Source organism: Halopseudomonas sp. 4NH20-0008 (assembly GCF_057548395.1).
In genome coordinates this window covers 57111-114781 of record NZ_BAAJMD010000002.1, presented here as the reverse complement: position 1 = coordinate 114781, position 57671 = coordinate 57111, and the positions used below count along the sequence as shown (strand labels likewise).

General features: G+C 58.3%; 55 protein-coding genes (2 of these 55 cut by a window edge). 18 read left to right on the top strand and 37 right to left on the bottom strand.

The genetic code is table 11. The features are described 5' to 3' along the window. The 6 genes from atpG to AC27HQ_RS02690 all read left to right on the top strand — a co-directional run. Positions 1-472: the 3' portion of a F0F1 ATP synthase subunit gamma gene (gene atpG / locus AC27HQ_RS02715; protein WP_487154342.1), read on the top strand. It extends 389 nt beyond the left edge of the window; only the last 472 of its 861 coding nucleotides appear in the window; its start codon lies off the left edge, out of view; the stop codon is at positions 470-472. A 29-nt stretch (positions 473-501) separates the two neighbouring features. Next, positions 502-1878, top strand: coding sequence for a F0F1 ATP synthase subunit beta (atpD, locus tag AC27HQ_RS02710; protein ID WP_487154340.1), 1377 nt, complete (start codon positions 502-504; stop codon positions 1876-1878). Between the two features lie 42 nt (positions 1879-1920). Beyond that, positions 1921-2364: a F0F1 ATP synthase subunit epsilon gene (locus tag AC27HQ_RS02705; protein ID WP_487154338.1), complete on the top strand. Its 444-nt coding sequence runs from the start codon at positions 1921-1923 to the stop codon at positions 2362-2364. 276 nt (positions 2365-2640) lie between these two features. Continuing rightward, the gene (gene glmU / locus AC27HQ_RS02700) at positions 2641-4005 is read left to right on the top strand and encodes a bifunctional UDP-N-acetylglucosamine diphosphorylase/glucosamine-1-phosphate N-acetyltransferase GlmU (protein ID WP_487154337.1); all 1365 of its coding nucleotides are present in this window, start codon (positions 2641-2643) and stop codon (positions 4003-4005) included. 140 nt (positions 4006-4145) lie between these two features. After that, positions 4146-5018, top strand: a complete 873-nt coding sequence (locus AC27HQ_RS02695) for a flagellar brake protein (protein WP_487154335.1) — start codon at positions 4146-4148, stop codon at positions 5016-5018. Beyond that, positions 5018-5479 carry a DUF192 domain-containing protein gene (locus AC27HQ_RS02690; protein WP_487154333.1) on the top strand — a complete coding sequence of 154 codons (462 nt, stop codon included), beginning with the start codon at positions 5018-5020 and terminating at the stop codon, positions 5477-5479. The genes AC27HQ_RS02695 and AC27HQ_RS02690 overlap by 1 nt, the downstream gene beginning before the upstream one ends. Here AC27HQ_RS02690 and AC27HQ_RS02685 read toward each other — a convergent pair whose 3' ends face one another. From AC27HQ_RS02685 to AC27HQ_RS02610, 16 genes are all read right to left on the bottom strand, one after another. Beyond that, entirely contained in the window at positions 5480-5854 is a 375-nt protein-coding gene (locus AC27HQ_RS02685; RefSeq protein ID WP_487154332.1) for an NADH:ubiquinone oxidoreductase, read from the bottom strand. A 24-nt stretch (positions 5855-5878) separates the two neighbouring features. After that, a complete protein-coding gene (locus AC27HQ_RS02680) occupies positions 5879-6850 on the bottom strand; it encodes a CobW family GTP-binding protein (RefSeq protein ID WP_487154330.1) in 972 nt (323 codons plus the stop codon). 50 nt (positions 6851-6900) lie between these two features. After that, positions 6901-7251: a DUF3301 domain-containing protein gene (locus AC27HQ_RS02675; protein WP_487154328.1), complete on the bottom strand. Its 351-nt coding sequence runs from the start codon at positions 7249-7251 to the stop codon at positions 6901-6903. Then, positions 7248-8879: a GGDEF domain-containing protein gene (locus tag AC27HQ_RS02670; RefSeq protein ID WP_487154327.1), complete on the bottom strand. Its 1632-nt coding sequence runs from the start codon at positions 8877-8879 to the stop codon at positions 7248-7250. The genes AC27HQ_RS02675 and AC27HQ_RS02670 overlap by 4 nt, the downstream gene beginning before the upstream one ends. A gap of 51 nt (positions 8880-8930) precedes the next feature. Further along, a complete protein-coding gene (locus AC27HQ_RS02665; RefSeq protein WP_487154325.1) occupies positions 8931-11147 on the bottom strand; it encodes a GMC family oxidoreductase in 2217 nt (738 codons plus the stop codon). After that, on the bottom strand, positions 11144-11635 hold the full coding sequence (locus tag AC27HQ_RS02660; RefSeq protein ID WP_487154324.1) for a sorbitol dehydrogenase: 492 nt from the start codon (positions 11633-11635) through the stop codon (positions 11144-11146). The genes AC27HQ_RS02665 and AC27HQ_RS02660 overlap by 4 nt, the downstream gene beginning before the upstream one ends. Before the next feature lie 4 nt (positions 11636-11639). Further along, positions 11640-12986 (bottom strand): cytochrome C, encoded by a 1347-nt coding sequence (locus AC27HQ_RS02655; protein ID WP_487154322.1) that lies wholly within the window; start codon positions 12984-12986, stop codon positions 11640-11642. Between the two features lie 179 nt (positions 12987-13165). Continuing rightward, positions 13166-13873 (bottom strand): tRNA (N6-threonylcarbamoyladenosine(37)-N6)-methyltransferase TrmO, encoded by a 708-nt coding sequence (tsaA, locus tag AC27HQ_RS02650; RefSeq protein WP_487154321.1) that lies wholly within the window; start codon positions 13871-13873, stop codon positions 13166-13168. A 4-nt stretch (positions 13874-13877) separates the two neighbouring features. Next, positions 13878-14810 (bottom strand): alpha/beta hydrolase, encoded by a 933-nt coding sequence (locus AC27HQ_RS02645; protein ID WP_487154320.1) that lies wholly within the window; start codon positions 14808-14810, stop codon positions 13878-13880. A 139-nt stretch (positions 14811-14949) separates the two neighbouring features. Continuing rightward, positions 14950-15474, bottom strand: coding sequence for a DUF3299 domain-containing protein (locus tag AC27HQ_RS02640; RefSeq protein ID WP_487154318.1), 525 nt, complete (start codon positions 15472-15474; stop codon positions 14950-14952). Positions 15475-15587: 113 nt separating this feature from the next. Next, positions 15588-16679: a 5-(carboxyamino)imidazole ribonucleotide synthase gene (locus AC27HQ_RS02635; protein WP_487154316.1), complete on the bottom strand. Its 1092-nt coding sequence runs from the start codon at positions 16677-16679 to the stop codon at positions 15588-15590. A 10-nt stretch (positions 16680-16689) separates the two neighbouring features. Then, entirely contained in the window at positions 16690-17181 is a 492-nt protein-coding gene (gene purE, locus AC27HQ_RS02630) for a 5-(carboxyamino)imidazole ribonucleotide mutase (RefSeq protein ID WP_487154315.1), read from the bottom strand. 306 nt (positions 17182-17487) lie between these two features. Continuing rightward, the gene (locus AC27HQ_RS02625; protein ID WP_487154313.1) at positions 17488-17790 is read right to left on the bottom strand and encodes a P-II family nitrogen regulator; all 303 of its coding nucleotides are present in this window, start codon (positions 17788-17790) and stop codon (positions 17488-17490) included. 10 nt (positions 17791-17800) lie between these two features. Then, entirely contained in the window at positions 17801-18733 is a 933-nt protein-coding gene (locus AC27HQ_RS02620) for a sodium-dependent bicarbonate transport family permease (RefSeq protein ID WP_487154311.1), read from the bottom strand. Between the two features lie 131 nt (positions 18734-18864). Further along, positions 18865-20673, bottom strand: a complete 1809-nt coding sequence (oadA, locus tag AC27HQ_RS02615) for a sodium-extruding oxaloacetate decarboxylase subunit alpha (protein WP_487154309.1) — start codon at positions 20671-20673, stop codon at positions 18865-18867. Between the two features lie 92 nt (positions 20674-20765). Then, complete coding sequence (locus AC27HQ_RS02610; protein WP_487154307.1) at positions 20766-22181, bottom strand: acetyl-CoA carboxylase biotin carboxylase subunit; 1416 nt, start codon at positions 22179-22181, stop codon at positions 20766-20768. 209 nt (positions 22182-22390) lie between these two features. Here AC27HQ_RS02610 and AC27HQ_RS02605 point away from each other — a divergent pair, with 209 nt between their 5' ends. Continuing rightward, a complete protein-coding gene (locus tag AC27HQ_RS02605) occupies positions 22391-23326 on the top strand; it encodes a LysR family transcriptional regulator (protein WP_487154306.1) in 936 nt (311 codons plus the stop codon). Here AC27HQ_RS02605 and AC27HQ_RS02600 read toward each other — a convergent pair. Continuing rightward, positions 23323-23505, bottom strand: a complete 183-nt coding sequence (locus AC27HQ_RS02600; protein WP_487154305.1) for a PA3496 family putative envelope integrity protein — start codon at positions 23503-23505, stop codon at positions 23323-23325. The genes AC27HQ_RS02605 and AC27HQ_RS02600 overlap by 4 nt on opposite strands. A gap of 174 nt (positions 23506-23679) precedes the next feature. Between AC27HQ_RS02600 and AC27HQ_RS02595 the strand changes: the two genes are divergently transcribed. Beyond that, entirely contained in the window at positions 23680-24375 is a 696-nt protein-coding gene (locus AC27HQ_RS02595) for a DUF1294 domain-containing protein (RefSeq protein WP_487154303.1), read from the top strand. Here the strand turns inward: AC27HQ_RS02595 and AC27HQ_RS02590 are convergent. Next, positions 24372-25961 (bottom strand): ABC-F family ATPase, encoded by a 1590-nt coding sequence (locus AC27HQ_RS02590; RefSeq protein ID WP_487154302.1) that lies wholly within the window; start codon positions 25959-25961, stop codon positions 24372-24374. The genes AC27HQ_RS02595 and AC27HQ_RS02590 overlap by 4 nt on opposite strands. A 133-nt stretch (positions 25962-26094) precedes the next feature. Next, complete coding sequence (locus AC27HQ_RS02585; protein ID WP_487154301.1) at positions 26095-27246, bottom strand: GGDEF domain-containing protein; 1152 nt, start codon at positions 27244-27246, stop codon at positions 26095-26097. A gap of 253 nt (positions 27247-27499) precedes the next feature. Here AC27HQ_RS02585 and AC27HQ_RS02580 point away from each other — a divergent pair, with 253 nt between their 5' ends. Then, on the top strand, positions 27500-28150 hold the full coding sequence (locus AC27HQ_RS02580; RefSeq protein WP_487154299.1) for a formyl transferase: 651 nt from the start codon (positions 27500-27502) through the stop codon (positions 28148-28150). Positions 28151-28157: 7 nt separating this feature from the next. Here the strand turns inward: AC27HQ_RS02580 and AC27HQ_RS02575 are convergent, their stop codons facing one another. Together AC27HQ_RS02575 and hexR are read right to left on the bottom strand one after the other, a co-directional pair. Then, a complete protein-coding gene (locus AC27HQ_RS02575; RefSeq protein WP_487154297.1) occupies positions 28158-28436 on the bottom strand; it encodes a peptidylprolyl isomerase in 279 nt (92 codons plus the stop codon). A gap of 18 nt (positions 28437-28454) precedes the next feature. Further along, on the bottom strand, positions 28455-29330 hold the full coding sequence (hexR, locus tag AC27HQ_RS02570; RefSeq protein ID WP_487154295.1) for a transcriptional regulator HexR: 876 nt from the start codon (positions 29328-29330) through the stop codon (positions 28455-28457). A gap of 92 nt (positions 29331-29422) precedes the next feature. Between hexR and zwf the strand changes: the two genes are divergently transcribed. Then, the gene (gene zwf / locus AC27HQ_RS02565; protein WP_487154294.1) at positions 29423-30892 is read left to right on the top strand and encodes a glucose-6-phosphate dehydrogenase; all 1470 of its coding nucleotides are present in this window, start codon (positions 29423-29425) and stop codon (positions 30890-30892) included. Here the strand turns inward: zwf and AC27HQ_RS02560 are convergent. Further along, a complete protein-coding gene (locus tag AC27HQ_RS02560) occupies positions 30889-33756 on the bottom strand; it encodes an EAL domain-containing protein (protein WP_487154293.1) in 2868 nt (955 codons plus the stop codon). The two genes, zwf and AC27HQ_RS02560, sit on opposite strands and share 4 nt — an antisense overlap. A 215-nt stretch (positions 33757-33971) precedes the next feature. Between AC27HQ_RS02560 and uvrD the strand changes: the two genes are divergently transcribed. Together uvrD and AC27HQ_RS02550 are read left to right on the top strand one after the other, a co-directional pair. After that, entirely contained in the window at positions 33972-36146 is a 2175-nt protein-coding gene (uvrD, locus tag AC27HQ_RS02555) for a DNA helicase II (RefSeq protein ID WP_487154292.1), read from the top strand. A gap of 173 nt (positions 36147-36319) precedes the next feature. Then, complete coding sequence (locus AC27HQ_RS02550) at positions 36320-37420, top strand: TRAP transporter substrate-binding protein (RefSeq protein WP_487154290.1); 1101 nt, start codon at positions 36320-36322, stop codon at positions 37418-37420. Between the two features lie 6 nt (positions 37421-37426). Here AC27HQ_RS02550 and AC27HQ_RS02545 read toward each other — a convergent pair whose 3' ends face one another. The 3 genes from AC27HQ_RS02545 to AC27HQ_RS02535 all read right to left on the bottom strand — a co-directional run bounded on the left by AC27HQ_RS02545 (position 37427) and on the right by AC27HQ_RS02535 (position 39831). Continuing rightward, positions 37427-38797, bottom strand: a complete 1371-nt coding sequence (locus AC27HQ_RS02545) for a TRAP transporter large permease (protein ID WP_487154596.1) — start codon at positions 38795-38797, stop codon at positions 37427-37429. Between the two features lie 2 nt (positions 38798-38799). After that, on the bottom strand, positions 38800-39360 hold the full coding sequence (locus AC27HQ_RS02540; protein ID WP_487154289.1) for a TRAP transporter small permease subunit: 561 nt from the start codon (positions 39358-39360) through the stop codon (positions 38800-38802). A gap of 78 nt (positions 39361-39438) precedes the next feature. Then, positions 39439-39831, bottom strand: a complete 393-nt coding sequence (locus AC27HQ_RS02535; protein WP_487154287.1) for an acyl-CoA thioesterase — start codon at positions 39829-39831, stop codon at positions 39439-39441. Positions 39832-40076: 245 nt separating this feature from the next. Between AC27HQ_RS02535 and AC27HQ_RS02530 the strand changes: the two genes are divergently transcribed. From AC27HQ_RS02530 to phoU, 5 genes are all read left to right on the top strand, one after another. Then, positions 40077-41051, top strand: coding sequence for a PstS family phosphate ABC transporter substrate-binding protein (locus tag AC27HQ_RS02530; RefSeq protein ID WP_487154285.1), 975 nt, complete (start codon positions 40077-40079; stop codon positions 41049-41051). A 211-nt stretch (positions 41052-41262) separates the two neighbouring features. Beyond that, positions 41263-43554 (top strand): ABC transporter permease subunit, encoded by a 2292-nt coding sequence (locus AC27HQ_RS02525; protein ID WP_487154284.1) that lies wholly within the window; start codon positions 41263-41265, stop codon positions 43552-43554. A gap of 21 nt (positions 43555-43575) precedes the next feature. Continuing rightward, positions 43576-45240 (top strand): phosphate ABC transporter permease PstA, encoded by a 1665-nt coding sequence (gene pstA / locus AC27HQ_RS02520; RefSeq protein WP_487154282.1) that lies wholly within the window; start codon positions 43576-43578, stop codon positions 45238-45240. 46 nt (positions 45241-45286) lie between these two features. Beyond that, positions 45287-46135 (top strand): phosphate ABC transporter ATP-binding protein PstB, encoded by an 849-nt coding sequence (gene pstB / locus AC27HQ_RS02515; RefSeq protein ID WP_487154280.1) that lies wholly within the window; start codon positions 45287-45289, stop codon positions 46133-46135. A gap of 17 nt (positions 46136-46152) precedes the next feature. After that, on the top strand, positions 46153-46872 hold the full coding sequence (gene phoU, locus AC27HQ_RS02510; protein ID WP_487154279.1) for a phosphate signaling complex protein PhoU: 720 nt from the start codon (positions 46153-46155) through the stop codon (positions 46870-46872). Between the two features lie 57 nt (positions 46873-46929). Here phoU and AC27HQ_RS02505 read toward each other — a convergent pair whose 3' ends face one another. Then, the gene (locus AC27HQ_RS02505; RefSeq protein ID WP_487154278.1) at positions 46930-47244 is read right to left on the bottom strand and encodes a c-type cytochrome; all 315 of its coding nucleotides are present in this window, start codon (positions 47242-47244) and stop codon (positions 46930-46932) included. A 251-nt stretch (positions 47245-47495) separates the two neighbouring features. Here AC27HQ_RS02505 and AC27HQ_RS02500 point away from each other — a divergent pair, with 251 nt between their 5' ends. After that, positions 47496-48653 carry an iron-containing alcohol dehydrogenase gene (locus AC27HQ_RS02500; protein ID WP_487154277.1) on the top strand — a complete coding sequence of 386 codons (1158 nt, stop codon included), beginning with the start codon at positions 47496-47498 and terminating at the stop codon, positions 48651-48653. 75 nt (positions 48654-48728) lie between these two features. Here the strand turns inward: AC27HQ_RS02500 and AC27HQ_RS02495 are convergent, their stop codons facing one another. The 11 genes in view from AC27HQ_RS02495 to AC27HQ_RS02445 are tightly spaced (at most 30 nt apart) and all read right to left on the bottom strand, a layout consistent with a single transcriptional unit that may run on beyond the window. Further along, on the bottom strand, positions 48729-49424 hold the full coding sequence (locus AC27HQ_RS02495; RefSeq protein WP_487154275.1) for a PASTA domain-containing protein: 696 nt from the start codon (positions 49422-49424) through the stop codon (positions 48729-48731). Positions 49425-49442: 18 nt separating this feature from the next. Then, on the bottom strand, positions 49443-50825 hold the full coding sequence (locus AC27HQ_RS02490; protein WP_487154274.1) for a PASTA domain-containing protein: 1383 nt from the start codon (positions 50823-50825) through the stop codon (positions 49443-49445). Positions 50826-50835: 10 nt separating this feature from the next. After that, complete coding sequence (locus AC27HQ_RS02485) at positions 50836-51561, bottom strand: hypothetical protein (protein ID WP_487154613.1); 726 nt, start codon at positions 51559-51561, stop codon at positions 50836-50838. Between the two features lie 2 nt (positions 51562-51563). Beyond that, positions 51564-52382, bottom strand: a complete 819-nt coding sequence (locus tag AC27HQ_RS02480) for a hypothetical protein (protein WP_487154272.1) — start codon at positions 52380-52382, stop codon at positions 51564-51566. Continuing rightward, the gene (locus tag AC27HQ_RS02475; RefSeq protein ID WP_487154271.1) at positions 52379-52906 is read right to left on the bottom strand and encodes a hypothetical protein; all 528 of its coding nucleotides are present in this window, start codon (positions 52904-52906) and stop codon (positions 52379-52381) included. Before AC27HQ_RS02475 ends, AC27HQ_RS02480 begins: the two co-directional genes overlap by 4 nt. A 30-nt stretch (positions 52907-52936) precedes the next feature. Further along, complete coding sequence (locus AC27HQ_RS02470; RefSeq protein ID WP_487154270.1) at positions 52937-53647, bottom strand: hypothetical protein; 711 nt, start codon at positions 53645-53647, stop codon at positions 52937-52939. An 18-nt stretch (positions 53648-53665) separates the two neighbouring features. Beyond that, the gene (locus AC27HQ_RS02465; RefSeq protein WP_487154269.1) at positions 53666-54145 is read right to left on the bottom strand and encodes a hypothetical protein; all 480 of its coding nucleotides are present in this window, start codon (positions 54143-54145) and stop codon (positions 53666-53668) included. Between the two features lie 3 nt (positions 54146-54148). Then, positions 54149-55873: an OmpA family protein gene (locus AC27HQ_RS02460; RefSeq protein ID WP_487154267.1), complete on the bottom strand. Its 1725-nt coding sequence runs from the start codon at positions 55871-55873 to the stop codon at positions 54149-54151. 12 nt (positions 55874-55885) lie between these two features. Further along, entirely contained in the window at positions 55886-56464 is a 579-nt protein-coding gene (locus AC27HQ_RS02455) for a hypothetical protein (RefSeq protein ID WP_487154265.1), read from the bottom strand. Further along, positions 56451-57566: a hypothetical protein gene (locus tag AC27HQ_RS02450; protein ID WP_487154264.1), complete on the bottom strand. Its 1116-nt coding sequence runs from the start codon at positions 57564-57566 to the stop codon at positions 56451-56453. The genes AC27HQ_RS02455 and AC27HQ_RS02450 overlap by 14 nt, the downstream gene beginning before the upstream one ends. Positions 57567-57582: 16 nt before the next feature. After that, positions 57583-57671 carry the 3' portion of an NlpC/P60 family protein gene (locus AC27HQ_RS02445; protein ID WP_487154263.1) on the bottom strand. The gene runs 739 nt beyond the window's last position, so only the last 89 of its 828 coding nucleotides appear in the window; its start codon lies beyond the right edge, outside the window; it ends in the stop codon at positions 57583-57585.

Genomic DNA, 57671 nt, shown 5'->3' with positions numbered 1-57671 from the left:
CGGTAACGTGGTCGCGGCGATCAGTGATCTGGGCGAGCAGCCCTCGCTGAACGACCTTATTGGTAGCGTCAAGGTCATGCTTGATGGCTACAACGAAGGCCGTATCGACCGTCTCTATCTGGTTTCCAATTCGTTTGTGAACACCATGGTGCAAACGCCCAAGGTGGAACAACTGATCCCGCTGGTTCCGGCTGATAAAAAGGAACTCAAGGGTCATTGGGACTATGTATACGAGCCGGATTCCCGGGAACTGCTGGATGGTCTGCTGATTCGTTATATCGAATCCCAGGTCTATCAGGCGGTGGTCGAGAATAATGCCAGCGAGCAAGCGGCACGGATGATCGCAATGAAGAATGCAACTGACAATGCGGGTGACATCATCAAGAGCCTGCAGCTGATCTACAACAAGGCACGTCAGGCAGCGATCACCCAGGAAATTTCGGAAATCGTCGGCGGCGCCGCCGCGGTCTAACGGTTTCATACCACTTAGAGGAACCAAACATGAGTAGCGGACGTATCGTTCAAATCATCGGTGCCGTCATCGACGTGGAGTTTTCCCGCGAAGACGTGCCGAAGGTCTATGACGCGCTGCACGTCGACGAAAAGGGTCTGACCCTGGAAGTCCAGCAGCAATTGGGTGATGGCATCGTACGTACCATCGCCATGGGTACTACCGAAGGCGTCAAGCGTGGCCTGACTGTCAGCAACACAGGTGCCGCGATTTCCGTTCCCGTGGGTATCAAGACCCTGGGCCGGATCATGGACGTACTGGGTAACCCCATCGACGAAGCCGGCCCGATCGGTGAAGAAGAGCGTTGGGGTATTCATCGTGCAGCGCCGAGCTATGCCGAACAGGCAGGCTCCAATGAGCTGCTGGAAACCGGCATCAAGGTCATCGACCTGATCTGCCCGTTTGCCAAGGGTGGTAAAGTCGGTCTGTTCGGTGGTGCCGGTGTAGGCAAGACCGTAAACATGATGGAGCTGATCCGTAACATCGCCATCGAGCACAGCGGTTATTCCGTATTTGCCGGTGTGGGTGAGCGGACGCGTGAAGGTAACGACTTCTACCACGAGATGAAGGACTCCAACGTACTGGACAAGGTAGCCCTGGTTTACGGTCAGATGAACGAGCCGCCGGGTAACCGTCTGCGCGTAGCCCTGACCGGTCTGACCATGGCCGAGAAGTTTCGTGACGAGGGTCGTGACGTTCTGTTGTTCATCGACAACATCTACCGTTACACCCTGGCCGGTACCGAAGTATCCGCACTGCTGGGCCGTATGCCTTCAGCGGTAGGTTACCAGCCGACTCTGGCAGAGGAGATGGGTGTTCTGCAGGAGCGTATTACCTCCACCAAGCAAGGCTCCATTACGTCGATCCAGGCGGTATACGTACCAGCCGATGACTTGACTGACCCCTCGCCAGCCACCACCTTCGCCCACTTGGATGCGACCGTGGTACTGTCCCGTGATATCGCTTCCCTGGGTATTTACCCTGCAGTAGATCCGCTGGACTCCACCTCGCGTCAGCTGGATCCGCTGGTTATCGGTCAGGAGCACTACGATACCGCCCGTGGCGTTCAGTATGTTCTGCAGCGCTACAAGGAGCTGAAGGACATCATCGCGATTCTGGGTATGGACGAACTGTCCGAAGAAGACAAGCAACTGGTAGCCCGCGCACGTAAGATCCAGCGCTTCCTGTCGCAGCCGTTCTTCGTGGCCGAAGTCTTCACCGGTTCGCCAGGCAAGTATGTTTCCCTGAAGGACACTATCCGTGCCTTCAAGGGCATTCTGGATGGCGAGTTTGACCATATGCCCGAACAGGCGTTCTACATGGTCGGCACCATCGATGAAGCCATCGAGAAAGCCAAGAAAATGTAATGCGCGCGCCCGCGCAAGCGGGCGCAGAACCGAGGCAATAACATGGCTATGACAGTGCACTGCGATATCGTTAGCGCCGAAGAAGAGCTGTTCACAGGCCTGGTTGAGATGGTCGTGGCCCATGGCAACATGGGTGATCTGGGTATTCTGCCCGGTCACACACCACTGCTGACCGATCTCAAGCCAGGTCCGGTTCGGGTGATCAAGCAGGATGGCAGCGAAGAGGTGTTCTACATCTCCGGCGGCTTCCTGGAAGTTCAGCCGAGCATGGTCAAGGTGCTTGCCGACACGGCTATCCGTGCCGGTGACATTGACGAAGCTGCTGCCGAAGAAGCGAAGAAGGCCGCTGAAAAGGCCTTGAGCGAGAAGGGTGCCGAGTTCGATTACGGCTCAGCCTCTGCTCGCCTCGCCGAAGCTGCAGCCCAGCTGCGGACCGTGCAGGAACTGCGCAAGAAATACGGTGGACCGGCGATCAACAATCGCTAATAAAAAAGGCAGCCTAGGCTGCCTTTTTTTTGAGCCACAAGCCACAAGCCACAAGCCACAAGCCACAAGCCACAAGCCACAAGCCACAAGCGTAGCAAAAGACAAAGATTTCAATATTTGCACTAAAAGAGCTTGACCCTTTAAATCCGAACGCCACAATGATTTAGCTTGCAGCTTGCAGCTTGCAGCTTGCAGCTTGCAGCTTGCAGCTTGCAGCTTGCAGCTTGCAGCTTTGCTATCATCCCTCCCACACCCATTGCACTCAAAGGTCAATTGATGAACCTGCACGTCGTGATTCTCGCCGCCGGTCAAGGTACCCGTATGCGTTCAGCACTGCCCAAGGTCCTGCATCCGGTTGCCGGGAAGGCGATGTTGGGACATGTGATTGATTGTGCACGGGCCTTGTCGCCGCAACGTATCCACGTGGTGATCGGCCACGGTGCCGAATTGGTCCGCGAACGGCTGGCAGCGCCGGATATCAACTGGGTGCTGCAGTCCGAGCAACTGGGGACCGGTCACGCGGTGGCACAGGCCTTGCCGCACATTCAGGATGCCGAGCAGATTCTGGTGCTGTACGGCGATGTACCTCTGTTGCGGGTGGAAACCCTCAAGGCCCTGAGTGACAAGGCAGGTAATGCCTGTCTGGGCATGCTGACGGTAGAGATGCAGGACCCGACGGGCTATGGACGTATTGTCCGGGGAGCAGACAATCAGGTACTGGCGATCGTCGAGCAGAAAGACGCGAATGCCGCGCAGCTACTGATCCGCGAGGGCAATACCGGCATCATGGCGTTGCCGGGGCAACAGGCGGCGCACTGGCTCAACAGTCTGTCTAACAGCAATGCCCAGGGCGAGTACTATCTGACTGACGTGGTTGCACTGGCGGTGGCCCAGGGTGTGGGCGTGCAGGTTTGCCAGCCGCAGGATGAGCAGGAGGTCATGGGCGCCAACAACAGGCAACAGCTGGCTACGCTGGAGCGGGCCTATCAACAGCGCCAGACCCAGCGTCTGATGGCAGAAGGGGTAAGCCTGGCCGATCCCATGCGCGTGGATATCCGCGGTGAACTGCAGGCAGGACAGGATATTTTCATCGATGTGAACGTGGTCTTTGAAGGTCGGGTGCGGCTCGAAGACGGTGTGGTGATTGAGCCCAACTGTGTAATACGCAACAGCCATATTGCCGCCGGCAGCGTGATCAAGGCTTTCAGTCATATCGATGGTGCCGAAGTCGGCCCACAGTGTGATGTCGGCCCCTATGCCCGTCTGCGGCCGGGTACGCTGCTGCAGCGCGGCGCAAAAATCGGCAACTTTGTTGAAACCAAGAAAGCGGAAATCGGCGCCGGCGCCAAGATCAACCATCTATCCTACGTGGGTGACGCAGAGGTCGGCGAGGGTGCCAATATCGGCGCTGGAACCATCACCTGCAACTACGATGGCGTGAACAAGTTTGTTACGCAGATCGGTGCCGGTGCCTTTATTGGCTCGAATACCGCACTGGTAGCGCCGGTCAGGGTCGGTGCCGGGGCGGTAACCGGAGCGGGCTCGACCATCACCCAGGATGTGCCGGATAACGCCCTGGCCATCAGCCGGGTGAAGCAGCGGGTAATTGAAGGCTGGAAGCGACCAGAAAAAAAACAATAATCTCACAGTCGCGTTTTGGCAAAGAACAAGGGTAGATTACTGCTGAATATCCTGCAGTGTGCAACTTGGATGGCACGGCTGGACAGACTAACCTGTAAGTCTGATTGATCGAACAACCTGCTGCAGTTTCGGAGAACATTGTGCCCCTGATCCCCCTGAATGAAGAGGATATTCCGCTAGGCTCTGCACTTCCGTGGGATATCACGGATGCCGAGGGCAATGTGCTACTTGAGCAGGCACAGGTCATCGACAGCAAACCGTTGCTGGTCCAGTTGATGAAAATGGGTCTGTTCCGGGCTGCACCGGAAAGCCGTGAGAACGATGAAAAACTCGATGTCGCAGGTAACGGCCAGCAAGCAGAAATACAGATATCCAGCCTGGCACAGATCAAGCTATCTCCGGGTGATCTGGTTCAGCTGCAAACCTTGAGCACCGGTAACACCGAGCGTTATCAGGTACGCATGATCGGCTATCATGCGCCGATCAGCCTGATCGTCAGCGCACCGCTATCACAGGGTCGGCTGGTGTTTATCAAGGAAGGTCAGCAGTTTCTGGTCCGTGGCTTCGTTGGCAAGGATGCGGTGGCCTACAAGACCCGTGTATTGAAGTCCAATCTGTCACCCTTCCCCTATTTGCATCTGGCTTACCCGCAAAGCGTTCAGTCCATGCGCATACGGGGCTCTTCCCGGGTCAGTGTCGAGCTGGTCACGGCCGTGACCAGCTCGACAGGCCAGCAAGCAGCAAAGATTGTCGATCTCAGTTGCGGTGGGGCCAGACTGCTATCAGCCAGACCGCTCGGGGACAAGGGCGAGGATCTCAAGCTGGCGTTTCGCATCAACCCCTCCGGGCTTGATGTGTACCTGACCATCAGCGCCAAGGTGCGTGCCGTCAGCAAGGAAGAACCCGCACCGGCGCAGGTGGCAACGGGCGTCGAGTTTGTGGATTTGAATGAACAGGACAGACTGTACCTGACCAACATGGTCTACCAGAACTTGCTCAAGGATAATCTCTGATGCGGCAACTGCTTTCTGTACTGGGTCTGAGTCTGATTCTGCTGGGCGGCCATGCTACTGCGGAACAGCACAAGCTGGTCGTTGAACTGGCAGGTGAGCGCATGCTGCTGGAGCGTGTGGCGGATCCGGAGAGTCGACGTCAGGGCTTGATGGGCCGGACCAAGCTGGCAGAAGACGAAGGCATGCTGTTTGATTTTCCGCCCGGTACTCGGCCGGCGATCTGGATGCGCAACATGGTGATTGCCCTGGATCTGGTGTATCTGGATGGGCAGGCAAGGATTACTCACATTTTCGCCAACGTGCCGCCCTGCGAGGCCATGCCCTGTGACGTTTATCAGGCAGATCGCGCGCTGCGCTTTGTCCTGGAATTGGCAGCTGGCTCGGTACAACGCCTGAATCTGGAGGTAGGACAGCAACTGGATCTGGGTGTCGCTATGGACTTCGCCCAGCCGCGACTGTGATCAGGGTGTTTCCCAACTGCCGGAGCTGAACTGCTCGCAATAGGCCTTGAGAAAGGGCGCGTCATCGGGGTCGCTGTAATAGTGAATAGCCTGTTGGTAGGCCACACCCTCAGCCTGAGCACCATGGCAGATACCGTATGCGCCAGCCGGGCACTGATCGACAAAGCTGACCTCGAAGGTGCGCTCGGGAATGTTTGGCTGGCAGAAATTGTCGGTAAACAGACTGTCCGGAATGCTGATGTTCTGCTGGCACATGCGAATAGGCAGTTGGTCGTCATCGGATTCAATCAGGCAGGCCGCAGCGAACAGCTGACCTGAGCAGAGACTGAGGGTGCAGAGGCAAAGAGCGCTGAGCAGGGAGGGTATTTTGAACATGGTCGTCTTCGAAAAAGGCTTACCTTAATCCTTTATCTGTGCGTCCCGCAAGCCGCGCTCAAGCCTGTTGCGGTCAAAGGCCTGTGAGTCAATCAGCTCTATACGGTTGTCCTTACGCCAGTCGCTGGGCTGCCAGCTCAAGGGCTCACCTTTGACGGCATTGAAGGCTAACCAACCCTGATCTGTGTGCAGGATGCCCTTGGCGCGCTGCCAAGGGTTACCGGTCAACCAGGCCTGCAAGGCCGTTTGGCCATAGCATTGTGCGGGATGGCCACGCCAGCCTATGCTGAAAAAGCCATCCATGCTGTGCTCATAACACAGCAGATCAGCAACAGTGCGCCATAAGGGTTGCGGGAGCGGTGCCAGTTGTTCTGTGGGCAAGTCGGAAGCGGATAACGACGAGGGCACAGCGGGTGCAACGGGTAGCTCGGTCAGCTTGAGCTGACCTTGATCCGTCCAATGTTGAGGAATAGCAGCAAAACGCATGACCAACTGCTTGCGAATAGTCTCATTCAAGGTCGCAGACATGTTCATGACAATCAACGCGGCGCTTTGCAGGGCTTGTTCCTGTGCGTCAGCCAAAGGCTCGCCACGTATCAGAGCAGGTACATCGAGCACCATGATCAAGCCTTGCAATTGCAGGACGCCGAGCCAAGGCGGTTGGCTCAACTGTTTCAGCAAACTCAGGGGGTGTCCTAGACCTGAGGCCTCGATAAACAGCCGATCCGGTTTGGCACGGCGCAGCAACCGACCCAGGCCGACCTGAAAGGGCAAGCCATTGACGCAACACAGACAGCCCCCGGGGATTTCAGCCAACTGAACCTGTCTGGCTTGATCCTCCAGTAGCGCAGTATCAAGACCAACCTGACCAAATTCATTGATCAATACCGCCCATTGTTCATCAACCGGCCGCTGTTCAAGTAACTGGCGTATCAACGTTGTCTTACCGGCACCCAGTGGGCCGGCGATCAGATAGGTAGGTATGTTGCTGAGCATCAGCTTATCCAATACTCCAGAGGGTTTCACGTGGAACCATCGCAGGTGGCTCAGAGCAGGGGCTGATCCGGGTTGATGCTGCCCGGAAAGGGGTGCGGTGCCAGCTCTACATGCATAAGGCGCTGTCCATGCAACTCGATATGCCCGGGGTAGCGACGCTCACCGGTGACAGTAAATTCGAAGGCATAATGGCGAACCAGATTGATCTGGCCGGCGGCATTGCGTCCAAGCCGCAGTTTGCTCAGCACAACACTCTCATCCAGCAGTTGCACATCGGCTTTGTTGCAGTGCTGCCTGACCAGGATCAGGGCACGGTCGCGCAGACCCATGCTGCGCCAGATCCAGTAGGCCAACAGGGCCGCCAACATCACGAGTGCTACATGACCAAGGGACAGATTCATACTTGGCGGTCCTCTATAGCGGCGCTCCACAGTTGAACCCGGTTGCGCCCCTCTGACTTGGCACGATATAGCGCCTGGTCGGCGCGCCGGAACAGTGTCTCCAGCGTGTCGCCAGGCTGCCAGACGGCTATACCGGCACTGACAGTCATGTTGAAGTGACTCTGTTCATGCTGCATCGGCAGACTGGCCAGCTCCTGTCGAATGCGCTCAAGCAGCAAGCGAGCCGTTTCAGCGGTCGTTTCCGGCAGCAACAGGGTAAACTCCTCGCCGCCAAAGCGGGCAAACAGGTCATAGCGCCGAATCTGTCGACGACATAGGGTCGAAAACTGCCGCAGGGACTCATCACCGCACAAGTGGCCGAACGCATCGTTGATCCGCTTGAAATGATCGAGATCCAGCACAGCCAGACACAAGGGATTCTGATGGCGAGCAGTACGCAGGATTTCGGTTTCTGCCTGCTCGTTGAAGGCACGGCGATTGAGTGCGCCGGTCAATGAATCCTGGGTTGCCAGCAGCTGTAGCTGATGCTCCAGCGCTTTGCGATGACTGACGTCACGCAACTCCAGGATCATGTCCTGCTTCTCGCCGGTCAAGGGTGACAGGCTGAGTTCGGCGGGGTAACTGCTGCCATCGGCGTGCAGGGCGTCAATGTCACATTGCCCCGCGGTGCCCGTACTCAGGTAGGCTTCAAGCTGTTGCTGTGCCGGTTCAACAAAGAGCACGCCAACGGGCTGGCCGATCAACTGCCGGCGTGGCAGGCCACTGAGGTATTCCATGCGCTGATTGACATCCTGAATCCGATTATTCTGCAGCAACGCCACGCCAGAGCTGCTGACCCCGAGCAAACGCTCAAAGCGCAGAGAACCCAACCTGGCCTGCTCGGCGTGCTGTTGACTGTTGGCCAGTATCCGCTGCATGGTCATCAGGGTGACGCCGACAAAGCCCATGACCAATGCCGGAATGGCGAAGTTATAGGGCAGCAGGTAACTGAAGGATTCATGCGGGCTGATATAGGGCTGGTCCTGCCACCAATTGAGATAGCCCAGCGTGCCCCGTAAAAGAGTCACTGCAGAGTAGATCAGCAAACTGATACCCACCAGCAGGCGTGCTGGGCGGGTGGCCGGGTCGGATTTTTCGCGAAGTAGCAACCAGATCGCCTGGACCGGCAACAGTCCGGCGATAGTCGAATACACCCCCATCAGGAAATCCGAATTACCGGCAAACAGCCAATAATGAATATTGAAGCTGACCATCAGCCCGACGCTGACAGGTACAGTCCACCAGGGCAGGGGCTTGCCCATGAAGCGAAAGATACCCAATAGAAACAGGGCTTCACCGGCCAGTTGTCCGGCATTGCCGAGGACATTGAGGGTAGGACTGCCGGTGGCCATAAAGCCGATAAACAGCAGAATGCCGCCGATCAGCGACCAACTGCCCGCCATCCAGAAGCCGGGGCCAGCGTAGGGACGCGACATTCGCCAAAGGGCGCTGGCGGCAATGGCCACGGCGACCAGCAGGCACAGGCCCAGCAACATGGGTGAAAAATACAGTGCGTGCATGAAGGGAAGGGGCGACCCGGTAAGAAATTCAACCCGAGTATAGCGGCTGAGTTCTTGCCTGCCGAGCATTGTTGAACGCTGATCCAGAGGCCCGGCTGAGTTGCCCGGGCCTCCTTGTCCTCAGAGCGAACCGAAGCCGATCTGGATCTGCAGACTGCCCTGGTTGTCGGTCAAACCGGCACCATACTCACCCGTCAGATCGTCATTGATACAGAGTTGCAGTTCACCGCTCTGGCCGCGCGGCAGCTGACCCTGATTGCCCAGCAGAAAGGCGGGACCGCTGCTGCCAATACGACCAATCAAGGCGCCTTCATTGGCACCCGGCAGCGTATACCCGGCCTTGGCTGGCAATCCGGCATGGCCATCGGCATCAACCATGCCGTTGGCCGGATTGGCAGTCCAGCTGCCGCTCTGGTACAGACTGACTCGGCGGGTCTTGCCGTCCACTTGTACGCCAGTGCCTTGCCAGGCCTGGTTGGCTTGTACCGTCACCGTCCTGCCAAGCAGATCAGTCGCCAGGCTGTCAGCGGCGCGAAAGGTCAAGGCCGCAATGGTCAGTGACGGGTTGGCCGTTCCGGTACTGGGGAAGACGCCATCGCCCACCAGGTACAGGTTGCTGTGATCCCAGCTGCGCTGGTCCTGATTGACCACCGAATTGCTCGGGTCAGACCCCATGCGATAGGTGCCCATGACATGCCCGGCACCACTGAAGCTGAAGGTTTCATTGCCGTCGGTGAAAATGCCGGGACTGCTGGCAGGGTCCGGCTGCATATTGGTTACCTCATCGGCACCCAGTAGCTCGCGGATCATGTAACTGGCCGCCTGTCGGGCGGCTTTGAAACCGGCGCGGGTATAGGGCGAGAAATCATAGTGTATTTCGGGACGCGGGATACCCAGATGGTCGGTGTAGTCCTTGGACGGCACGATATAGCACAGCGGCTTATCCGGATTTTCCTCGACCTGTTCGACCAGAAAGCCGATCCGGAATTGTCGGGTCAGCAAGCTGTTGAGGCGCTGCACCAGGGCGCTACCGGATAGAGCCAGACTGGGTCCGGGCTCTGAAGGAAGGGGATTGGCACCGGCATTATTGGTGCCGTCGATCAGATCGCAGACTGTGGTGTAGGGGTCACCCGCGGGCCAGTTCCAGCCGGCATTGCCAATTTCGACGCGCCAGGGCGCTCGCTGGTTACGGAAAGGACCGTCGCGCAGGCTTTCGATACCGGAAGTGGCAATCGGACCTCGAAAGGGGTACACCGCCTTGCCCTCGGGCATCATGCCCCAGGCCAGATAGACCGGGTGATCGGCCAGGCTGCAACCGACCTGACCACTGCTGTTGGCGACCCCCTTGGGCCAGCTGGGGTTTGCCGAGTTGAGCAGCAGTTTGGGCGTTTCAATGGCGTGCGCGGCCAGCATGTAGCGCTGACCTATGGCCACACCTTGGCCTGTGGGCGGCCCATTGGCGGTGTCGTACTGGATAAACTCGATACCGCTGACCTGCTTGTCATCACCCACCAGCACGCGACTGGCTACCGTCTGATAGAGGATGGTGACATTGCCGGTATCCAGCGCCCGGTTCATGGTCACCGTGGCGTCGTACTTGGCCTGAATCGGACAGATCGGCGTGCAGTTGGTATTGCCGGCGCAGACGCGTCGACCATTGTCCGACTGCGAGTTGCGTCCAGCCGGCGTCGGCGTTACCTGCAGGGGCAGATTATCGAACTGATGACCGTCAACCCCGGCGCTGAAGGCCTGGTCGATCATCGAGGCAGGAATGGCATGCATCGGATACTGGTAGCCCGGACGGAAATGCACCCCCAGATAGCTTTGATCGGCGACATTGGCGGAGACACCGATTTCGCCCTCGGCCAGCTCGTAATAGGGCATCAGGTCGTCGTAGCCAATCGGCCAGTCCATGCCCACGCCATAGAGCGTGTTGATCCTGAAATCGTTGGGCAGCAGGCGCAGGGCGGTGCCCATCCAGTGCCACATGGTGCCACCGCCAAGCCGCTCATAGGTGCTGGTGAAGGCCAGCGGCCCCTTTTGCACCAGATAGCTGGTTTGCGGGTTCTGCCAGCCATTGATCAGATCGGCAATGGTCGCCCGGGGCGCGTTCTGTTGGGCCGGATCAAGGGCGTCATGCTGTGGTGGGTAGGGCGACTCCGGGGTTTTCAGGGTGCTGGTGTAGAAGGTTTCCATGAATTGGGTACGGTTTGGCGGAATCGCCGGACCCGCTTCCAGTACCAGCACCTTGAGATTGGCCAGGCCCAGTTGGTAGGCGGCAATACTGCCGGCCAGTCCGGCCCCGACGATGATCACATCTGCCTGATGGGTGCTCATGATGGTTTACCTCCCTGTATGCCGACAAAGGCCGACAATGGCGGCGGTTCGCTGGCCCAGTAACCGAAGTGCAGTTGGCTGTAACCCATGGGATGGGCCTGGGCTATCCGCCAGGCCCAGCTTTCCTTGTAGGCCTGATCCGAGACTACCCGTTGGCTGCCCTGGGCTACACCATTGAGGTCGTAGGGTTGGTACCAGACGCCCAGCAGCCAGAGTTTCATCAGGGAGCGTGCGCCCTGCGCGGTTTGACTGCTGGTGTCAGCCAGCAGGCTGGCGGCAATCTGATCCGGGGTCTGACCGGCGGCCTTGGCACCGCGATACTGGGACAGCAAGGCGTTGAAGGCGGCGCTGCCCATGCCGGTTTCGCACACCTGCAAAAATACCGGGGGCAAGCCGATGGGGTCGATTTCCGGGGCTAGTTTGTCCTCCGGGATGCCGGTCAGGGCGGAGGACATGGCATTGAAATCCTGTTGGTTTGAATCCGTCATGGCGTCACTCCTTGGCACCGGTGGATTGGGCACGTTCCAGCAGAAAGGTAAAGTCGGCAAAGCTGGTGCGCGGCGACTCGGTAACCTTGGTGGTGGCATTGTTATGGCATTCCATACAGCTGGACGAGGCCTGGGGTACGCTGCCCTGGATATAGGTCTCCAGCGTCGTGTTGGCGAGAAAATTGGGTGCGGGTGTACCCAGCGGATTGGTTGGTGAGGGGCTGATACAGTCGGCGGCCGGGTCGGTCGGCCACTGGGTACTGATCAATTGATAGTTGGCCCATACCGAGTTCGGATTGACCGCTTGCAGGCTGGCCTGAAAGGACTGGTTGAGCTGGTGGGTGGCGGCCGTCAGCGGAATTTCACGGACGATCTGCGAAGGCGTAGCCCTCTGCTCGGGGTTCCAGGGCCGGGGTGGCGGTTCGTTTACCGGGCGATCGGTGGCATTGGCGTCATAGAACAGGAAAGGTCCCTTGCGCTGATCCGCTGGGGTGGTCTGTTCCGGCACGTTGCGTACATGCTCGAAGGTAGACCAGACCCACTGCGGGGCATTCTCGGTCTTGTGCACTATGTGCAGGCCGACCAGGCCCATGGGCTGGAGTGAGCAGGAGGCCGGCAGAATCGGGCCCTTGTCCGGATCATCATTGGCCGGGGTATAGACCAGTGCCTTGACGCTGTGAAAGTCACTCGGATCATCACCGTTGCCCAGCACTTTCCAGGCCGATTTGACCATGATGGCGCCAACCGGCCCCTGGTTATTGCCGCACTCGAAGGCTATCCGGTTGTTGCTGTTGGCCAGGAACTGCTGCTGCCCCTGCTGGCTGTACAGCCCGTTGTTGACGATGCTGTCGAACATGCTGCGGTTGACCACAATGTCGTTGCGGGTATAAACCCCGTTCTGGTCGACCAGTGGCCCGGTTTCAAAGGGCTGGATAAATTCATCCAGTACATCCGGGACCTTGCCCATTTGCTGGATCAACCGGCCCTCACCGAGATTCTCGCACGCCGCGGGCAGGCTCACGGGGCTGTCCCAGGCGGCAGGGGTCTGTCCCTGAGGCAAGAAGATCTGGTAACTCTCCTTCCAGCTTTCCCAGACCGTGGCCGCATCCTGCTGGCCTATGGTCTGACTGGTGTCAGGCTGACCATCGGGTAGCACCGGCCAGTTCAGGGCAACAAAGGTTTGCCAGGACAACAGGTCAAAGTCGGCCTGCAGGCTCTCCAGGGTGACGGGGCTGGTGACGGTGACATCGTGGGGTATCTGGGGTGACAGAGCGGGTAATGCGTCTGCTGTGGCTATCACGGGCAATAGCGCACCCAGGCTACCCATCAGGCGTAGGTATCTGCTGTGCATTATTATTCTCCTCGGCACAGGGAGCCGGGGAGACTGTATCCACTATGGACTAATGGCGTGAATCGATCCTGACTCACTTCCGACGGCACAGATCCCTGGCACCCAATGATGAGGGTAGTCGAGGTCTGTGGACTGTCAATGCTGGCACTGTCTGTTGCGGGCGCTCTAGATCCAGTCGATCAGACCGGCAGAACGCTCAGGACGCAAATCCGAGCCGGGTCGGGGTAGTGCCAGCGCACGTTGATATCCCACAAGCGCACGCCGTATTCCCGTTCAGGCTCGGGTTGCTGATAAGCCGGCTTGGGGTCCTGGGCCAGGCATTGTTCAATCAGCGCAACCACCGGTTGCTGAAGACGCAGGGCCTGAGCCTGGGCCTGTTGCAGGGCCGTGTCTGTCCAGCTTACCGGCAGCAGCGCTGGTGCGCTCTCGGCCAGGGCGTTATGAGCGTTTGGCAGGCTATCGGCGTAGGGGACATAAGGTTTGATATCGAGAATCGGGGTGCCATCGAGCAGATCGATACCGGAAATCAGCAGGCGTCCGGTTTCAACGGCATCCAGCTTGACCACCGACTGGCCGATCGGATTGGGTCTGTGCGTCGAGCGACTGGCAAACACACCGATGCGCTGGTTGCCACCCAAGCGTGGCGGGCGTACGCGCAGGTGCTCCGGGCCACTGCTGGCAGCATGGAAGACAAACAGCAACCAGAGATGGGATACCCCCTGCAGGCCTTCAACCGCCTGGGGCTGGTCATAGGGCGGATAGAGCTCGATCCAGCCGCGTGCCGCCGGGGCCAGACTGGGTTGGCGCGGGATGGCGAACTTTTCAGTAAAACAGGAATGCACCACCCCCAGGGTTTCAAAGGTTACCTTGCTTGATCCCGGGGGCATGGCTTCAGACGGCCTGCAAAGGGGGAATCGACTCGGGGTGGTCGGTAATCACGAAGTGGCTGCCGCCGGCAATTTCTATAACCTGCAGATTTTCCGCCTGTTGTGCGCTGGACAGCATGGCCTGGAATTGCAACACCCTGTCCTTGTCGGGTACCAGCACGGCGCCATATTTGACGAAGCGATAGATGTCAGTACCGGTCTGCTCCATCCACTGTTTCATGTCGTGCATATTGGCGAGCATGACGGCACAGGTTTTCGGGTTGAAGGGAAAGCCCATGATCAACTCGCGTTTGCGCGGGTTGTCCAGCGGCCCCCAGATTGCACGGTTACGCTCGTTGATCGGGCTGGACTGCCAGAGCGGCAGCAGAAAGGGCAGCAACCAGCGCACTATGCCGGGCAAAGGGGCATAGGGCTTGGCCTGCGGCAGCAGCGGCGCCTCAAGTATGACTTCGACATGCTCAAACAAGGCTGGTTGCTGGCGCGCGGCCTCAAGGGTCACGGCGCCGCCGCGCGAGTGGCCATGCACGCGCACCGATTGGGTGCTGACCAGGTTGCTGAGAGCCTGATTAAGCGCCTCGGCGTCATGCGCGATGGTGCCGGGTCGGGCCTTGGGCGTTTTTATCCAGGCGGCGCGGGTGAAGCGGGGATGTTCGACCGGAATATGATAATCGGCACTGGTCAGCATGATCAGCTCGATCGAGGGGTCGGCATAGAACTCGGTAAAGTACAGAAAGTTTTCCATGAACCCAGGCATGACCACGACGGTACGGGTAGGGTTACTGGCATGACGTCGGGCGATGCAGGTCTGTCCGACCTGATATAACTCACCCGAGAAGGGTTGGGCCTGCTGTTGCGGCGATTCCTTGCGCAACAGGAAGCGGCGCAGTGAAAACACCACCAGCACCACCAGACCAATAAGACCAATCAGCGATTCCATCTGAACTCCAGGTTGTCAAAACAGGTGCAAAACAGCGCACAGCATACCCCAAGCGTATGCTGGAAACGCCACCCGGAAGGGGGATGGGCCTGTCTACCGGGTTGGGAAATTATTAGAAAAGATGTATGTCAGGCTGACATCACTCGCCGTCGTAGATCCAGACGCGACCGGCACTCAGGCTGTAACTGGCGTCGGCCAGCTCATTGCTGGTCTGATTCACCTTCAGGGTACCTTCGATCCAGATCGGCTGGTACAGGTCGGTGATGGCAAAGCCTGTGGGGTAGTCGACCAGCACGATCTGGTTCGGTGGCGGTGGTGGCACATGAATGCAGGCGCCGCCGTAGGGCACCAGAAAAAACTGGGTGTACAGGCCCTGCTCGTTGCTTTCCAGCGGCACAGGGAAGCCAGCCAGCCGAGCATTCAGACCATCCATCGCGGCAACAACCCGGGTCGAGTACATGACCTCAGGCAGCGACTTGTCGCGTTGACGCAGGCTTTGGGTAAAATCGCCAGGCGTCTCTTCGCCCCAGTCATGACCAATCTCGGGCATGTCGATCAGGGCTTGCAGATCGTCGTCGGGCAAGAGTTCAAGCCAATCAAGAACCCGCAATTCAGCCTGGGCCAGCAGTGGCAGGCATAACAGAAGAGCCATAAGCAGGCGCATTGAGGTATCCATTGGTCGGCGGCAAGTATCTGATCTGACAATCGAGCGTGTTGAAGTTTCCATTGCGGGTACTTGGTCAAATCGCCAGCTTGGACAGCAGTGGGTCTGGCAGATCAATGCCCGACTGCGGTCAGCAACTGCTGCACCTCATTGATACGCGCGGCCAGACTCTGTGCATCAGTACAGCGCAGGGTAACATGGCCTACCTTGCGCCCGACCTTGAAGGCTTTACCGTAGTGGTGCAGGTGACAATCCGCTATGGCAGTGATCCGCTCCACAGGCGGTACTTCGCCAATAAAGTTCAGCATCGCGCTTTCGCCAACCTTGGCAGTTGAGCCCAGCGGCAGGCCGGCAATCGCACGCAGGTGGTTTTCAAACTGGCTGCACTCGGCGCCTTCAATGGTCCAGTGCCCGGAGTTGTGTACCCGTGGCGCAATTTCATTGGCTTTCAGACCGCCATCTACCTCAAAAAACTCGAAGGCCAGCACGCCGACGTAATCGAGCTTGTCCAGCACCCGGCTGACATAGTCCTCGGCCAGCGCCTGCAGCGGATGATCGGTGCTGGCAACGGACAGACTCAGCACGCCATTCACGTGTGTGTTGTGCACCAGCGGATAGAAGCGGGTTTCACCATCGCGGGCGCGTACTGCAATCAGCGACACCTCGCCAGTGAAGGGTACAAAGCCTTCGAGAATGCAGGGCACGCTGCCCAGTTCGGCAAAGGCCTCATGCACATCCTCGGGGTGCCGCAGGACCTTCTGGCCCTTGCCGTCGTAGCCCAGGGTACGGGTCTTCATCACCGCAGGCAGGCCGATACGCTTGACGGCTGCTTCGAGGTTGTCCTGGGACTGAATATCGGCAAATTCCGGGGTGGGGATGCCAAGATCCTGAAACATCGACTTTTCAAACCAGCGATCACGGGCTATACGCAGTGACTCGGCGTTGGGAAACACCGGTACGAACTGTGACAGGAAGGCCACTGTATCGGCGGGTACGCTTTCAAACTCGAAGGTCACCACGTCGGCTTCGTCTGCCAATTGGCGCAGGTGATCGCGATCACTGTAATCGGCGCGGATATGTTCACCCAGGGCTTGGGCACAGGCGTCCGGTGCCGGGTCGAGAAAGGCAAAATGCTGGCCTAGCGGGGTGCCAGCCAAGGCCAGCATGCGTCCGAGTTGTCCACCACCGATGACACCGATCTTCATGCTATTTTCCTCAGGCTTGGCGCGGATCGGGATTATCCAGCACGGTCTCGGTCTGCTGCTTACGGAAGGCTTCAAGCGCGGTATGGAACTGCGGGTGCTTACCGCCAAGAATACTGGCCGAGAGCAGCGCGGCATTGATGGCGCCGGCTTTGCCGATGGCCAGGGTAGCAACCGGCACACCCGCAGGCATCTGTACGATCGACAGCAGCGAATCGACGCCTGACAGCATCGAGGATTGCACCGGCACGCCGAGTACCGGCAAATGGGTCTTGGCGGCACACATGCCCGGCAGATGCGCGGCGCCACCCGCACCAGCGATGATCACTTCGATACCGCGGCCAGCGGCTTCAGCCGCGTACTGGAACAGCAGGTCCGGGGTCCGGTGGGCGGACACGACCTTGACCTCATGGGGAATGCCCAGCTGTTCGAGCATGTCAGCCGTGTGGCTAAGAGTGGACCAATCCGACTTGGAGCCCATGATCACGCCAACCAATGCGGTCATCGTTCGCTGCCTCGCTCAAATAGCCCGCCTGAAGCGGACTGAAAGGAAAAGCCGGACATTATGAAGCTACAAGCTACAAGCTACAAGCTACAAGCTACACCGCGATAGCTGTGGTTGAGGAGGGAGCCGTATTTGGCACGTATTGGCTTGAGGCTGAAGGCTTAAAGCTGGAAGCAGCACCTGCTAGCCCTGATTTACTGCGTTAAAGCAACAATTCTGTGTTGACAGCGACTGCTCCAGCCCCAGACTGATGCCGCTTGCCGCTTGCCGCTTGCCGCTTGCCGCTTGCCGCTTGCCGCTTGCCGCTTAGAACTTCTCCGCCCGCAACACCTCGACCTGACTCAGATAACAGACCATTGCATAATTGTCGTAGTAGCGTTCCTGGAAGTGTCGGGCAATACGCTCGGCCAGGTCGTTGCTGCAAATGATTTCCACGCGGATATTGCCGTCGTTGTCCCAACCGGCGCTGCGAATACCGCGGGTGCCGCTACCCCGTGCGTCGGACAGGGTCCAACCGGGCGCGCCGAGCTGCTCCAGATCCTTGACTAGTCGGTTCTCCAGAGCCGCTTCACAGATCAGCGTCAGCAAGGTTCGTATTGGGTGGGTCATGTTGGGCTCCTCAGGCGGCCAGCCATTCAGCGAAAGACAGGTACAAGGGTATACCCACCAGTATATTGAACGGGAAGGTAATGCCCAGCGAGGCGGTCAAGGATAGCGCCGGGTTGGCCTCCGGTAGCGCCAGACGCATGGCCGCAGGCACGGCGATATAGGAGCCGCTGGCGCCAAGGGTGGCCAATACCGTGATACCGCCTACCGACAGTCCCATGGTGTGACCGAGCAGGGCGCCGGTCAGCGCGCCGATCAGCGGGAAGATAAGCGCGAAGGCGATCAGACGCATGCCGGTGGTGCGCAGGCTGCCCAGGTGCCGCGACGCGATCAGACCCATTTCCAATAGAAAGAAGGCCAGTACCGGCTTGAACATGCTGGTATACAACGGTTCCAGCGGCGCAATGGCCTCCTTGCCCGCCAGCAGGCCGATAATCAGGCCGCCGAGCAGCAGCATGATGCTCTTGCCCAGGAATACCTCATGGCTGAGGGCTTTCCAGTCGGTATCGCGGCGTACACCCTTGGCCAGCAGGATGCCGACGATGATGGCGGGTACCTCGAGCACCGCGACAAACAGCGGCATATAACTTTCAAAAACGATATCACGGGCCAGTAGATAGGCGATGACGACCGCAAAGGTACCCGCGCTGACCGAGCCGTAGTGCGCCGCAATACTGGCAGCGTCTACCCGTCGGAAGCGCAGTGCGCGCAACAGCGGAAAGGCCATCAGTGGTAGCGCAATACCCATCGCCAGCACCAGCAGTGTTTGTCCCAGCAGCGCCGTACTGGCCTGCGCTGCCAGCTCAACGCCGCCATGCAAGCCGATGGCCAGCAAGAGGACGATCGACAGCGTCTCGTATAGCGCTGGCGGCAGTTTCAGTTCGCTCTTTAGCAGCCCGGCAATCAGGCCGAATACAAAAAACAGTACAACAGGATCCAGACCCATGCTTTCCCTCCGGGAAAGCAGCCTCAAGCTGAAAGCCTCAAGCTGTAAGCAACCCAGTGTCAGCATTCAGACCGAAACCAGTCAGATACTGCATGGGGCTTGCAGCTTGTAGCTTGCGACTTGCAGCTGCTTCACTCTATTTCAATAAGGATCTCGCCCGGATTGACCCGGTCACCCTTGGCCACATTGACGGCCTTGACCGTGCCGTCAATCGCTGCCTGGATTTCGCTTTCCATCTTCATGGCTTCACTGACCAGTACGCCTTGACCGGCCTTGACCACATCGCCGACCGCGACCAGCACATCAACCACGTTGCCGGGCATGCTGGTGGTTACGTGGCCAGGTTTGCTGGCCTGCTTGCGCTGGCTGCCGCCGCTGCTGCTGAAGGAATTCAGTGGTTCGAATACCGCTTCTTCGGGCATGCCATCCAGACTCAGGTAGAAGTGCCGCTTGCCATCACCCTTGACGCTGACACCGGTAATATCAACCCGGTAACTTTCACCATGCACATCGATGACAAACTCGGTAGGCGCCCCGTCGCTTGCGGTCGGCCTGGCAGTGGCGCCGGCAATGGGTAGCAGAGCCTCAGGCTTGAGGGTTCCGGCGGCGCGCTCTTCGAGAAACTTGCGGCCAATATCCGGGAACATCGCATAGGTAAGGACATCTTCATCGGACTGCGCGAGGCTGCCAACCTCGGCCTTGAGCTTGTCCATTTCCGGTTTGATCAGGTCGGCTGGACGTACGTCGATTACGTCTTCATTACCAATGGCGCGGCGTTGCAGCTCGGCATCCACCTCGCCCGGCGCCTGGCCATAACGGCCCTGCAAATAGAGCTTGACCTCGTTGGTGATGGTCTTGTAACGCTCACCAGCGAGGACGTTAAAGACCGCCTGGGTGCCAACAATCTGCGATGTTGGCGTAACCAGCGGTGGAAAGCCCAGATCAGCGCGCACCCGCGGGATCTCTTCAAAGACTTCCTGAATGCGGTCCAGCGCGTTCTGCTCCTTGAGCTGATTGGCCAGGTTGGACATCATGCCGCCCGGGACCTGGTTAACCTGCACGCGGGTGTCCACGCCGGTGAACTCGCTTTCGAACTGATGGTACTTCTTGCGTACAGCATGGAAATACAGGCCGATCTCTTGCAGTAATGCCAGGTCGAGGCCCGTGTCGTAGGGCGTGCCGCGTAGGGCCGCAACCATGGATTCAGTACCAGGATGACTGGTGCCCCAGGCCATGCTGGAAATGGCGGTATCAATATGGTCTGCGCCGGCTTCGATGGCCTTGATCTGGCACATGGCGGCCATGCCCGCGGTATCGTGCGAGTGAATAAAGACCGGCAGGCTCAGTTCGGCCTTTAGCGCGGTGACCAGCTCGGCGGTGGCGAAGGGGGTCAGCAGGCCCGCCATATCCTTGATCGCGACCGAATCGATACCCATATCGGCCATGGCCTTGGCTTGTGCTACATAGCCTTTGACCGTGTGCACCGGGCTGGTGGTATAGGCCAGTGTGCCTTGGGCATGTTTACCCGCTGCTTTTACTGCCTGAATTGAGGTCTCGAGATTACGTACATCGTTCATGGCATCGAAAATACGATATACATCGATGCCGTTAGCAGCAGTTTTGGCGACAAAGGCCTTTACTACATCGTCGCTGTAATGCCGGTAGCCGAGTAGGTTCTGACCACGCAGCAGCATTTGCAGGCGAGTATTAGGCAGGGCTTCGCGCAGTTGGCGCAAACGCTCCCAAGGGTCTTCCTTGAGAAAACGGATGCACGCATCAAAGGTGGCGCCGCCCCAGACTTCCAGCGACCAGTAACCGACCTGATCCAGCTTCGGGCAGATCGGTAGCATGTCTTCGGTGCGCATGCGCGTGGCCAGCAATGATTGATGGGCATCGCGCAGGATGGTATCGGTAACGGTAATCTTGCGTGTGGTGCTCATTTCTCTATCTCCTGATGAGCTGGAAGCCTGAAGCTGGGAGTCGCTTGCGCGCGGACTGCTTGCAGCTTGAAGCTTGCGGCTTATAGCTGATTTTAAAGTCCCGCATGTGCGGCGATGGCTGTGGCAATCGCCAGGGCCAATTCTTCGGGTTTGCGTTTGACTGAGTAGCGCGTCAGTTCTGGGTGCGCCTCGACAAAGCTGGTGTCGAATACGCCGCTGCGGAATTCGCCGTTACGCAGAATTTCCTGGTAATAGGCGGTGGTGGTTTTCACCCCCTGCAAACGCATATCGTCCAGTGCGCGCAAGCCGCGGTCCAGTGCTTCTTCCCAGGTCAGCGCCCAGACAATCAGCTTCAGACACATGGAATCGTAGTAGGGCGGAATGCTGTAGCCGGTATAGATCGCCGTATCCACGCGCACACCGGGGCCGCCGGGGGCGTAATAGCGGGTGATCTTGCCAAAGGACGGCAGAAAATCGTTCTTCGGATCCTCGGCATTGATGCGGAACTGGATGGCAAAACCGCGATGCTGGATATCCTCCTGCTTGATAGACAGGGGTAAACCTGACGCGATACGAATCTGCTCGCGGACAATATCGATACCGGTGATCTGCTCGGTGATGGTGTGCTCCACCTGGACGCGGGTGTTCATTTCCATGAAATACACCTCACCCTCGGCGAGCAGGAATTCCACGGTACCGGCGTTCTCGTACCCGACAGCCTGCGCTGCGCGCACCGCCAGATCGCCGATATAGGCGCGCTGTTCCGGGGTCAGCTGCGGGCTGGGGGCAATCTCGATCAGCTTCTGGTTGCGACGTTGAATCGAGCAATCACGCTCGAAAAGATGTACGGTATTGCCCTGGCTGTCAGCCAGAATCTGCGCTTCGATATGCTTGGGGTTGACGATGCATTTTTCCAGAAACACGTCAGCACTGCCGAAGGCCTTGGTCGCCTCGGAAATCACCCGCGGCCAGGCCTGTTCCAGTTCCGCGAGACTGTTACAGCGGCGAATACCGCGGCCACCGCCACCCGAGGTCGCCTTGAGCATCACTGGATAGCCCACCCGCTCGGCTTCCTTCAGCGCCTCTTGCAGATCGGCCAGGTTGCCCTCGGTGCCGGGGGTGACCGGTACACCGGCCTTGATCATGCTGCGCCTGGCCTCGGTCTTGTCACCCATGCGGCGAATGACTTCTGCCGATGGACCAATGAATTTCACCCCGCGTTCGGCGCAGATCTCTGCCAGTTCGGCGTTTTCAGACAGAAAACCGTAGCCGGGATGCAATGCGTCACAGCCGGTCTCGACCGCCAGGTTGACCAGTTGTCGAGCGTTCAGATAACCGGCCAGCGGTTCGCTGCCGAGACTGTAGGCCTCGTCTGCACGTTTGACGTGCAGCGCGTAACGATCGGCTTCGGAGTAGATGGCCACCGAGCGAATGCCCATTTCCGCGCAAGCGCGGACGATACGAACGGCAATTTCACCGCGGTTGGCGATAAGGATTTTCTTGATCACGTGCCTTGTCCTCCTAGTGATCGGTGCAATCGCACAGTAGGCCGCATACAGGCAGAAGTGAAATGAATAGTTTTTTGTTTAAACATAAGCTATTACTTATACAATACTGCAACCCAGCGCCAATAGCGGGATTAAGATGCTTTTCGCGCCGTGCTTGCAGCCTGAAATAGCCCTTTTTCTATCTGTGTTACCCATGAGGATAGACCAGCATGCGACGTTCGTTGCAGCGTATGACCTTTCGCCAGTTGCAGGTGTTCAGCGCAGTGTGCGATCACTTGTCGTACAGCCGCGCAGCGGAAGAGATGGCCTTGACCCAGCCGGCTGTCAGTCAGCAGATCCGCCAATTGGAAGAGATGGTTGGGCAGTCTCTGTTCGAGTATGTCGGTAAGAAGCTTTACTTGACCGAGGCCGGGGTCAACCTGCAACAGGCCGGCACGGACCTGTTTGCCCGGCTGGACAGCCTAGATATGAGTCTGTCGCGGATACAGGGCAATTTGCAGGGTGAGTTGCGCCTTGCTGTCGTTAGCAGTATTCAATACCTCACGCCCCACCTGTTGGCAGACTTCAGGCAGCGCTTTCCGGGTATCAGTTTCCGCCTTGAGGTTACCCGCCGTTCACAGGTGATTCAGCGCTTGCAGGATAACCGCGACGATGTGGTGTTAATGGCGCTAGTGCCGGAAGACCAGGCGCTGGAGTTTTTCCCCTTCCTGAATAATCCCATCATTGCCGTTGCGGCCCCGGACCATACCTTGGCGGGTCAGTGCCGTTTACCCCTGAGCGCACTTGAGCCGGTGGCGGTGTTGCAACGCGAGTCTGGTTCGGGAACCCGCAAGGCGACGGACGAGTTTTTGCAGAACAAGCGTGTGCACCTGCAGCAGGTCATGCAGATGGGATCAGGCGAAAGCATGGTACAGGGTGCGGTAGCCGGACTGGGCGTGGCATTGGTCACCGAGCATGCTGCCGCGGCGTACCTGCGCAATGGCGAGTTGGTCAAGCTCGATTTCAGTGAGCTGCCGTTGTACCGCAGCTGGTGCGCAGTGCATGCCCGCGGCAAGCGGCTGAGCCCGGTAGCCCAGGCGTTCCTGAGCTATCTTCGCGATGAGCGTGCACTGATCAAATCCATTGCTGCGCGCTTTGTCGCCTAATGCAGCGGCTTATGCTGGCCCAGTAGCTCCGGGAAGTCGCAGAACTGGGCTTGCAATGCCTGGCTCTCGCGGTAGTCTTCAATGGCACGTCGAAAGGCCATACGTTTGCGCTCTTCCATTTGCCGGCGTTGTTTGCGTGGGTTGTTACTGTCTTCACTCAGACCAGTTTCATAGTCCATGCTGACGTCCTCAGGGTTGAACCAACAGGTCACTAGCTTGCGGCGTTAATGATGATCTAAGGGTGACAGGCAGATGAAGACTTGGTGACGGCTTGCCGTTGCACGGTGCTTTGCAGGGCGCCGGTTCTGACGCACAATCGATTTCGCGAGAAGACGATCTAATTGGAGCGGTTGATGGAACAACGCGGCACGTTGCAAAGCTGGAATGATGACAAAGGCTTTGGCTTTATTCAGCCTGAAGATGGCAGCGAACGGGTCTTTGTGCATATTTCGGTGATGCGTGGTGATGCCAGACCCAGCCAGGGTGACCCTGTTCTGTATCTGTCTGCTGTCAACGAGCAGGGACGGCTTAGAGCCACGCATATGCGCAGCGAGGGCTTGAGCATCGACCGCCCGGCGATTCGCCGCAAACCCCGGGAGTCCAGCCGCCGCAAGGCTGAAAAACCGACCCGCTCAGCCGTCAGGCGACGCCAGCACGGGGCGGGGATACAGCATGCCTGGCCCAAGCTCCTGGTGTGGTTGGCACTCTGCTGTTTGCCCCTGGTGGGTACCTTGACGCTTTACAGTCAACAGGGCTGGCTGCTGGCTCTGGCGCTGTATCCTGCCGTCAGCCTCTGGAGCTTTATTCTTTACCGTGGGGACAAGCAGCGGGCGCAGCAATCACGGCAGCGCACCCCGGAGAATCTGTTGCACCTGTCGGAGTTACTCGGAGGTTGGCCCGGGGCGCTAATTGCCCAGCAGGTCTATCGGCACAAGACCCGCAAGGCGGCTTATCAGAGTGTGTTCTGGCTGATCGTCGTCGCCCATCAGCTGTTCTGGATTGATTGGCTGTTGCTGGATGGGCAATATCTGGGGTGGTTGCTCGTTTAGACTGCTACACCCAGTTCACGCAGATAATCGTCGTAGCTGCCTTTGAAATCGGTAATGCCATTGTCGGACAGCTCAATGATGCGCGTCGCCAGCGAGCTGACGAACTCGCGGTCGTGGCTGACGAAGATCAGCGTACCGGGGTAGTTTTCCAGGGCCAGGTTCAGCGCCTCAATGGACTCCATATCCAGGTGGTTGGTCGGTTCATCCATGATCATCACATTGGCTTTCTGCAGGATCAGCTTGCCAAACAGCATGCGGCCCTGCTCACCACCGGAGATCACCTTGACCGACTTGAGGATGTCGTCGTTGGAGAACAGCATGCGCCCGAGGGTACCGCGCACCAGCTGTTCGCCACCGGTAGTCCACTGGGACATCCAGTCGAACAACGTCCAGTCGTTCTTGAAATCGTCAGCATGTTCCTGGGCAAAATAGCCAATATCGGCGCTTTCGGCCCACTTGACCGAGCCACTGAGCGGCTGCATCTCGTTCACCAGGGTGCGCAGCAGGGTGGTCTTGCCGATACCGTTGGGACCAATGATGGCCACGCGTTCACCCGCCTCGATCTGCAGGCTGAAATTCTTGAACAGGGTTTCGCCATCAAAGCCTTGGCTGACGTTTTCCAGAATAACCGCCTGGCGATGCAGCTTCTTGGTCTGCTCAAAGCGGATAAAGGGGCTTACGCGGCTTGAGGGTTTGACCTCGTCGAGCTGGATCTTGTCGATCTGCTTGGCCCGGCTGGTGGCCTGTTTGGCCTTGGAGGCGTTGGCCGAAAAGCGGCTGACAAAGGTCTGCAGCTCGGCGATCTGGGCCTTTTTCTTGGCATTGTCCGACAGCAGGCGTTCGCGCGCCTGGGTGGCAGCCATCATGTATTCGTCGTAGTTGCCGGGGAACAGACGCAGTTCGCCGTAATCCAGGTCGGCCATATGGGTACAGACACTGTTGAGAAAGTGCCGATCGTGGGAAATGATAATCATGGTGCTGTTGCGCGTGGTCAGAATGCTTTCCAGCCAGCGGATGGTGTTGATATCCAGGTGGTTGGTTGGCTCGTCGAGCAGCAGTACTTCAGGATCGGAAAACAACGCCTGGGCCAGCAATACGCGCAGCTTCCAGCCGGGAGCCACTTCGCTCATCGGGCCGTAGTGCTGCTCCAGTGGAATACCCAGACCCAGCAACAATTCGCCAGCCCGTGATTCGGCGGTGTAGCCATCGAGTTCGGCGAATTCGGTTTCCAGTTCGGCGACCTTCATCCCGTCTTCTTCGCTCATTTCCGGCAGCGAATAGATGCGATCACGCTCGGCATGCACCTTCCACAGCTCTTCATGACCCATGATCACGGTATTCAGCACACTGTGGTTTTCATAGGCAAATTGATCCTGGCGCAGCTTGCCCAGTCGCACATTCGGCTCGAGCATGACCTGGCCGGCCGAGGGCTCAAGATCGCCACCGAGAATTTTCATGAAAGTGGATTTGCCACAGCCGTTGGCGCCGATCAGACCATAGCGGTTGCCGCCGCCAAACTTCACGGAGACGTTTTCGAATAACGGCTTGGCGCCGAATTGCATGGTGATATTGGCTGTGGAGATCAAGGTGAAGCCCTGCGCAAAAGAGAAAAGGCCAGCGCGCGGCGTCACTCAAGGCCACGCGCAGCGGGCGCGCATTGTACTGATTTAAGCGCTGCAGTGACAGCGCTGGTCGTCGGACGGTCGTGGGCGAGCCGCTTCAGGACAGCGATTCAACCCGGTTGCGACCCATCTGCTTGGCCCGGTACATGGCCTGATCCGCGTTACTGATCAGGCTGTTGATGGTGCCGTCCGATTCAGTACGCAGGCTGTGCAGCCCGATACTCACCGTGACCTGCAGTGGCTGACCCTTGTCAGTGACAAAGTGCGCCGCTTCTATGCTTTGGCGCAGGTGTTCAGCCAGGGCTTTGGCGCCTTGCAGATCGGTGTCCGGCAGGATCACCAGAAACTCCTCACCACCTATGCGCCCCGCCAGATCCTGCATGCGCAGGCGATCACTGATGCAGTTGGACATGGTGCGCAGTACCGCGTCGCCGGATTGATGACCGTAGTTGTCGTTGATGGCTTTGAAGTGATCTATGTCGATCATCATCAGGGTCAGTGGTGTGGCATTGCGCTGGGTCTGTGCGAGCATGCGACCCAGGCCATCAAGACAGGCTCGGCGGTTCGGCAGGCCGGTCAGTTCGTCATGCATGGCCAGCTGTCGGTTGCGTTCATCCGCGCGCTCCTTGGTCATCAGAATCAGCCCCATGCTGCCGAGAATCAGTGCCAGGTTGGAGTTGACGAAGGTCAGGGTCTGAACGGTACTCGCGCTGCTCATAACCATGCCAAGATCCATGCCCAGCAGGGCAGAGACCAGGCGGTGCGACAAGGTGCCGATCATCAGCAGCAAGCCGAGAAAGACAAAATACTGCCCGCGCCCAGTGGTCCTGCTGCGCCCAAGCAGAACGATGATCAGCAGCAACAGGCTTTGCAGCATCAGGATCAGGCTGTTGGCAATGGTTCGGTAAATCTGCGCATCCATCAGGGCAATAAACAACGGGGGTGCCACCAGCACCGGCCACCAGATCAGCCAGCGTGGCAGTTGACGCTGTTGAAACTGCAGCAGCCCTTCGGAAAACAGGGCATAGACACTGACCAGCAGTGTATTGGCCAGCACGATAGTCAAGTAATCGCTGAACTCGCCACGCAACATGAACAGACCATGCGCCAAGGTATTCAGACCCAACGCCAGAGCCCAGAAGCCGGTTCCGTCGCGGTTTTGCGGTCGCCAGACGGCCCCTAGGCACAGGGTCATGGCCAGGCTCACGGTTGTCACCATCAGCAGCATGGTTGGAATATCGGCGAACATTAGTGTGACAATCCTTGATCAATCTGGCGGGATACCTCGGCCAAGCATACTCAAAAGCGGCGAAGGCATGAATAAAGTGCGCGCTTTTGTGATCAGACTGTTACTTTTTTCCGTCTGGGGCCTGCCATTACGCTATCAGTCTGACTAAAATCGGTTCTAAATAGTATTTGATTGGCAATGAGCCGCACGGAGATGAGATGGCAGAGACGGCCTTACAGCATGGTTTTATAGCGCAACGGAACAGGCGTTTGTTTTGACGCCGCTGCTGCTGGTAACCAGTCCGCCTCTCAGTGTGCCTGCTGGAAAACTGCTTGAACGCTATTTCCCCGGTAGCACCCTGCTGGTCTGGGATCCCGGTTGCCCGCAGGACAAGCTCCGGGTGCACCGCCGCATCATGGCCGGTAGCTGGGGGTTGAGCCTGTCGTTCTATAACGACTACATTTTTAGCGCAGCAGAGCTGGCCCATCTTGGCTGTGTTCTGAATATTCATCCGGCGTTGCCAAGCCTGCGCGGGCGCGGCTACGACACCTTGCCGCTGATCCACCGGCACACACATTTCGGCGTGACCCTGCACCTGGTTGAGGAGCAGATCGATACCGGCAAGATTGTCGAGGTAGAGCGCAGACCGATGCCTGATGCGCTGGAATACTCCGATTTCCGAACGCTGACCCAGCAGCTCAGTCTGAGCATGCTGGAAAGCCTGTTGCAGCGCTGTCAGACACGCCCTGTTGCTGAGTTGTCGGGGTACTGGATCAGTCGAGCGCAGAGTTGTGAGGCGCGCTGGTCAGGGTGTTTTCTCAGTTCGCAGGGGCTCTCGGTGTTGCTGCGGGGCCTGTCGGAAGCAGAGCCGAATCACCCGATTCTCGAGCAATTGCCTGAGCATCTGCTACCGCAGCCGGCCTGACGCACCATCAGTCCCGATAGAACACCTGCACCAGATGCCAGCCAAAGCTGCTTTTGACCGGTCCGTGGACCACCTTTAGGGGTTTTTTGAACACAATCTGGTCAATCGCCCGGACAAGTTGGCCGGGCTTGATCTCGCCGAGATCACCGCCGCGCTTTTTAGATGGGCAGGTAGAGAATTTCTTTGCCAGCACGTCAAAGGCTTCTCCGGCGGCCAAACGCTTCTTCAGTGCGTCAGCCTCGGCTTCAGTCTTGACCAGAATATGGCGGGCCATGGCAATCGGCATGGGTGCAGTGTCCTCGGCTCAGTCCGGTGCGTCCGCACTACGCGGCCCGGTCTTGTTGGTAAGGCGTAAGCCGCGCAGGCTGCGTTTGACGCTCTTGAGATGGTTGACCAGCTCCGGACCGCGACGCATGGCCATGCCCATCGCCAGCACATCAATCACCACCAGGTGGGCAATTCGCGATGACAGCGGGGTATAGATGTCGGTGTCCTCAACCACATCAATGGCGATATGAATACGGCCCAGCTCAGCCAGTGGCGTCTGACTCGGACACAGACTGATCAATGTGGCGCCGGTTTCCGCGACCAGAGCTGCCGAGTGCAGCAAATCCTTGGTACGCCCGGTCTGCGAAATGGCTACGGCAACGTCTTCGGGCCCCAGGGTCACCGCCGACATGGCCTGCATATGCGGGTCGGAGTAGGCCGCGGTTGAGACCTGCAAGCGAAAGAACTTGTGTTGGGCATCGCTGGCCACGGCGCCAGAGGCACCAAAACCGTAGAACTCGACCCGGCGGGCGGTGCTCAGGGTCGCAATTGCTTGCTCCAGCGCTGCCGGATCCAGGCGTTCACGCACTTCCATCAGAGTCGCCAAGGTGGTATCGAAAATCTTGTGCGACAACTGATCAACGCTGTCATCTTCGCTGATCGAGAACTGACCAAAGCTGGCACCGGCGGCCAGACTCTGCGCCAGCCGCAGCTTCAGGTCCTGAAAGCCGCTGCAGCCGATGGCGCGGCAGAAGCGCACTATGGTCGGCTCGCTGACGCCGACCTCGCGTGCCAGATCGGCCATGGATGAGTGCATGACCTGAGCAGCATGGGCAAGCACATGTTCGGCAACCTTGAGTTCCGATTTGCGCAGCAACGGGCGGCTGATGACGATATGCTGGAGCAGATTCACTGTGGTGTCATGGTAGTCTGAGGGGCAACGTGGCCCGGTCTTGTAGTTATACTACAAAAGTGCCGATGCTGCCCGAATTGGAGGAGAACAGGGTGTCAGCGCAAAGCAGCATTGTCTGTGACATTGTGGTATTTGGCGGTACCGGTGATCTGGCCATGCGCAAGCTGTTGCCGGCGCTTTACTACCTGCATCGCGATCGTCATCTGCACGCCGATACCCGGGTGCTGGCGTTGGCGCGCGCCCGGCTCGACAGCGACAGTTATCGGCAACAGGTACGTCGGCATATCAGCCAGTATGTAGCCCAGGGCGATTTTGACGAGGTGGTCTGGCAGCAGTTTGCCCAACGCCTGGACTACATGCCGCTGGACGTCAGCCAGCGGGTCGAGTTTCCGCGCTTGGCCAAGGCGCTGGAAGCTGGCGTAGAGCGGGTCAGGGTGTTTTACCTGGCGACTTTTCCTGAATTGTTTGCCGCCACTGCTCGGCATTTGAATGCGGTGGGCCTGGCCAATGAGCGCGCGCGCATCGTGTTGGAAAAGCCCCTGGGTCAGAGTCTGGAGTCGGCGCGTCAGATCAATGATGAAATCGGCAGCGTGTTTGACGAGTCCAAGGTGTTCCGGATTGACCATTATCTGGGCAAGGAGGCGGTCCAGAACCTGCTGGCATTGCGTTTTGGCAATGCCTTGTTCGAGCCACTGTGGCGCAATGCGCATATTGATCATGTGCAGATCAGTGTATTGGAAACCGTCGGGGTCGAGGGCCGTGGTGGTTACTATGACCAGGCCGGTGCGATGCGCGATATGGTTCAGAACCACCTGCTGCAACTGCTCTGCCTGGTCGCCATGGAGGCGCCGGTGCACTTTGAGCCCGAGGCCGTGCGCAATGAGAAGCGCAAGATACTTGAAGCCTTGAGGCCGATCAGCGGCATGGATGTGCAGGACCGCACCGTGCGCGGTCAATATTCCAAAGGTAACCGTGCCGGTGAGGCGTTGCCTGCCTATTACTTTGAAAAAAGCGTCGACCACGATAGTAACACCGAGACCTTTGTCGCCCTGCAGGTTGAGATCGACAACTGGCGTTGGGCGGGTGTGCCCTTCTATCTGCGCACCGGCAAAAGCCTGGCACAGCGCAAGTCGGAGATTGTCATTCAGTTCAAGTCGGTGCCCTACCGGCTGTTCGGTGAAGGCCGTGGCTCGCCCATGCATAACCGACTTGTGATCCGTCTGCAGCCGGACGAAAGTATCAGCCTGTCATTGATGGCCAAATCGCCCGGTCGCGGCATGAGTCTGCAGGAAGTCGAGCTGGATCTGAATTTTGCCGAGGCCTTCAACAAGCGGCGCTGGGATGCCTACGAACGTCTGCTGCTGGACGTGATTGAAGGTGACGCCACGCTGTTCATGCGTCGCGATGAAATCGAGGCGGCCTGGCGCTGGGTTGATCCGGTGATACAGGGTTGGCAGGATTGTTACCGCTCACCCAAGCGTTATGCCGCAGGCAGCTGGGGGCCTGATGCGGCCGATAGTCTGTTGGAGCGCAGTGGTCATGCCTGGCTGGACGAGCGTTAGGCGGGATTCTGCTGCTCGTTGTTGACCTGCAGCAACTGGGTGAAGTCTTCAGCACACAGCGGCCGGCTGATGAGATAGCCCTGTACCTCGTCGCAGCCGTGTGCCTTCAGGAAGCTCAGTTGGCCATTGTGCTCGACGCCTTCGGCGACCACATTGAGCCCCAGGCTATGCGCCATGGCAATGATGGCGCGAATAATCGCCGCGTCCTGCTCGGCGGCATTGATGTCGGCACTCTCCTCCAACTCGGCAACAAAGGCGCGGTCGATCTTCAGTGTCGATATCGGAAAGCGCTTGATGTAAGCCAGTGACGAGTAGCCGGTACCAAAGTCATCAATGGTCAGGCGGATGCCCATGCGCTTGACCGCCAGTATGTTATCCATGACCACATCAACATGCTCAAGCAGCATGCTTTCGGTCAGTTCAAGTTCGAGCATCTCGGCGGGCAGTTGATAGCGTTGCAGGCGTTGCTCAAGGCGGCTGGCAAAATTGCTTTGACGCAATTGTTGCACTGACAGATTGACGGCGACACATATCGGCGTCGGACCCTGATGCAGCCAGAGGCTGGCCTGACGACAGGCCTTGTCCAGCACGATGTCACCGAGGGCGACGATCATGCCGGTTTCTTCGGCCATATCAATAAAGTCGCCAGGCATGATCGTGCCGCGTTCCGGGTGTTGCCACCGTACCAGGGCTTCAGCGCCACTGATGCGGTCGCTGGCCAGGTGCAGCTTGGGCTGGTAGTAGACCTCCAGTTGATCCTCTTCCAGCGCTTTGCGCAGCTGGTTCTCCAGCTGCAGACGGTCCAGGCTGTAAGCCTGCAGGTTGGGGGTAAAGAACTGCTGACAGTTGCCGCCCAGATGCTTGGCGTATTGCATGGCCTGGTTGGCCTGGGTAATCAGCTCCAGGCTATCGCGGGCGGTCAGTGGCAATTGACTGATACCTATCGAGGCGGTAATCACCAGTTCATGACCGTCGACCAGAATAGGTCGACGCAGTGCATCAAGGATCTGGTTGGCGCGGCGCTCCAACTGTCCGGCGCTGGCATGCTCATGGATGATGACAAACTCATCGGCGGACAAACGGCCCAGCAGTTTCTCGTCTGGTGCGCACTCGCGCAGGCGCAGCGCCACCTGGCTGAGTACATCGTCGGCCAGGCTGTGTCCAAGGGTATCGTTTATGTACTTGAATCGGTCCAGATCAACATGCATCAGGGCCATGCCGTTACCCAGTTGACGTGTTCTGGCGGTTGAGTCCTGCAGCATCTTGGTAAAGGTGTTGCGGTTGGCCAGATGGGTCAGAGGATCATGGGTGGTCAGGTAGCGCAGTTGCTCCTCGGTACGGCGGTGCATGCTCAGATCGGCAAAAAAGCCGATCAGATGAGTAATCTGGCCGTTGTGGTTGCGTACCACGGCCAACTGCATCCATTGGGGATACAACTCGCCGCTGCGCCGGCGCCCGACTCGCTCGCCTTCCCAGCGGTCCTTGTTGATCAGCTCCTCGCGCAGCTCCTGCAAGCTCAGTTGATTGGGTGCGTTGTCCTTGTCATTGAGCAACTGTTGGCCGATGGCATCCTCGGCGGAGTAGCCGGTAATCACGCTGAAGGCCCGGTTTACAGCGAGGATTTTCAGGTCAGGATCGACGATGAAGATCCCTTCAGCAGTGGCTTCAAACACGGTAGCGGCCAGTAACGCCTGTTCGTCCTGTTGCTTGCGCGCGCTGATGTCGCGACGCGTTCCAATAATGCGCAGGACCCGGCCATCTTCATCCCGCTCAACCGCGCGGCCACTGTCTTCAACCCAGATCCAGTGCCCGTCGGCATGCCGTACCCGGTACTCGATACGGTAGGAGGGGGTCAGATCCTGCATATGTCGGATCAACGTTTCGCGCACCAGGCTGACATCTTCTGGGTGTACGCGCGGTTTGAGATCGGATAGCACGGTATTGACCGATTCCGAGGCCAGGCCGAAAATTTCCTTCAGGTGTGAGTGAAAAACCCGGTCAGTCTTCAGGTTCCAGTCCCATAGCCCGAGTTGGCTGGCATCCATGGCCAGTTGCAACTGCGCTTCACTGGCTTGCAGGGCGGCACTGGCTTCCTGCAGCTCGGCGGTACGCTGGATGACCCGTTCCTCGAGAATGCCGTGGCTGTCACGCAGGCTTTGCTCGGCCTGGCGGCGCTGTTGAATCTCACGGGTCAGCTGCAGGTTGAGCGCTTCGGCCTGCTGACGGGCTTCGTCCAGGCGCTGAACCAGCGCTTCACTGCGACTGGTGGCGGCCATGGCTTGACTGACTGACCGGTTGATAAAGGCAGCGCCCAGCATCAGGCAACACAGCAGAGTAATACCCATCAGACCCCAGTACGGGCTGCTCGGGTCATCCTGCCACAGCAGAAAAACAATGGCGGGTATCCAGGCGGGCAAGGTAAAGGTAGCAAAGGCCATGAAGCGGCTGGCGTAAATGATGCTCAGACATAGGCTGACGCCGGCCAGCAGGCCGTAAATCGGACCCTGGCTGCTGAAGTTGTCGAGTGGTATGAGGGCCAGATGTGCCCAGGCCAGACTTGAACCCGACACCAGGTTGCCCAGATAGAACATCACTACCCAGCGAAGACGCAAGCGGTGAGAGGATGATGCCAGTTTGAATCGACGCACCAGCAGCATGCGCATGACGGCCAGTCCGGCAATCAGACCCAACCAACTGAGTAATTGACCCCTGGGCGCGCTGTCCCAGACCAGGCTGGTGATCACCAGCGCAGTCAACAGAATCAGCCACTGCGGCAACCGCGAGTACTCATACAGCCGATCAAGCTCGCGAAGGCGAGACTCTTGCGTGTTCAGGCTGGGCTGGTATGCGCGAGCGAACGTCATGGTGACGCAGTTCCTGTCAGAACGCTGAGCGTTTCTTTTTATCGAGTGTTGCCAGCCTGCGCCGGGCAGGTGGCTGCTTGTGACTCATAACCTTACACCAGTGACTTTCCAAGTCACAGCACTTTTTCATTCTGAAATACTGGTCAAAGCCGTCTGGACTGGTGCATTGCGGCATTTATTTCGGCAACGCTCTGCGGGCTGTTAGAATGCCCGGCATGGATATTTCGCATCTGCTCAACTCCCTTAACGACGCCCAGCGCCAGGCGGTTACCGCCGCGGTTGGTCAGCAATTGGTGCTGGCCGGTGCCGGCTCGGGCAAAACCCGCGTGCTGGTGCACCGTATCGCCTGGTTGGTGGAGGTCGAAAAAGCCTCGCCCTGGAGCATTCTGTCGGTGACCTTTACCAACAAGGCCGCCTACGAGATGCGTGAGCGCATCGAAAAACTGCTGGGTATCTCGCCCCAGGGCATGTGGGTCGGCACCTTTCATGGTCTGGCGCATCGCCTGTTGCGCGCCCATTGGCGCGAGGCCGGGTTGGTTGAGCAGTTTCAGATACTCGACAGTGACGATCAGTTGCGACTGGTCAAGCGGGTGGTGCGAGAGCTTGGGCTGGACGAGAATCAGTGGGCGCCGCGGCAGGCGCAATGGTGGATCAACGGTCAGAAGGATGAGGGCTTGCGGCCGCAGCATATCCAGCCGGCCGGCGACCTGTTTCTGGCGACCATGCAGCGCATTTACCAGGCCTATGAACAGGCCTGCGCGCGCGCCGGGGTAGTGGATTTTGCCGAGCTGCTGCTGCGCTCACTGGAGCTGTGGCGCGACAATGTCAGCTTGCGCGAGCAGTATCAGGCGCGCTTTCGCCACCTGCTGGTGGACGAGTTTCAGGATACCAACGCCGTACAGTATGCCTGGCTGCGCCTGATTGCCGGCAAGACCCCAAGTCTGATGGTGGTCGGTGATGACGATCAATCGATCTATGGCTGGCGCGGGGCAAAAATCGAAAATATCCATCAGTTCCAGCGTGATTACCCGCAGGCTGAGTTAATACGCCTGGAGCAGAACTATCGCTCAACCGCCTGTATTCTCAAGGCCGCCAACGCCCTGATTACCCAGAATGCCGGGCGGATGGGCAAGGAACTCTGGACCGATGGCGTAGAGGGCGAGCCCATTGCCCTGTATGCCGGCTTTAACGAGCAGGACGAGGCACGTTTTATTGTCGAGCGCATTGATCAGGCCGTCAGAGAGGGCATGAATCGTAGCGAGATTGCCATCCTGTATCGCTCCAATGCCCAGTCACGCGTGCTGGAAGAGGCGCTGTTACGTGCTGGCGTGCCTTACCGTATCTATGGTGGCCAGCGCTTTTTCGAGCGCGCCGAGATCAAGAACGCCATGTCCTACATGCGCCTGCTAGCCAATCGCGGTGACGACGGCGCCCTTGAGCGGGTTATCAACCTGCCGACCCGGGGGATCGGTGATAAAACCGTCGAGGCCATGCGCGAACATGCCCGCCGGCACGATCTGTCGATGTGGCAGTCCGGTCTCGAGCTGATCGAGAACAAAGGTCTGCCCGGCCGCGCAGCCAACGCTGTGCAGGCTTTCATGCAGTTGATCGAGACGCTGGCTGAGCGCACACAGGGCCTGCCGCTGTACAGCATGGCGCAGCAGGCTATCGAAGACAGCGGGTTGCTGCGCTTTCATGAAAATGAAAAGGGTGAGAAGGCTCAGGCGCGGGTAGAAAACCTGGAAGAGCTGGTGTCGGCGGCGCGTGCCTTCGAGCAGGATCAGGCCGATGAGGAAGCTGAGGGCGACACGCTGCTGGCCTTCCTCGCCCATGCCTCGCTGGAGGCCGGCGAAACCCAGGCCGACCGCTTTGAGGACAGCGTACAGCTGATGACCTTGCACAGCGCCAAGGGGCTGGAGTTTCCGCTGGTGTTCCTGGCCGGGGTCGAAGAGGGCCTGTTCCCGCACAAGATGAGCCTTGAGGAGCCCGGTCGGCTCGAGGAAGAGCGGCGTCTGGCCTACGTCGGCATTACCCGGGCCATGCAGCAGTTGGTGATTACCTGGGCCGAGACCCGGCGTCTGTATGGCAGCGAAACCTTCAACAAGGTCTCGCGCTTTGTCCGTGAAATACCCAGTGAGTTGATTCGTGAAGTGCGCCTGGGTAGTCAGGTCAGTCGTCCCTTCGGCCCAGGTAAAAGCGCCCTGTTCCAGCAGGAAGCCAGCGAGAGTACCGGCTTTGCCCTGGGCCAGCGAGTTATGCACAGCCTGTTTGGCGAGGGGGTGGTGCTGAACTACGAAGGTCACGGCGCACAGGCACGCATTCAGGTCAATTTCGACGACGAAGGCAGCAAATGGCTGATGGTGTCCTATGCCAAGCTTCAAGCGCTTTAGCGGTTGAAGCAGCTGAAAGCTATAAGCGGAAAGCTGGAAGCTGTCCGAGTGGTTCAGGTGTTTTGGGTTTGGCGGGAGTCTCGCTGCATGCCTGCGTAGCGGGTTAAAACAACATAAATTTAGTCATGCGCGGACAGCTTGCTGCTTGCCGCTTGAGGCTTGGAGCTTGGGTTATGAAGAGACGTGAATTGCTTACCGCCGCCGGGCTGGGTCTGGGCGCGATGGCACTCAGTGGTTGCAAGGAGGACGCGGCCATTGCCGCTGACCAGTCAGGCCAGCCGGAGCAGCGCTTTCGCTGGAAAATGGTGACCTCCTGGCCGAAGAACCTGCCGGGTCTGGGTACCACCGCCGAGCACTTTGCCCAGACCGTTACGGCTCTGTCCAATGGCCGTCTGAGCGTTCAGGTGTTTGCCGCAGGCGAGCTGGTGCCGGCGCTGGAGGTATTTGATGCGGTGTCCGGCGGTACCGCCGAGCTAGGCCATAGCGCCGCCTATTACTGGAAGGGCAAGAGTCCGGCGGCGCCGTTCTTTACTGCGGTGCCCTTTGGCATGAATGCCCAGGAAACCAATGCCTGGTTGTATGAGGGCGGTGGTCTGGAGCTGTGGCAGCAGGCCTATGCCGGGATGGGTGTTCTACCCTTGCCCTGTGGTAATACCGGTGTGCAGATGGCGGGCTGGTTCAACAGGGAAATCAACAGCCTGGACGATCTGCGCGGTCTGAAGATTCGCATGCCGGGTTTTGGCGGCGAGGTCCTTGCTCGTGCTGGCGCTACTACGGTGAACCTGCCGGGCAGTGAGATTTTCAGTGCCTTGCAGAACGGCGTGATTGATGCCACCGATTGGGTCAGTCCATACAACGATCTGGCATTCGGTCTGCACCAGGCCGCACGCTACTACTATTATCCCGGTTGGCAGGAACCCAGCGCGGTACTCGAACTGACCATCAATCAACAGGCCTTCGATCAGTTACCCGCCGACCTGCAACTGATCGTGCGTCAGGCCGCGCGCTCGACCAATCAGATGATGCTGGATGAATACACCCGGCGTAACGCTGATGCCCTGCGTACACTGGTAGAGGAGCACGGTGTGCAATTGCGGCGTCTGCCGGATGATGTCCTCGCGCGTCTGCGCGAGCTGTCCTTGCAGGTACTGGAAGAAACCGCCAATGCCGACAGTCTGAATCGTCAGGTATGGGACTCCATGGAGGCCTTCCGGGAGAAAGTCTGGGCCTACCACGCCATCAGCGAGCAAAGCATGTATGGGTTGCGCGGTTGAGAGACTCTAGCGCAGCAGGCCGGGTAACCAGCTGACCAGTCCTGGCCAGAGGGCGACGATCAGCAGCATCAGCAGCTGGATGGCAATAAACGGCAGTACGCCGCGGTAAATGGCGCTGGTCGGGACGCTGGGTGGGGTGACGCCGCGCAGGTAGAACAGCGCGAAACCGAAGGGTGGGGTGAGGAACGAGGTTTGCAGGTTGAGGGCGATCATCACCCCCAGCCACACCGGGTCCAGCCCCATCATCAGCAGCACCGGGCCGACGATCGGCACCACCACAAAGGTGATCTCGATAAAGTCGAGAATAAAGCCGAGCAGAAAGATCACCAGCATGACCAGCAGGGTGGCGGTTATCACGCCACCGGGCAGGGCCTGGAACAGACCGTGGATCAGTTCCTCACCACCAAAGCCGCGGAACACCAGCGAAAAGATCGAGGCGCCGATCAGGATCATGAACACCATGGTGCTGATATCGGTGGTGCTGTTGGCGACCTCGCGCAGGCGCGCGACCGTCAGTTGTCCCTTGGCCATGGCCAGCAGGGTAGCGCCAAGCGCGCCGACAGCGGCCGCCTCGGTCGCGGTGGCAATGCCGCCGAGGATCGAGCCGAGTACCAGCAGGATCAACAACAAGGGAGGCAGCAGGCTCACCAGCAACCGCCCGGGCTGCAGTTCGCCGCGTTGCTCGCGGGTCAATGCCGGCAGCTTCTGGGGTTGCCAGAAGGCCACGGCGGCCAGATACACCAGATACAGGCTGACCAGCAGCAGGCCCGGTATCAGCGCGCCGACAAACAGGTCGCTGACCGTGACCGTCTTGGGCGAAAAGATGCCCATGCTCAGTTGTGCCTGCTGGTAGGCATTCGACAGGACATCGCCCAGCAGCACCAGAATGATCGACGGCGGGATGATCTGGCCGAGGGTGCCGGTCGCAGCCAGGGTGCCGGTAGCGATTGCCGGATCATAACCGCGTTTGAGCATGGTCGGCAGCGCCAGCAGGCCGAGGGTGACTACCGTAGCGCCGACGATGCCGGTACTGGCTGCCAGCAGGGCGCCAACCAGACACACCGAGAACGCCAGCCCGCCACGCAATCCGCCAAACAGCCGTGACATGGACTCCAGCAGGTCGTCGGCGACGCGGGATTTCTCCAGCATCACGCCCATGAACACAAAGAGCGGCACGGCCAGCAGGGTCTGGTTGTTCATGGTGCCGTACAGCCGGCTGGGCAGGGCGCCGAAAAAGCTCGGATCAAAGACCCCGAGCATGACCCCGGCGGCGGCAAACAGCAATGACAGGCCACCCAGGGTAAAGGCCACCGGATAGCCGATCATCAGCGCCAGGCACAGGCAGACAAATAGTCCAATGGCCATCAAATCCGGCAGGCTCACAGGTGTTCACTCGGCTGGTCGGTCAGCGGCACATCAGGCAAGTGTGTAGGGATGACGGCGGTCAGCACACAGAGGGTTTTGATAATCTGCGACAGGGCCTGCAACAGCAGGCTGGCGACCAGCAACAGGATGATGCTTTTCTGCAGATAGACCCAGGATAGGCCACCGGCATCCGCCGAGCGCTCACTGCGGGCCCAGGAGGCCATGACGTAATCCCAACAGCTCCATGCCAGGAACAGGCACATGGGCAGCAGAAAAAGCAGGCTGCCAAGCAGATCGATCATGGCCTGGCCATGCGCCGACTGGCGCCGGAAGCGGATATCCACGCGGACATGGACATCGCGTTGCAGCGCCCAGGCAGCCGCACCCATGAACACCAGCGCGTGAAAGTAGAGCACCAGTTCCTGCAGCGCCGTGGCGCCCAGGCCAAAGCCATAGCGCAGCACGACGACAGTCACCGTGAGCATCACCATAAGCGGGGTCAGCCAGGTCAGCAGGCGGCCCAGACCTGCGTTCAGACGGTCAATCAGCCGGGCCAGCGGCAGGACGCGTGCCATGATAATGGCCAGCCTGGTCAGCATGGGTGAACTGGCGCAGTGACGACCTGGGTCACACTCATGGCAGACTCATCTGGCTCAGGAGGGGATGATGCGCGTACGGCCACGATCATCAATGGCGACAAACACGAATATCGCCTCGGTAACCTTGCGCTGCTCGTCATGGGCCAGATCTTCACTCCAGACCTCGACCAGCATTTTTACCGAGCTGCGGCCGATTTCCAGCACCTTGGCGTGAAAGGCCAACTGCGCGCCGACTGGCACGGGCACCATAAACCCCATGCGGTCGATAGCCACGGTAGCGACGCGACCACGGGCTATACGCGCAGCACAGGCGGTACCAGCGACATCCATCTGTGACACCAGCCAGCCGCCAAAGATGTCACCGAAACTGTTGCAGTCGCGCGGCAGCGCGGTGACCTTGAGGGCCAGTTCGCCCTGCGGAACAGGATCCTTGTCAATTTCTTGCATGGATTACTCGAATAATAGTTTGTTGTATTTGTCGTATTCACTCATGCAGTGAATGATCGTTGACATTCACAAAACCGCGTCATGGTAAGGGATTGGCGGCCTTGGCTCAATGATTCTGTGGCTTTTGGGCGGTTTTTTGCAGGCTAGACTGGTCACACAATTGTCATAAAGACGGCATAGAGTTGTCACATGGCTTGCAGATAATCAGCCTCGTGATGCCAAACCATCCTTTCCAGGAGATAACCATGAAATTGAACAAGTTGTTTGCAGCAGTTGCCTTCGCCGCCGTCGGCGTAACCAGCATGACCGCCGTTGCGGCAGTTGACCCGGCCCTGCCTGAGTACGAGCGCGTTGGCGGTGTATCCGGCAACCTGTCAAGCATCGGTTCGGATACCCTGAACAACCTGATGACGCTGTGGGCTGAAGAATTCAACAAGTTCTACCCGAACGTCAACGTACAGATCCAGGGTGCTGGTTCCTCTACTGCGCCGCCGGCCATTACTGAAGGCACTGCCAACCTGGCACCGATGAGCCGCGCCATGCGTGACTCGGAAATCAAGACCTTCGAAGAGCGTCATGGCTATGCTCCCTACGCCCTGCCCGTGGCCGTCGACATGCTGGCTGTTTATGTAAACAAGGACAACCCGATCGAAGGTCTGTCATTGCCCCAGGTTGATGCCATTTTTTCTGCTACCCGTCGTTGTGGCGCCAGCGAGGACATCACCCGCTGGGGTCAGCTGGGCCTGACCGGTGCCTGGGACAACCGCGACTTCGCCATCTACGGCCGTAACGCTGTATCCGGCACCTACGGTTTCTTCAAGGACAACGCCCTGTGTGGCGGTGACTTCAAGTCCAACGTCAACGAGCAGCCTGGCTCGTCCTCGGTAGTACAGGGTATCACTGAGTCCATCAACGGTATCGGTTACTCCGGTATCGGCTACCGCACCTCGGGTGTACGCGTCGTTCCTCTGGCTGCCGAGGAAGGTGGCGAGTTCGTTGATGCGACTGCGGCCAACGCCGAGAACGGTACCTACCCGCTGGCTCGCTACCTCTATGTTTACATCAACAAGAACCCCAGTCAGGAGCTTGATCCGCTGACCCGTGAGTTCGTCAAGATGCTGTATTCGCAGACCGGTCAGCAGACTGTGGATCGTGACGGTTATGTACCGATCCCGAACTCGGTCGGCGAGAAGGTCAAGAGCGAGCTGGGCATCAACTGAGACGCACGCTCCGATTGCCACGGATGGCAGATAAAAAGAGGCCTTGATGGCCTCTTTTTTTTCCTCCGTTGCCCGTGCTGTAGCATCTCGGCTGCGGCTTTACTGAGGCACGAAGAGAAATCCGGAGTGACATCGTTCTGTAACATGAATGTCACATTGTCCATTTAGCCTTGACTGGCCGTGATGGCATGATCGGAAAGAGTGGCCGTAAATGACTGATATAACTTCGACGATGACCAAACGTGCGCCCACGCGCTCGCTGTTGCCTAGTGCGTCGGCCAGGCAGTCCCTGCGCAAGCGCCGGATGTTCAAGGACGGTGCCTCACGCTGGGGTATCACCATTGCCGGCTTTGGCGTGGTAGCCGCGCTGGCGATGATCTTTGTTTACCTGTTCTATGAAGTAGCGCCGATCCTCAAAGGGGCATCCGTCACGCCGTTGTCCAGTTACGAGATACCGGTTGCCGATGCGCCCACAGAAAATATCTTTATCGAGCGTTATGAAGAGCTCGGTGTGCAATACAGCCTGGATGGTCAGGCGACCTTCTTCGAGCTGGATGATGGCGAAATACGCGCCCAGATCCCGCTGAATCTGCCCGAAGGTAGCACTTTAACCAGCTACGCCAATGCCGAATTCGTCAACGGCTATACTGCCCATGGCCTGAGCAATGGCCAGGTCAAGGTCGTGCGCCATGCCTATAACCTGAGCTTTCCTGATGGCCAGCGTTACATCACGCCTAAGCTCGAGTTTCCCATGGGCGAAGACGCACTGGTACTGGATGAACAGGGCCAGGCCATCGAGCTTCTGGCCATCGAGAGCGTCGTGCGGGGTCGTACGGGCACCATGATAGCGGGTGTCACGGCGGATAAACGGCTATTGTTGAGCAGCTTCATCAGCCGCGAAAACCTCATGACCGGTGCGGTAACCGTCACCAGCAACACTTATGAACTGCCGCCAATACCAGGCGAGCCGGTCAAACTGCTGTTGGACAAGACCCTGCGTAGTCTGTTTGTAGCGGACAGTGCCGGCAAGATTCACTACTACGATGTCAGCCAGCCGCAAAATGCGCGCCTGGTTGCCAGCGAGGATGTGGGTAATCCGATCACGGCGATGGAGTTTCTGGTCGGTACCGTGTCTCTGGTTGTGGGTACCGAGTCGGGCGAGTTGAGTCAGTGGTTTCTGGTTCGCGATGAAGACAACAACTTCAACCTGACGCGTATCCGCGACTTTGACAGTCATGGCGCGGCGATTACCGCGATTGCGCCGGAATACAACCGCAAGGGCTTTGTCGCTGCCGACGCGGCCGGACAGATCGGCGTACATTATGGCACCTCATCGCGCACCTTGTATCTCGACTCCTTTACCGAGCAACCCATTGCAAAAGTGGCGCTGTCACCCTTCAATGGCCGGGTTGCGGCGTTGGATACCAATGGGCAGCTGCATGTTGCAGAGCTCTGGAACGAGCACCCACAACTGTCCTTTGCGGCGATGTGGAACAAGGTCTGGTATGAAGGTCGTGAAGACCCCGCTTATATCTGGCAATCGTCGTCCGCCTCGGATGAGTTCGAGTCCAAGTTCAGTCTGGTACCGCTTTCCGTGGGCACACTGAAGGCCGCCTTCTATGCCATGCTGTTTGCCATGCCGTTGGCCATTGCCGGGGCTATTTACACCGCCTACTTCATGACCCCGAAACTGCGTGGTCTGGTCAAACCCAGCATTGAGATCATGGAAGCCTTGCCGACCGTCATTCTCGGTTTCCTGGCGGGTTTGTGGTTGGCGCCCTTTGCCGAAGACCATTTGCCAGCCATTTTCAGCATTCTATTTTTGCTACCGCTGTTAATGCTGTGCTTTGCTTTCGTTTGGTGTCGGCTGATTCCCGAGAGTCTGCGCAAGCGGGTGCCGGAGGGCTGGGAAGCGGTATTGCTGGTTCCGCTGATTATCGGTTTTGTCTGGTTCAGTGTGGCAGTCAGCCCCTCGGTTGAAGTGATGTTATTTAATGGTAGCGCACGTCAGTGGATGACCGATGTGGGCATTAATTACGAGCAGCGCAACGCCTTGATTGTTGGTATAGCCATGGGTTTCGCGGTGATTCCAACCATCTTCTCGATTGCCGAGGATGCTGTGTTCACCGTTCCCCGTCACCTGACCCAGGGTTCACTGGCGTTGGGCGCCACACGCTGGCAAACAGTGGTCGGAGTAGTTCTGCCCACGGCCAGTCCGGGCATTTTTTCAGCGGTGATGATGGGCTTTGGTCGTGCGGTAGGTGAGACCATGATCGTGCTGATGGCAACCGGTAACACCCCGGTGGTCAACTTCAATATCTTTGAAGGCATGCGCACCTTGTCGGCAAACATCGCTGTCGAGCTGCCGGAGACGGCGGTGGGCTCCTCGCATTTCCGCGTCTTGTTCCTGGCGGCGCTGGTCTTGCTGGCACTGACCTTTGTCGTCAACACCATTGCTGAAGTTGTGCGTCAGCGCTTGCGCACCCGTTACAGCAACCTGTGATCAGCGGATAGGGGATAGAAAATGAAATCGTGGTTCAAAAGTGGTGCTCCCTGGGTCTGGCTGAACGGCGGTGCAGTTGCCATCTGTATGTTGATGGTGATCGGTTTGCTGGGCTTGATCGCAGTGCGTGGTTTCGGGCACTTCTGGCCGGCAGCCATCGCAGAGGTTGAAATTACCGAGCAGGATGGCTCAACCCGTGTTGTGTTGGGCGAGAAGGTACGTTCACAGATCATTCCCGCGACTGTGGCCAAGGATGCCGGCTACTTTGTGCCGGATGATCTTGAGCTGATGACGCGCTGGCTGTTCAAGCAGGGTAATCGTGATCAGACCGGGCGTGACTTCATCTGGGAAACCGAAGTCGGTATGGCCGACTTCACCTTCCCTGAGAATGCGTACAGCATTGAGCGGCGTGAATGGGGTAATTTTTACGGTTATCCGGTCAAGCTGACCGTCGATGGGCAGGCAATCACAGCCGAGGAGTCAGGCTTCTGGGAGGCGTTGCAGGCTTCGGTAGAGCGCAGCATCGTTCTGCACGACGACATCAAAGCCATTGAGCGCCGGCGTATCGGGCGTATCAATACCGATATTGAAGCGCTGCGCCTGGACCAGCGACGGCTTGATTTGAGCAACCCCACAGCCAGCGTACGTGAAGCTGAAGAGGCCCGAATCAACCAGCGCAGCCTGGAGTTGAATGCCGAATATGCCGAGTTGCGTGAAGAGCTGGATAAACTTTATGCAAGTACCACGCGCGATGTACTGACCATGCGCATGGCCAGTGGTGATGAGGTGGATCTGTCGCTAGCCACTGTTGTTCGGGTTACTGCACCTAATGCCATGTCATTACCCAGCAAACTGGGCCATTACATGACCATGCTGGGCGAGTTCCTGACGGAAGACCCGCGTGAAGCCAATACCGAGGGCGGTATTTTTCCGGCGATTTTCGGCACTATTACCATGGTCTTCGTGATGACCATCATTGTTACCCCGTTCGGTATTTTCGCAGCGATCTATCTGCGTGAGTATGCCAAGCAGGGCACCATGACGCGCATCATTCGCATCTCCGTATATAACCTCGCCGGTGTACCTTCGATTGTCTATGGCGTCTTTGGTCTGGGCTTCTTTGTGTACTTCCTTGGCGGCAATATTGACCGGATGTTCTATGAAGCCTCGTTGCCAGCCCCCACGTTTGGTACGCCGGGTCTGTTCTGGGCGTCTCTGACGCTGGCGCTGTTAACCCTGCCGATCGTCATTGTTTCGACTGAAGAGGGCCTGGCTCGGATTCCCAGTACTATCCGTCAGGGTAGCCTGGCACTGGGTGCAACCAAATCGGAAACCCTGTGGAAGGTGATCGTTCCGTTGGCTACACCGGCCATGATGACCGGCATGATTCTGGCGATTGCTCGTGCTGCGGGGGAAGTGGCACCCTTGATGCTGGTAGGGGTGGTCAAACTCGCCCCCACGCTGCCGATCGACGGTATTGCGCCCTTTATCCACCTGGAGCGCAAAATCATGCACCTTGGCTTCCACATCTATGATGTCGGCTTCCAAAGCCCCAACGTCGAAGCGGCGCGCCCGCTGGTCTATGCCACGGCTTTGATTCTGGTCATGCTGATTGTGATACTCAACCTGGCCGCCATTTCCATTCGTAACCACCTGCGCGAGCGCTATCGCAGCGCTTCTGACTGATCGCACTCACAACAGGTAGCCCGAGATGACTAACGAGTCCGAGAACATGACCACACAAGTAAACGTCAGTGCCCCTAAAGCGGGGGTTTCTGCCAGCACTGCGCTGCATAACCAGAGTACAGTTTTGAACATCGAGCAGGAAAAGGCCAAGATCAAGGTCAAGAATCTGGAGTTGTATTACGCCAATGATCGCGCCCTGAACGGCATTGATCTGACCATTCCGGAGAAGAAGGTAACAGCCTTTATCGGCCCGTCCGGTTGCGGCAAGTCGACCTTGCTGCGCTGTTTCAACCGCATGAACGACCTGGTAGACATCTGCCGGATCAGCGGTGAAATCATCATGGACAACAAGAACATCTATGACCGCGATGTTGATGTTGCCGAGCTGCGACGCAATGTCGGTATGGTGTTCCAGAAGCCCAACCCCTTCCCCAAGTCGATCTACGAAAACGTGGCATACGGTCTGCGTCTGCAGGGTGTCAGCTCCAAGCGTGATCTGGATGAAGTGGTAGAGCGTTCGCTGCGTGCCGCCGCACTGTGGGATGAGGTCAAGGATCGTCTGAATGACAATGCCTTTGGCATGTCGGGTGGTCAGCAGCAGCGTCTGGTCATTGCCCGAGCCATTGCCATAGAGCCTGAGGTGATTCTACTCGATGAGCCGGCGTCTGCCCTCGATCCGATCTCGACCTTGAAGATCGAAGAGCTGATCAATGAGCTCAAGCGTGATTACACCATTATTATCGTTACCCACAATATGCAGCAGGCGGCGCGCGTCTCTGACTACACTGCATTCATGTATATGGGTGATATGGTCGAGTTTGGCGATACCAATACGCTTTTCACCAATCCGGCGAAGAAGCAGACCGAAGATTACATTACCGGCCGCTACGGCTAACTCTGGGAGACAGGTTCATGACACAGGATAAAGAAGTCTTTAGCCAGCACATTTCCCAGCAGTTCAATGCCGAGCTTGAGGAAATTCGTACCCAGTTGCTGGAAATGGGTGGGCTGGTGGAAAAGCAGGTCAGCGATGCCGTTACTGCATTGATTGAAGCGGATGGCAAGCTGGCTGAGGAAGTACGCCAGAACGACCGCAAGATCAATGATATGGAGCGTAAGATTGACGAAGAGTGCATGCGCATTCTAGCCCGCCGCCAGCCAGCGGCCAGTGATCTGCGCCTGGTCATCAGCATCACCAAGATCATTGTTGACCTGGAACGTATTGGTGATGAAGCCTCGAAGATCGCCAAGCGTGCCTTGCAGTTGGTCGAAGAGGGACAATCACCGCGTGGTTACGTTGAATGTCGCCACATTGGTCACCATGTACGCAAGATGGTCCAGGATGCTCTGGATGCTTTTGCACGCTTTGACACAGTTCAGGCGCTGGCAGTTGCCCGCGAGGACAAGGTAGTGGATCAGGAGTACAAGAGCGCTACCCGTGAGCTGGTTACCTACATGATGGAGGATCCGCGCTCGATCACGCGGGTACTGAGCATCCTCTGGGTCCTGCGTTCTCTGGAGCGTGTCGGTGACCATGCGCGCAATGTGGCAGAGCAGGTCATCTATCTGGTCAAAGGCCAGGATGTAAGGCATATCGGCTTGAGCAGTATGGAAGAAGTCGTCAAGGACTGAAATCCGACACGATAAAAAAACCCGCGACTTTCCGCGGGTTTTTTTATCTGGAATGACTTACTGCAGACTCAGAACCCATTCGGCGAGCAGGGTGGCTTCCTCGTCGGTAACCTGGTTTGCAGGCATCGGAATCGGCCCCCAGATACCTGAGATGCCATTCTTGATATGACCAGCCACCAGCTCTACGGCGCCGTCCTGACCAGCATACTTGGCCGCTACGTCACGCAGCGCAGGGCCAACCAGTTTGTTGTCAACGGCATGGCAGGCTACGCAGGGTTTGCTTTTGAACAGGGCTTCACCGTCACTGGCAAGGGCCGGTGACGCGTTGAACAGGACACCAACGGCCATCAGGGCAAAAATGTTATTTTTCATGGTCAATCCTCAAGGCTGATCGAGAAGGCAGGTGGACCTGCTTAAGCGTTGTACACGGAGTCCTTAGCAGCTACCTCATAACATGTAGTGTAGCCGAGCAACACTCAAGTGACCTATTGTCGCAGATGGGGCATGGACTCGGAGAGCATGTTTGGGTATGTTTCGGGACACAAAAGCATTTTGTATCCCCTTCCGCCCGGAAGTGGGCATTGCTTACACCCTTTCCCATTACAGCCTGCACTGGAGACACCATGGAGATTTCATCCTACAGCATCAACTGGCATTACCCGACATCAATTCGCGTTGGTGCCGGGCGTATCCGTGAACTGGCCAAGGCCTGCTCCCAACTGGGCATGAAAGCACCGCTGTTGGTTACCGATCCGGGCTTGGCTGCGCTGCCGATGGTCGATGCCAGCCTGCAAAGTCTGCGAGAGGCGGGTCTGAATGCGGGTATCTTCAGTGCGGTCAAGGGCAATCCAACAGGTGCCAACGTTGCCGCCGGTGTTGAAGCGCTCAAGTCAGGTAACCATGATGGCGTGATTGCCTTTGGCGGCGGCTCGGCCATTGACGCTGCCAAGGCCATTGCGCTGATTGCCCATCAGAGCATCAGCCTGTGGGACGCGCAGAATCCCTCAAAAGTCGATGCCGCCAAGATGCTGCCGGTGGTTGCTGTCCCGACGACGGCGGGCACTGGCTCGGAAGTCGGTCAGGCGTCAGTGATTACCGATGACGAGAATCACATCAAACGTCTCATTTTCCACGCCAAACTGGTTCCAGCCATCGTTATTCTTGATCCGGAGCTGACAGTGGGTCTGCCTTCCAAGCTGACTGCGGCCACGGGTATGGATGCCCTGGCGCACAATCTCGAAGGCTATTGCACACCGCTGTACCATCCCATGGCCGAGGGTATAGCGCTTGAGGGCATGCGATTGGTCAAGGAGTTTTTGCCGCAGGCCACCCGTGAAGGCAGCGATATTCATGCCCGACTGCAAATGCAGGTAGCCTCGACCATGGGTGCGGCAGCGTTCCAGCGTGGCCTGGGTGCGATCCATGCGGTATCCCACAGCCTGGGAGCGCTGTATGACGCGCACCATGGCCTGCTCAATGCGATCATGATGCCTTATGTTCTGCAGGTTAACCGCGCTGCCATTGAGCCAGAAATGGAGCGCATGGCACGTTATCTTGATCTGGCTAAGCCGGGCTTCGATGGCGTATTGGACTGGGTGCTGGACTTGCGTGCAGAGCTCGGCTTGCCTCACACCTTGGCGGAAATCAATATTGATGATGCCCAGGCGGAGTTGATTGGTCAGATGTCCGCCAAGGATGTCACGGCGCGCACCAATGCGGTTGCACTGGATGCCGGCCAATACCAGCAGTTGTTCCTCAAGGCCTTGAACGGCACGCTGTAACACGGTGCTCGTACATCCGGGCGAGACCCGGATGTACGAATTGCGGGTGTTGCTGTTGATCAGTCATTGCTGTGATCAGGGTACCTTTACCTCGATAGCGGCACCGACCATGACAATGCTGCCGGCGGCCGGTGTTTGTTCGGTAATCTTTTTCTTCAAACCAGGCTCCTCCAAGGGGTCGCTCTGTTTGTCTATGGCCGTCAGCTCCTGCTCAAGCAGTTCAGCCAGTTGCAGTGCTTCTTCCCAGGTTTTGCCAATCAGATCAGGTACAACACGAATCTCGCTGGCCCGGGATGGGCCCGGCACCGGAACGATTTTGAAGGTGATCTTGGCCGCCGCGGTGGACTGGAATCCATATCGGTTGGTCAGGTCTGCGTTTACCGGCGCGGCATACAGGCGAGTCGCAGGCAGTTGCGAGTGCAGCATCCGGCTGCTGTTCAAGGCGCTGATGTTAAGCTTTGATGGGGTGACAGGCGGGGTTGCCGGCGCAGGTTTCTGGGCGGCCTGGCTACGGGTATCGCCACTTATACTCAGGGCAACCTGGATCTCACCGGTTGTTTCCGGCAAGGCATAGAAGGTCGGTTGGTAGCCAATCTCCTGCAGCAGACGCAGTTCTGCATCTCCGCCCTCACTGTAAATAGCCAGCACCTTGGCCAGTGAACCCTGATCCAGCGCTTCCTGGGCCTGAGCAACACCCTGACCAACGGCGGCAATGATCTCGCCAATGGGGGCTGCCATCACGTCGCTGACCAGATTCTTGATGGTTGTCATTGCAGTTATCCTGTGTGCTTAGGCTTGGGAAAAGACCACCATGACGCTCTCACCTGGCGCGACCTGCGTGCCTTTGGCAGGGAGCTGGCGAATGGCCTGGCCGATGGGTTGTTTGGGATCGGTAATGCTCTGATAGGCAGCATCCAGATTCAGCCCCATATCGCGGGCCAGTCGACGCGCGAGGGTTTCGGTCAGATCACTGAAATCAGGCACGCTGATCAGTTCCTCTTCTACCAGCTCGTCTGCTTCAGGTAGAAACTCGAGTTTTACATCCGTGAACATGCCTGAGGCCTCTTTGTTTTGCAGGTCCGCCAGGGTGGGCATGGTCAACTGGTTACCGGACACCAGGGTCTTGAGGTTCAGCGAGACCTTGCCCAGCCGGTAAGGAACCTGTTCACTGACCAGAGCCGATTGCGCCTCCTGGATCTGCTTGCCTATGGTGGCGTACAGCTCGCCGGCAGAGACCCGCGTATTCATCTGTTGTTTCAGTTGGTCGGCTTCAGCCTTGGCCTTGGCCGCTTCTTCCATGGCGGCGCTGGAGACCTTGGACAGCTCCTGCAGGCGTTCGGTATAGCTGGCAAGCTCAATATTCTTGGCATTGATGGTCTGCTGCAGTTTCAGCGCGCGGATATCGTAATCGGCTGCCTGACGGATAATCTGTTCGTTGAGGTTCAGCTTCATGGTCTCAGTGGCCAGGGTGAACTGCTCATTGACCGGCTTGTTGGCGCCAACAGCAGGTTGCACCTTGAGCTGATTTTCCAGTGCCGCAATCTTGTTGTTGGCCAGCCGCAACTCTTCGTTGGCCTTCAAGCTGGTTTGCTCCAGACGGACCATTTGTGCCTGTTTCTGGTTGAGCTCGATGTCCTGCTCCTGAATGCGTTTGCTCAAGTCCGCATTCATTCGCAGTTGTACCGTGCTGGGCTGCTCCAGGACCTGGGGCTGAATCATGGCGGTGATCGGCGTGCCGGCCATGACCATGCGCGCCGAGGCTGCCGTGATAGTGGGGGTGGGTGGCCGTGGCACCCCGGCAAGCAAATAATCATCGGCCTGACTGAAGGGGGCCGTGCGATCACTCCGTGCGACGGCATTGTCTGCCAGACGCTGAACCTGGCCAAAGGACAGGCTTATGGCGGTGGCTGAGGCGAGTTGCACCAGCCCGCCTTCGGCCAGTACCCGCGTTGGTTCGCGGGCTTTGCTCGGTTCGCACAGGCGCATGGCGGGTAGAGCCTGACCACCGGGTACCAGATTGGTTTTAAGCGCGAAGTGGCCCTTGGCATTCAGCGCACCTTGTACTAGAACCCGCCAGGATTTGCGTGCGATATCAAAGATCTGTACCTGAACGCGTCCAGTGGCAGGTTTGCCGTCGGCTTCCAGCACGACGCCGGTAATACTCCATTGCATGAAGGTGTTCCTACGGGCTGAGGATGAGTTGGGTCATGGTCGGGCCACTGTTGATCAGCACCACGATATTGGCATTGGCCGGCAAGGTTTTATCCAGCTGGATCTCGATAGCGGCATCACCGGCGTCGTCGGTCATCACCACGCGCTGACTGAAGCGCACGGCTGTCTTGAGCTTATCTTCGTTGAAACTGGCGGCAACACCGGCCAACTGGCTGAGTTTGAGACTGGTTTCGATATCCAGATTGAACTCGATGCCGGCGCCACTGATCCGATCGCCAACGGTATTACTCAAGTTGACCTGGATATGACGCACCTCGGGCTTTTGCGCATCGGTCATGGCACGGGTCAGCAGCCGATTGGTTGGCAGGTTGTTGCTCGGCGGAATCGAGACCAGTCGCCCGCTGAAGGTACTGGTCAGCTCACTTGAGTTGTTGGATGGCTCGGCATTGGCCTTCAAGCTGGGTAATTTCAGGTGCATCAAAGGCAGTTTCTTGATTCTGGCACTGTTGACGCCCAGGTTTCTGCTCGGCTCGGATTCATTGCCCTGCTGGGTTGTTTCCATGGTCGCCTTGATGGTGAAATCCAGATAGGGCAGGTGGTAGCTGCTGCGTGGACGTCCATAGCTGTCGGTTGGCGGCATCTCATCGAGGACGGCCTGGGCGTCGCGCAGACCGCGCGCGAGCCCGAGTAGAACCTGCTCGATGGAGCTGGAAACGAATTGGCTGGATTTGCTCATGGTCAGTCAGTACTCAATTGGGGTCGTTGTGCGCGGCGTTCCTGGGCTCGCTCACGCTTCATCATGTCCTGGCGCTCGGCTTGTCGCTCGGCTCGGCGAGCCTCCAGACGCTGCTCTCGTAATTGTTCTCGCTGTTGCTCGCGTTGCTTGTCGCGGCGCTCGGCCAGCTCGTCAGTCGAACCCGAGGCAATACCCAGCATTTTCTTCATGCGCTGCTCATAGCGCTGGTCAAAGCTGTCCCGTGTCGTGGCGCGTTCAGTTCGGGTTGGCTGCATGGGGGCATCAAGACGTTCAGTAATCGGGTTGTCGAGTGGCCTGGCAAGGGGGGCCTGAATCGCTTGCTCGCGGTTATTGCGCAAGCGCTCCTGTGCCTTGTTGCGGGCATCACTGACGCGCTGATCAAGGCGCTGCATCAGGTCCTGCTTCTGCGCGAGAACGCCACGAGCGCGCTCAACCGCCTGACCCAGCTGACTGTCGCGGAGCTGTTGCCAGCCGTCACGGGCGGCCTGTCGAGGACGTTGATCAAGCGCCGCCAGCGGGTTGGCGGTGCGCTGCTCATGCTGGCGGGTCCAGCGCTCCAGCTCAGCGCGTCGTTCGACCATGCTGGCGACCGGGAAGCGTGGATCAGTGCCCGGCGCGGCAGCTGGTGCGCTGGCACCCAGAGACTGCATACGCGATTCCAATTCCCGGCGCTTTTCCAGCAATGACTGAAGTGCCGGCACCTGCTCGGCAACTTTGCCAAGGTCCGTCGGTACAGCAGCAGAGGCACTGTCACTGCCTGCCTGCTGCCGGGCCAGATCACGCCAGGTCTTGCGACTCATTCCTCACCTTCGATCATCTTGCGGATGCGCTCCTCGAGAATGGCCGGTGCCGGTACCGTGACCAGTTTGGTCCGCATGACAGAGCTACCCTCCGCTGAATACTGATACTTGCTGGCGAAGCTGGCGCTGACTGAACTGGCCGTGACCGAACCTGAAGCAAAGAAAGGCAAGCCCACACCCTTGGCACTGGCTTTGACCTGGCTGCGCTTGTAGGTCGAACTGCGTTCACTGCTCATGCTGATCGACATTTTCAACTCGATGACAGTATCGACGAACTGATAGAAGGTCGGCATGAAACCGAGCTCCAGCAGACTGTATGATTTGCCATTGCTGAACTCGACCTTGTATGGCTGGTCGCTGCCACCGTCTTCGTCCTCGTCGGTACCGCTGGCATAGCCTGCCATCATCCGCGCAATACGCAGTGACACCAGGTCCAGTTCCAGCTGTGCCTCGGCTATACCGACCCCGAGATTGCGCACCATCATCGGGAATGGTGCATTCAGTAGTTCAGTGCCTACAGACATGGTCTATCCTCCTGTTCAGGCTGTGGGCACTCAATTGTCGTCTTCTACTACCGGTTCAGCTGGCTGGCGACGGGCCGCGGCTTCTTCCATCATGGCGCGGATACGTTCTTCCAGAATCGGCGGTGGTGGTACCGGAGACAGTTTGGTGCGCAACAGGCTGGAGCCTTCCGCGGAATAGGAATACTTGGACGAATAGGTTGCATCGACCTGACTGGTGGCGACGGTCGAGGCGTTGCTGTTCTTGCCACCGAACACCTTGCCAAACAGCCCGCTGGTCTTGTTTCGGCTGCTGTTCCGGGTGTTCTTGTCACTCTTGGTCTTGGTGTACTCACGGGTACGGGTGATCTTGATGGCGATTTTTACTTCGATGATGGTATCGACGAAGTTGTAGAACACCGGGGCAAAGCCCAGCTCCAGCATCGACAGGCGTGTTGGGACTCGCACCATGCCGTCGGCATCCTTGTGCTTGACCGCTTCCTTGACCACCTTGGTATAGCCTTCATCGATGGCGGCAAGCGAGTTGGCTGAACTTTCAGTCATGTACTCATGGCCAAAGAAAATGCGGCTGTCATCAAAGGTAATGTTGCCGTCGTCATCATAGATGGTACGCAGACCGCCCATCATTTCCGCCACCTCAATCGAGGCTTCGTCCAGCTTGACCTGGGCTTCGGCGATGGCAAAGGCCATTTGCCGGATCATGTCCCCCATTGGGACGTTAAGTAGTTCCTGACCAATACTCATTGTGGTGCTCCTTTGACCTTAGTCATCCTGGTTTTGCAGGCCCTTGTCATGCAGCCGACGCAGTACTTCACTGAAAGCCTCCGGGGCGGGCAGCGAGACCAGCCGGGCGGCGATTGAACTGGTGCCCTCAGCGGACACCGAAAATTTTCGTGCGTAGGACACGTCAACGCTGGCCGCAACCATCACTACGCCGTAGTTGACCCGTGCCGTGACGCCGGCTGAAACCGAGGTCTCAGTGGTTTCCGACATGCTGAAAGACAGCTTGGCCTCCACGGTGGCTTCGGTGAAGGCATAGAAACTCGGAGCAAAACCCAGGGTCAGCAGATTGTAGGTCTGGCCGTTGAGCTCCACCGGGGTCTCAGCCATCTGTTTGGCGACCTCGACCGAGTTGGTGTCCAGCGCTGACTGGGCCTGGGAAATCGCCAAACCCAGCCGCTCAATGATCTGCGGCAACGGGGCGCTGACCAAAGAGCGGGTAACACTGACGGTTTCAGACACGGCTTAGTCCTCCAGGAAAGTGCGGATGGTGTCGAGAAATTCCGGCGGGGCCGGAATCGAGACCAGGCGTGCTGAAATTGACGAATTGCCGGTGACCTCCAGTTCGAACTTCTTGCTTTCATGCATGCTGAATGTCGCCCCCACGGCCACTGTGTGGTTGCCCGTGCGTTGGGTGGTCTCACGCTCTGCGGTGGTGCGTTCGAACTGTTGCGTGACAGTAATGCTTTCGCTGCTGCTGACCCGGACATCTCGGCTGGAGCGGGTTATAAGGCGTAGGCTGATTGGATCGGTTTTACGTGCCAGGTTACAGATGGCGCCCCCTGCCGAGGCCGCTATCTGGCTGCCGCTATCGGCATTGATGCTGTTCGCCAGGTTCTTGGCAAAGGCCTGTGGGCTGTTGGCGGCATGGCCATCCACCGCCGTACCGGATAAGCCCCAGCTGCGGCCTTCAGCGGTAACGCTCTTGCCATTGACACCCTCCAGTGTCTGCTCACCAAAGGTATGCACCCAGCCATTGGTGCTGGGCTCGGAGCCATCACGCCGATCCGGACTGACACCAGTGATGGTTTGGCCGTTGTTGGCGTCTACCCGAATCAGCTCGATATCCAGCAAAATCTCCACCCGTCGGTGGGCCTGGTCATAGGGCAGGCCCTCACGATTTTCCGGGTTGGCGGTGGTCTCGCCTTCGCCGGTGGCGGTGGTAATCTGACTGGCCTGCACGCCCATACGAATCATCTGGCGTTTGACTTCATTGGCGCGTCTTTCCGAGAGGTCCTGGTTGTAGCTGGTCGATGCCGGTGGATCAGCATGCCCGACAATCTTGAAGTGCAAGGTACTGCGGGCCAGCAACAGGGCAATTTCCTGCAGTTTGGGTAACTGGTCAGCGCGAATATTGGCACGGTCGATATCAAACAGAATATCCTCGAGCGGGTAGCCCGGCGGGTAGTGCCGAGCACCGAAACCGGCGTCTTCGAAGTGCGTGCGGACCTTGCGGGCGTAATTTCGGACACTGTTGGATTGCGATACCTCGACCGTGGTGTCGGGGTTGACGACAAAGCTGGTTGCCGAGTTGGCGGCGATCCGGATAAAACCGCTGGCATAACCAAAGGCCTTGAACGCCACGGCATTGGGTGTGCATTCAACCAGTGCCGGATTGGCATCGGTGGTCGGGTTGATCGGTGTCTCGGTACGGTCAAAGGCGACCGCATCAATGTCGGCGTTGCCGGCGAGCGCCTCGACCAGGTTGTTCAGACGTGCTTCCAGATCAGCACCGGTGACGCCAATACGGGCATTGTTGACTACCACCTCTCCGGCGGATTGTGAGGTGATCTGCAGGCTCGCTTCGCGCGTCCGGGTCTCGCTACTAGAACCACTCTCGCTGCTGGATGAGCTGTTCTCTGATGATTCCGTGTTGCCCAAGGTGCCGTTATAGGCCGCGTTCACGCCCAAATCCCAGCCGGTATTTTCTTCGACTTTCAGGCGCAGATTCATGGAGCAGGTGATGTCGGCATGCTGATAGTGGTAGAAGGCCGGACTGAAGCCCATTTCAATCAGCGTTTTGCCACCCAGGCCCGGAATCGGCGTAATAAAGCTGTCCAACTGTTCAATCGAGTTGGCGTCCAGTGCCTGCTGTGCCCTGGCGATACCCAAGCCGAGACTGGAAATGAACTCGGCAACACTGGCATCGGCCAGTACCTCGCCCGGTTTTAACCCATTGTATTGACTCATTTTCAGCTCCTGTCAGAGTGGCGAGGCCATCCCGGCGGCTTTCAGCCGTTCGGGGGGCAGGGCAATGGCGCGGGTCGGATCAACCAGCTCCTTGCGAACGATGTAATAACGGTGACGGCGTTGTGCTTCATCCAGTTGCCTGGCGCCGACGCTGAGGCCGCGCTTGATCCAGCCAAGCAGTTCGCTGGTCAGGGGAAGTGGGTGTTGGCCTGCTGTACTCAGGGCCTGCTCGAAGGCTGAGATAGCCTCTGCCTGGCGGCCCATGCGTAATAGAATGCTGGCACGACGCTGATGATTTTCTGCGCGATCACGGGCCACCACGGGTAACGGAGAATCAATACGCTGGTAGTGACTTTCGGCTTCGTCGCAGTAGCGCAATACCGCATCCAGTGAGCCGCTGCGTTCAAGGCTTTCCATGACACACTGGGTGTAATGCCGGAAAAACACTTCAGGTGCAGCGCTGCTGACGGCCATGCGCAGGGCTTCGCGATAATGCGCCAGGGCGGATTCATGCTGGCCTTTGAGCGCCAGCAGTTTGCCCTGCTCGGCAATGCCCAGATGCAGGCGGATACTGTTTTCAGTCGCGGCCATGGAGGCTGTCCTCGAAACGGTAGTCAGCATCAAGGCTATCGAGCCCGGATTGCAGCCAGCGCGGCAACAGTTCGCCGAACAAGAGAGCGGATTGCCAGGGTAGATTCAGGCGTTGCTCGCTGGCATCCAGCAGCCCGGCTGCCTGAAGCCATTGCCGACACAGGGCGGGTTGCGGGCAAGCGTCGATGATCAACTGACAGCAGCGCAGGCTGACCAGCTGTGCACGAACCGGCATACCGGCATCACTCCAGGCGCTCAAGCGTGCTTGCACCTGCTGGGCGCTGACGCCTTCTTCGACGACCACGGGCAGGTTGTCTATGACGCAGGGAATCAGGTCAACCGGGAGTCCAGCCAGGCTTGGCAACTGCTCGAGGCAGCTGTCCTCGGTAGTCTGCTCGAGAATAAGGTCATAGCGCATGAAGGCTTTATCGAGCAGGCGAAGACCACCGGCGGACTGATGCCGGCGCCACAGATACTGGCCTTGCTGATGGTCAAGTTCGGCTCCTGACAGCGTGCCTGCAGCGTCAGCATCGATACCCATGCGCTGCAGATCGCCCAGCAGGCTGTTCAGGCTGGTGCCCTGTTGACGATCGATAAACAGGCTGTAACGCGCCTGTTGCCGTGCCGAGCAAACCAGCTCCACAGGTAGATCATCGAGCAGGCGCCGCAAGGCGTCGGCCGTGGCTTGGCTTACATCGCCAAGAATGACTCCGGGGGGCGCCAGTAACATGTTCTGAACCGCGGCGGCCGGGCAACCGAGAAAGCGTGCGAGGCGCTCGCAGCAAGGGGCAAGGCAGACTGGGTCGTGCACGTACAGGGCAATATCCAGACTGCTGGATGTCCGCGGTGCCGGTCCCTGGCTGGGTTCGATACGAATAGCCAGGCCAGCCTGACTGAGTATCTCGGCCAGCCCTTGCGCGTGTGGCATGGGCAGCTTGTCTATCAGTACCGCAGGTGCCTTGTACAGGGCATTGGCCACCTGCGCAGGGGGCATGCCCAGCTGACTGGCGAGTACGCCGGCGAGTCCGGGGCTGGCGGAACCGATTGATTCGACGATCAGACGTTGATCGGCGCCTGGGTTGGCCTGGGTGGCTTCCTGCACACTGTTCTCCTGCTGCTCAGTCCGGTACGCGTCCGAAACCGAGCAGGTTGTTCATCCGTGAATAGACATAGTCAAAGACCCGAACCGGTGCCGGAAAAGGTCCCT

Coding starts and splice junctions, on each gene's coding strand:
- atpD (WP_487154340.1), top strand. CDS start 502: ATGAGTAGCGGACGTATCGTTCAAATCATCGGTGCCGTCATCGACGTG.
- AC27HQ_RS02705 (WP_487154338.1), top strand. CDS start 1,921: ATGGCTATGACAGTGCACTGCGATATCGTTAGCGCCGAAGAAGAGCTG.
- glmU (WP_487154337.1), top strand. CDS start 2,641: ATGAACCTGCACGTCGTGATTCTCGCCGCCGGTCAAGGTACCCGTATG.
- AC27HQ_RS02690 (WP_487154333.1), top strand. CDS start 5,018: ATGCGGCAACTGCTTTCTGTACTGGGTCTGAGTCTGATTCTGCTGGGC.
- AC27HQ_RS02685 (WP_487154332.1), bottom strand. CDS start 5,854: ATGTTCAAAATACCCTCCCTGCTCAGCGCTCTTTGCCTCTGCACCCTC.
- AC27HQ_RS02680 (WP_487154330.1), bottom strand. CDS start 6,850: ATGCTCAGCAACATACCTACCTATCTGATCGCCGGCCCACTGGGTGCC.
- AC27HQ_RS02675 (WP_487154328.1), bottom strand. CDS start 7,251: ATGAATCTGTCCCTTGGTCATGTAGCACTCGTGATGTTGGCGGCCCTG.
- AC27HQ_RS02670 (WP_487154327.1), bottom strand. CDS start 8,879: ATGCTCGGCAGGCAAGAACTCAGCCGCTATACTCGGGTTGAATTTCTT.
- AC27HQ_RS02665 (WP_487154325.1), bottom strand. CDS start 11,147: ATGAGCACCCATCAGGCAGATGTGATCATCGTCGGGGCCGGACTGGCC.
- AC27HQ_RS02660 (WP_487154324.1), bottom strand. CDS start 11,635: ATGACGGATTCAAACCAACAGGATTTCAATGCCATGTCCTCCGCCCTG.
- AC27HQ_RS02655 (WP_487154322.1), bottom strand. CDS start 12,986: ATGCACAGCAGATACCTACGCCTGATGGGTAGCCTGGGTGCGCTATTG.
- tsaA (WP_487154321.1), bottom strand. CDS start 13,873: ATGCCCCCGGGATCAAGCAAGGTAACCTTTGAAACCCTGGGGGTGGTG.
- AC27HQ_RS02645 (WP_487154320.1), bottom strand. CDS start 14,810: ATGGAATCGCTGATTGGTCTTATTGGTCTGGTGGTGCTGGTGGTGTTT.
- AC27HQ_RS02640 (WP_487154318.1), bottom strand. CDS start 15,474: ATGCGCCTGCTTATGGCTCTTCTGTTATGCCTGCCACTGCTGGCCCAG.
- AC27HQ_RS02635 (WP_487154316.1), bottom strand. CDS start 16,679: ATGAAGATCGGTGTCATCGGTGGTGGACAACTCGGACGCATGCTGGCC.
- purE (WP_487154315.1), bottom strand. CDS start 17,181: ATGACCGCATTGGTTGGCGTGATCATGGGCTCCAAGTCGGATTGGTCC.
- AC27HQ_RS02625 (WP_487154313.1), bottom strand. CDS start 17,790: ATGACCCACCCAATACGAACCTTGCTGACGCTGATCTGTGAAGCGGCT.
- AC27HQ_RS02620 (WP_487154311.1), bottom strand. CDS start 18,733: ATGGGTCTGGATCCTGTTGTACTGTTTTTTGTATTCGGCCTGATTGCC.
- oadA (WP_487154309.1), bottom strand. CDS start 20,673: ATGAGCACCACACGCAAGATTACCGTTACCGATACCATCCTGCGCGAT.
- AC27HQ_RS02605 (WP_487154306.1), top strand. CDS start 22,391: ATGCGACGTTCGTTGCAGCGTATGACCTTTCGCCAGTTGCAGGTGTTC.
- AC27HQ_RS02600 (WP_487154305.1), bottom strand. CDS start 23,505: ATGGACTATGAAACTGGTCTGAGTGAAGACAGTAACAACCCACGCAAA.
- AC27HQ_RS02595 (WP_487154303.1), top strand. CDS start 23,680: ATGGAACAACGCGGCACGTTGCAAAGCTGGAATGATGACAAAGGCTTT.
- AC27HQ_RS02585 (WP_487154301.1), bottom strand. CDS start 27,246: ATGTTCGCCGATATTCCAACCATGCTGCTGATGGTGACAACCGTGAGC.
- AC27HQ_RS02575 (WP_487154297.1), bottom strand. CDS start 28,436: ATGCCGATTGCCATGGCCCGCCATATTCTGGTCAAGACTGAAGCCGAG.
- AC27HQ_RS02560 (WP_487154293.1), bottom strand. CDS start 33,756: ATGACGTTCGCTCGCGCATACCAGCCCAGCCTGAACACGCAAGAGTCT.
- uvrD (WP_487154292.1), top strand. CDS start 33,972: ATGGATATTTCGCATCTGCTCAACTCCCTTAACGACGCCCAGCGCCAG.
- AC27HQ_RS02550 (WP_487154290.1), top strand. CDS start 36,320: ATGAAGAGACGTGAATTGCTTACCGCCGCCGGGCTGGGTCTGGGCGCG.
- AC27HQ_RS02540 (WP_487154289.1), bottom strand. CDS start 39,360: ATGGCACGCGTCCTGCCGCTGGCCCGGCTGATTGACCGTCTGAACGCA.
- AC27HQ_RS02535 (WP_487154287.1), bottom strand. CDS start 39,831: ATGCAAGAAATTGACAAGGATCCTGTTCCGCAGGGCGAACTGGCCCTC.
- AC27HQ_RS02530 (WP_487154285.1), top strand. CDS start 40,077: ATGAAATTGAACAAGTTGTTTGCAGCAGTTGCCTTCGCCGCCGTCGGC.
- AC27HQ_RS02525 (WP_487154284.1), top strand. CDS start 41,263: ATGACTGATATAACTTCGACGATGACCAAACGTGCGCCCACGCGCTCG.
- pstA (WP_487154282.1), top strand. CDS start 43,576: ATGAAATCGTGGTTCAAAAGTGGTGCTCCCTGGGTCTGGCTGAACGGC.
- pstB (WP_487154280.1), top strand. CDS start 45,287: ATGACCACACAAGTAAACGTCAGTGCCCCTAAAGCGGGGGTTTCTGCC.
- phoU (WP_487154279.1), top strand. CDS start 46,153: ATGACACAGGATAAAGAAGTCTTTAGCCAGCACATTTCCCAGCAGTTC.
- AC27HQ_RS02505 (WP_487154278.1), bottom strand. CDS start 47,244: ATGAAAAATAACATTTTTGCCCTGATGGCCGTTGGTGTCCTGTTCAAC.
- AC27HQ_RS02500 (WP_487154277.1), top strand. CDS start 47,496: ATGGAGATTTCATCCTACAGCATCAACTGGCATTACCCGACATCAATT.
- AC27HQ_RS02495 (WP_487154275.1), bottom strand. CDS start 49,424: ATGACAACCATCAAGAATCTGGTCAGCGACGTGATGGCAGCCCCCATT.
- AC27HQ_RS02490 (WP_487154274.1), bottom strand. CDS start 50,825: ATGCAATGGAGTATTACCGGCGTCGTGCTGGAAGCCGACGGCAAACCT.
- AC27HQ_RS02485 (WP_487154613.1), bottom strand. CDS start 51,561: ATGAGCAAATCCAGCCAATTCGTTTCCAGCTCCATCGAGCAGGTTCTA.
- AC27HQ_RS02480 (WP_487154272.1), bottom strand. CDS start 52,382: ATGAGTCGCAAGACCTGGCGTGATCTGGCCCGGCAGCAGGCAGGCAGT.
- AC27HQ_RS02475 (WP_487154271.1), bottom strand. CDS start 52,906: ATGTCTGTAGGCACTGAACTACTGAATGCACCATTCCCGATGATGGTG.
- AC27HQ_RS02470 (WP_487154270.1), bottom strand. CDS start 53,647: ATGAGTATTGGTCAGGAACTACTTAACGTCCCAATGGGGGACATGATC.
- AC27HQ_RS02460 (WP_487154267.1), bottom strand. CDS start 55,873: ATGAGTCAATACAATGGGTTAAAACCGGGCGAGGTACTGGCCGATGCC.
- AC27HQ_RS02455 (WP_487154265.1), bottom strand. CDS start 56,464: ATGGCCGCGACTGAAAACAGTATCCGCCTGCATCTGGGCATTGCCGAG.